The organism is Scatolibacter rhodanostii, from assembly GCF_900197595.1.
In the GTDB taxonomy this organism is placed as follows: domain Bacteria; phylum Bacillota; class Clostridia; order Oscillospirales; family Acutalibacteraceae; genus Scatolibacter; species Scatolibacter rhodanostii.
This window is the reverse complement of sequence record NZ_FZLO01000007.1, coordinates 1-57,671: the sequence shown is the minus strand read 5'-3', so window position 1 is coordinate 57,671 and position 57,671 is coordinate 1. Positions and strand designations below refer to the sequence as shown.

Below are 57,671 nucleotides of genomic sequence, written 5' to 3'. Positions count from 1 at the left end.
AAGCTCAGCCGAAAATATTTTGCTGAACAGCAGAAAAATTTAGGTGACATGAATGGTTATATCGAAGAAATGGTTGCCGGACAAAAGGTTGAAAAAATCTTTGGACATGAAGCACAAGATTTAAAACAGTTTAATGAATTGAACAATAAACTGAAAGACTCATCCGCTAAAGCTACTACTTATACCGGCATCACCATTCCCACTATCGTTTCACTTTCGTACGTTAACTTTGCTGTTTCTGCCTGCGTTGGCGGCCTTTTCGCCCTTTCGGGTCTGATTGATCTTGGCACTTTAGCCTCCTATCTTGTTTATGTACGCCAAAGCGCTATGCCGATGAATCAGTTTACCATGCAAATTAACTTCCTTATGGTGGCACTTGCCAGTACCGAGAAAATTTGCACGATGATAGAAGTAGAACCTGAATCTGACGAGGGAACCATTACCTTGAGCCGTGTCAAAGCTTACCCCAATGGTACGTTAGAAGAGAGTGAAGAATACACCGGCACATTTGCTTGGAAAGTACCTGATGAACAAGGAAATTGCAGTTTTGTTCCCCTCAAAGGCGATGTACGTTTTCATGGCATTGAGTTTGGTTACACCAAAGAAAACTCTATTTTAAACGGAATCAGCCTGTATGCAAAGCCAGGACAAAAAATTGCTTTTGTTGGTTCAACAGGTGCTGGCAAAACCACCATTATCAATCTAGTAAACCGCTTTTATGAGCTGAATAATGGTACAATTACCTATGATGGTCTTGATATTCAGCATATTAAAAAAGATGATTTAAGACGCTCCATCTCACTAATCATTCAAGAAACGCATTTGTTTACCGGCACAATTGCCGATAATATTCGGTATGGCCGATTAAGTGCTTCAGATGATGATGTTTTAGCTGCCGCCAAAATTGCCAATGCAGATTCTTTTATCCGACGACTTCCCGACGGCTATCAAACTGTTTTAGAAAGTGACGGTGCCAATTTATCACAAGGACAACGCCAGCTGATTGCCATCGCCAGAGCGGCTATCTCTAGACCACCTGTTCTTGTCATGGATGAAGCCACCAGTTCAATTGATACCCGCACCGAAAAACTGATTGAAAAGGGTATGGATACCCTGATGAAAGACCGCACTGTATTTGTCATTGCTCATCGACTTTCTACCGTTCGAAATGCCAAGGCTATTTTAGTTCTTGAAAAAGGTGAAATTGTTGAACGAGGCAGCCATGATGAGCTATTGCAAGATAAAGGAAGATATTATCAACTTTACACCGGCCAATCCGAATTAGAATAATGCTAACTTCTGAAGGAGTAACTGAATATGGTACAGCCAACGATTCGCGAGCTTTTGATTCGTGAAGAAAAAGCCCGAAAACAGATTATAGCGCCCCTCCTATCAAACCTCGGTTTAACACCGGGTCAAGGACAGGGAAGTATTTTAATGAAACTCTTACAAGAAGACCGAATTACACAAAAAGAGCTTTCTGATCGGTGTCGTCTTGATGTTGCCACCATGTCAAGAAATATCGACAAACTAGGTGATATGGGTTTCTTGACAAGAGAGCTTAACCCAAACTGCCGCCGTTCTTTTTTGATTTGCCTAACCGAAAAAGGGCGCGTGGAAGCACATAAAATTAAAGATGTTTTCCATCAGTTTGATACTGTTATCTGTCAGAATATTGCAGAAGAAGACTTGGCAGCTTTCCGCAGCGTGTTAACCCAAATATGCGACAATTTAGATTCTTATAAAGATAGCTGCGAGTCATAACATCTATATAAACTGAATTATATTATTATTTTAAAAGAAAAAGGACAGCTTTTGAGCTGCCCTTTTTTTATTCTTTCTATATAAATATCAAAATGCTAATTTGTTTTGACCTAAGTCCTCTATTCACCTTTTGATTTATCTAGTTCTTTCACCCACATAAATTTTAGCGGTATCTTTTGCTTGTGTGCAAGCTTCCTCTAATGTAGCTTCATCTTTAATGTAGGTGATAATACTGTCCCACATTTGTCGGCTCACTATACCCTCACTAATGAGCGGTGTTTTGAGCTGTGCCATAAACCCTGCTATATCTTTTTCATAGCCAAATGTTGGTTCTGGGTCTCCCTCCGGAAAGCCTTCGGGATAATCTGCCTTGTTCTTTTCATAGCTTTTTTTCGCGTTGGCAACCATGATATCCAATGCCGGCTCTACCATAGGGAAACTGCTCCAAGTATCTCCCCCTGCCTGTATTGATGGTGAAAGAGCAAATTGTAAGAAAGCGGTTGCCAGCTCCTGTTGGTCACTGGTAGCACTAATTGCCAACATATCGTAAGGAATCCACACACCTTCGTCAATGGAAGGTGCCAGCATAATTTTTTCATTGGGATAAAGATTATATTTTTCCTCTTGGGGATAATGAGCTGGCGTGTCAAAGTCCTGCAAAGAACCCATTTGGCTTAACTGTGCCATATCTTTGTTTAATTGTGAATTATGACGAAACTCTATTCCTGCAGAGGGAGAACCATATATAAACCATTCATAAGGATCTCTTCCATTCATAGCTACTTGTGAATTTTCTGCTGCAAGAGTACCCGTCAATTTATTTTTTTCTGCTATCGCTCTAAAAGCTTTCATGAACTTTTGCAGATTTTCTTCGTTAATCCCAGAATCTTGAATAATGCCTGTTTCGGCAGATTGCCAAAGTGCCGTATAGATATTCTGCAAATCTGAATCTTCTATAAACGGATTTTCTGCTGAACTGGCTTCTAAAAACGAAATCCACTCATCATAACTGGAAAAGTCTTCTCCCTTATAGTTAGACATAGACAGTACCGGAATCGATAAGCTTGTTGGGAGATAGAATGTGCCTTTTTCTCGTTTCATCTGTTCTGCCAGCGTACCAAAGAATTCCGAAGTATCCACTTTTCCTTCTAAATTCAGAAGCAAGCCCTCATCAGCATATCTTGTCATCGGAAAACCATCTATTAAAAAGACATCAGGTGCTTCACCGGCTAAGACACGTGTATTGAATTCTTTTAACATTTCATCTATATCTTCTGCAAAAAGCATTTTTTGATCCTGAAATCCATAGGTGGCCGCACCTACTTCTATGCTGATATTAAATTGTGGATAGGTCTGCAAAAATTGCGCTGCTGTAGTGCGAAGTGCACTATTTTCTTCTAATGTCCAAATCGTCAGCTTGAGATTGGGATCATAGGCAAAATTGGGGTCATAGGAGAAGCGCCAAAGCTCCTCGCTTCCGTTGTTATTAACTATAGCTAGAAAAACCTTATCTTCCAGCGCCAAAAAATTACTGGGATAAGAATCCGTGTCACCTAAAACCAATTTAGAATTATCGGCAATGAGAGTCGTCTCTCCACTTTCTAAATCAATTTGATAGATGCCGGTATAGTTTGTATTATACATGACTCCTTCAGGTGACAAGGAAAACCAATCTCCTGAATAACGACCACCGAAACTTTTGTCTGTAGTGACACGACTAATTTCTTCCCCATTTTGAGAATCAATTTTTGCAATCTCTATGTTATCATCATCGTTTGCATTAAATACATAGATACCTGTTTCATCTTTTGTCGCATTTTGGTAAGGGTGGTTTAGTTCAGGTGCCACATCATACACCTTTTCACCCGTTTGCGTGTCATAGACGGCATAGATATACTCGCCTACCCCCTCGACCTGACTGTAAGAAATCTGACCGTCTCCTTGGTCGTACTCTTGATACTCTATCCCGGCTATATATTCTACATACAACTTTTGATGGGCAACTACACTAGCCTCCAGAATTGCAATGGCTTTATCTTGGCTTATCACTTCTTCTATTTCATTAATTTTTAATTCGCTGTTTTCTCCTGTGGGTGCGATCTTAATAATTTTATCCTGGATTTCAGATTCGCCTCTTGCCCCTTTGGAACTCTGTATGGCATAGGTTGTGCCATCTGTATCCACAGTAGGACCTGTTATCGATTCTTTATCGCCTTCATCGATTAATTTTTTACCAGGCCCCTCCGATTTTTTCCAAGTATCGCCGTCATCCGTGCTTTCATATTTTTCTGTCAGCGACCAATTATACATCACCAAATGGCCGTCTGAAAGTCTGGATAATGTATTTATGCTCCCAACATCTTCGGGTGTGATATTTTCCCCAACATAGCTGCCTTTTTGCAAATCACCACCCAGTGCGGGCAGTTTAATTTCAATTTCTGCTGTTTTTTTATCATTTTCCGCTGCCGTTTCAGTGGCAGAAGTTTCTTTACCACTTGCTTCTGTCGGCTTTTCACTCACTTCACTTACTTTTCCGGATGAACAGGCCGACAAAAAAACAATCGCCGTCAAGGCAACACTAAGAATCTGTTTCTTTTTCATATTCAATCCTCCACCTATTACTTTCCTTTTATTGAATCATCTTTTTATTGCGAAGTTATTAAATATAGATAAAACTTTGTTATATCCGCAAGGCTTTTTTATTATTGATCTATCCTATAAAAAAGACTTCTGTTGCCTTAATTTTACAACAGAAGTCTTTTTATTTTTATAGTTTTTTTGCCTAACTCTTGATTTTCGACTAACTTTCTGTAACCAACAGTAAAAAATAAACTTTATATCTTTTCTTTACAGCGCACGTTTGTAAATTTCAATCATTTCTTCTTTCCCAAAAGACACAGGATGATTCGTAATGCTAGGGGCAGAAACTCTAAAGCAATTGTCTACCATCCAAGGAATATCCTCTTCCACGATACCTTGCTCGGAAAGTGTTGTACGCAGATTTAGTTGTTCTAATAGCTCCAAGATTTTCCGGGCGCAATCTTCCTCCTTTTTGCCTCCCAATCTTTTTGCAATTTCAGCATATTTTTTTGGTGCCCGTTTGCAGCTGAATTCTGTGATAACAGGGGTCAACGCTGCCAATCCTCTGCCATGCACAATATTTTTGAGTCCACTGGCGGGATGTTCCATGCCATGCGGCAAAACCACACCAGATAGATAAATTGCCATACCCCCCATGGTACTTGCCCATGTCACAGCATCCCAAGCTTCTGCATCTCCATTGCCCTCATAAATTCGAACCAAATTATTCCCTATCAATTCAATTGCTGACAAGCTCATCATCTTGCTCATAGGATTTTCAATTTTAGATAGATAGGCTTCCATCGAGTGACATAGTGCGTCAAATCCAACAGACGCTAAAACTGACTTCGGCATAGTCTCCATAAGTTCTGAATCAATGATAGAGACTTTCGGCACAATTAGATTGGTACGCAGTGATTTTTTATCGCCGTTGTCAGGATTGGTTAGAACAGCAAATCCGTTTCCTTCGCTGCCTGTTCCACAAGTGGTGGGAATTAGCACTAGAGGTAATGCTGATTCTCCGATTCGTTTATTAAAGATATAGTCGTTGATGTCTCCCTCATTTACACTCAAAAAAGCAATTGCTTTGGCGCAATCTAAAATACTGCCGCCGCCAAGTCCAACTACCACATCACACTGATTTTCTTTGCAGTAATTCGCTCCCTCTATCGCTATAGTCGTCAGCGGATTTTGTGTCACTTTATCAAACACAAAACTTTCTATGCCGGCTTCTTCTAAATATCGCAAGGTGCGGTCTAAGAGTCCGCTTTTTTTAGTGCTGCCTGTTCCCGTAACAACTAGTGCACGTTTGCCGTAGACTGCCGCTAATTTTCCGGTCTCTTGAACACGTCCTCTACCAAAAACAAACTCGCTAGGAATATGATAATTAAACTCCATTTTCAGCCTCCAATATCTAATTATTTCTTTCATAAAAACAAGGTTTTACCGGAACACCTAGATGTTCCGGTAAAATTGAACGTTTACCAATTTGCTATTCTAAAGCAACCAGAGAGAGGGCTGCCAACTTAAAGTCTTATTTATATAATCAAGTCACTATTCTATTAGCCGTTTACGTCCTTGCCAGCTTATAGAGACTTTTCACCGCAAATCTTTCTCACAGAAGAGACTGGACTGACTCTTTCAAAATCTCATAGGCTTGATCGCAATTTTCTTTTGTCAAAATCAATGGAGGAACCATGCGGATAATCTTTTGCCCAATTGCCGTAATCAACAGTTTTCTGTCAAAAGCAGCGTGCTTTACGTCTGCCGCATTAACACCTTCTTCAAATTCGACACCGACCAGCAAACCTTGATGCCGCACATCTTTTACCTTTGGAAGAGATTTCAGCTTCTCTGAAAAATAGTCGCCTAATTCTTTGGCATTCTCGGCACATTTGCGCTCCAGCATTTCTTCTATGGTAACCAAAGCAGCCGCACAAGAAATCGGGTGTCCGCCAAATGTTGTGCCATGCGAACCCTTTGTAAATGCTTTTGCTACTTCATTTGTTGTACAAATAGCACCAATGGGCATACCGCCTCCCAAAGCCTTTGCCATGGAAACAATATCCGGTTTAATGTCATAATTCATATAGCTCATGACTTCTCCGGTTCTGCACCAACCTGTTTGAATTTCATCCAGCAGAAGCAGCATGCCTTTTTCATCACAAAGCTCACGAAGTCCACTCATGAATTCTTGTGTCGCTGGGTACACACCACCCTCACCTTGCACGGGTTCTATCATAATAGCAATGGTATTTTCTGTGACAGCTGCCTTGAAAGAATCCAAATCATTATAATCTGCATAAGAAAAACCAGGTGTCATGTCGCCAAAACCGATTTGACAGGCAGAGTCAGGCTGTCCTGTAGCACTTAATGAACCCATAGTTCTGCCGTGAAAAGATTTTTTCGCTGTAACAATATTGTAGCGGTTGGGATTATATTTTTCAACACCGTATTTACGAGCCATTTTAATCATAGCTTCGTTTGCTTCTGTTCCAGAATTTTGATAAAAAATCTTATCCATACCAATGGTGGTGCAAACCTTTTCTGCCAAAAGCGCCTGTGGAATTGTATAAGGATAGTTAAAAGTATGCATAACTTCTGCAGCTTGTTCCTGTACTGCTGCCACTACTTTTTCATTACAGTTTCCCACACTGTTAACCGCAATGCCGGCATAAAAGTCGAGATAAGGTGTACCCTCTGTATCATATAGATACATTCCCTTTGCTGTTTCGGCAACAAAATCAAAACGCTCATAGGTCTCAATCATATACTTCTCGACTTTGTTTTTAATTTCCTCTGCTGTCAGTCCTGTTTCCTTCAATTTCATAAAAAACCATCCTCCTAAAATTTTATCAATTGATTATGCGGAAGAGGAGGGCAAGTCTTTGCATCAAGCTGATTGAACTTGATTGCCCGCCGATTCAAGGCAAAAGCTTGTCACTCTTTCGGAGAACGACCGACCGCTTTGCCAAGTGGCCGGCTCCCTCTCAAGTTAAATCAGATTTTTAATTTGAAGATATGCCTTGATCAGTTCTACACAGTTGTCTACACCAATTTTTTCACTGTTCAGTGTCATATCATAGTTCACTGGATTCGTCCACTGACCGCCATTTGTATAATGCGTATAATATTCAGCACGATATTTATCGGCATGAGCAATGGTGGTGTGTGCCGTTTCTTCTGTCACTCCCATATTCTCCATAGTGCGCTGTACACAAAAGCTCCGTGGTGCTTCGATATAAATGCTGACCACGTTTTCTCGATCACGAAGTACCCAGTCAGCACATTTGCCGACAATCACGCAGGATTCGGTATCTGCCAAATTTTCAATAATATCTTTTTGATAGGCAAATAAAGCATCATCAGACACAAACTTTTCATTACGGGTTATATATTGACGAGAACGAGGCAGTCCTTTAAGAAAATTTGAAAATCCACCTGAACTGCGTGTTTTTTCATTTACTGCCATAAAAAGATTCTCATCTAAGCCGCTTAGCTGTGATGCCAAAGTAAGAATTCTATTCTCATAGCAATGAATATTTAATTCTTTTGCCAACTTCGAAGCAATCTCTTTTCCGCCACTTCCAAAGCCGCGGGCAAAAGTAATCACAAAATGTTCCACTCCATTTTCTCCTTTCATCCGGCAATAAATCGGCTTAAGAATTGCTGTGTTCTGGGGTTTTGCGGATTTGTAAACAATCGCTCTGGCGCATCGCTTTCTACCACATACCCTTTATCCATAAAAATGGTTCGGGTTGAAACATCACGGGCAAATCCCATTTCATGTGTCACAATAATCATGGTCAAGCCTGTTCGTGCAAGCTCTTTCATGACAGCCAACACTTCACCGACCATTTCAGGGTCAAGCGCACTCGTTGGTTCATCAAACAACAGCACTTCAGGATTCATGCATAAGGCTCTTGCAATTGCCACACGCTGTTTTTGTCCGCCCGAAAGCTGTGAGGGCATGGCATTGATAAACGGAGCCATACCGACCGCCTTCAAATGGGTGATTGCTCTGTCAAAAGCTTCTTCTTTAGATATATGCAAAACTTTTCTGGTTCCAGCCATGCAGTTCTTTAAAACTGTCATATTATTGAACAGATTGAAGGATTGAAAAACCATGCCCACTCTTGCTCGATATTCATTCACGTCTTTCTGTGCATTTTTCACCGGCTGTCCATGAAATAAGATTTCTCCCGACGTTTGGTGTTCTAATCGGTTGATACATCGAAGCAGTGTTGATTTTCCCGATCCAGAGGAACCTACTACGCAGATAACCTCTCCGGCTTCAACCGCAACATCAATCTTTTTCAGCACTTCATGTGTGCCAAATGACTTGCTAAGATCTCTGATAGAAATGATTTCGTCTGCCATACTTTCGCACCTCCTCATTGATTATCCATATATTCAGCTGCCAAAACATATTCTTGTTTGCCTGCCAGTTTCTTTTCTAACAGCATAAAGAGGCGGTTGAAAACAAAACACAGCACTAGGTAGATAACAGCAATGACCAAGTAGGCTTCAAAATACTTATAATAGGTACTTCCGGCTGTTTTCGCTGTCATAAATAACTCTGACACACCTATGACGTTTAAAACCGAAGTCATTTTGATGTTCGATAGAAACGTATTCGCCATTTCAGGCATGATGTTTTTGAATGCCTGCGGTAAAATAACATTAAGCATGGCTGAAACAGGTGACATTCCCAGTGCCAGTGCGCCTTCACGCTGACCGGTTTCAATTGATTTAATACCGCCTCTCACCGTTTCAGACATATAAGAGCCTGTGTTGAGCAGTGTGACCAAAATACCTGCTGTGATTGAAGTAATTTTAACATCTGCTTGGTGTAGACCATAATAAATAATCATGCCTTGCACAATCATCGGTGTTCCACGAAAAATCTCTACGTATACCCAAGCCACTTTTTTCATAATATGATAAATTATTTTTTTAACGAGATGATCTTCTTTGCTGATTACGATATCCTGCACAATGCCTACAACATATCCCAGTACAAACCCTAATAAGGTACCGATGACGGCTACATAAAGAGTAATCCATGTACCTTCCCAAAACAGGTTGGCATACTTTTGCATCAAAAAAGCCATCCACCCCATAGAATTTTCTGGAGTTGCTGCTGCATTTAAAAGAGTAACTGTCATGCGAATTCTCCCTTATTTTTTAGTTTGCGGCCGGCTGTAGCTCAATGGCTTTGCCCATCATTTCATCCATGGCTGCTTTATCATTCCATTTCAGTTCATCCATGGCGCCTTGAATGCTATTTAAAAGTTCGGTGTCACCTTTGCGAACGGCGATACAAACATTGGTTGAACCTGTAGGATCTTCGATGGTGTCATCAGCTTTTAAGTCTAAAACCACCAAATCACTGTTTGTCATGGCAGCTGTTTGCGATGTCGGAAGATCGATAACAGAAGCCTCTACTGCACCATTGGCAACTGCCATAAAGCATTCTGCAGTCGTTGCAAAATTCGGGCCAAGCTCTACATCTGGAATTTGATCTAACAAATTCACCCATGCTGTGCCAGTCTGCGTTGTCACGGTAACATTCTTGCCTGCAAATTCTGAAAGAGAAGTGATTTCATCTAATCCGCTGCCTTTTTTTACGGTGATGGCAACATCTCTGTAGTAATAAGGTTCTGTGAAATCATACACAGCGGCTCTTTCTTCTGTTTTACCCATACCGGCAATAATGGCATCATAGTTGCCAGAGTCAAGCCCCATGCCGATTGAATCCCATTCTACTTTATAGATTTCTAAATCCCAGCCCAGTGTGTCCGCTATTTTTTCTGCCATCATAACGTCGTAACCATAAGCGTAATAATTTGTGCCGGCAATCGGAACTGCTTTTGCTCCACCTGGTACTTCCTCTGTTTCCTGGGTCCAGTTGAAGGGAGCATACGCACATTCCATACCCACTCGCAAAACCTTTTTTTCTTCGGTAGAAGTAGCAGCGGTAGAAGCGGTGCTTGTATTTGTATTGTTTTGATTATCCCCTGAACAACCTGCTAATGCACTTAAAGCAATTACAACAGTCAAAATCCCCAGCAATACCTTTTTCATCATAAATACCCTCTCTCTTCTTACTGTTTTGTTGAATCTACTAAATTTAAATACAATCTTGCTTTATTCTTTTTGAATAAACAAAAAGACAAAGGTGTTTACTATGCCAGCATAGTAAACACCTTTGTCTACAAAAACTCTCGAAAGAATTTGTTCATATTTAATTTAAAGAAAGTATAAACCCATTTTGATTGAATTGTCAATTCTTTTCCGTACAAAAAATATATTTTGTGAAGATACGTTTTGTTAAACAATTATCCAAGCTAATTTTTGGATAAATTTTACAAAAATTTATTTTTTCTGATAAAAATACCGTTTTGTATCCAATTTTTCTATTCGCCAATCTCTAAATTGTTTTCTTCTTTGTCCAGTGCGTATATATTTACTCCTCTATGATAAACAGACGTAGAAAACACGATTTGTGTACTGGTTTTACCAAATTTTTGCAACTGACCAATAAAACTATCCAGCTCACCTGTGCTGGGAAATGCCACTTTAATCAACATTGCATAGGGGCCCGTTACACAATTACACTCCAACACATAAGGGCAAGCTTGCATAAGCGGATAAAACTCTGGCTTGCGAACCGGGTCCATCTCCAAATTGATAAAAGCTGTGATATGATAGCCAAGCTGTAATTGATCAAGCTGAGCGTGATAACCGGTTATAATGCCTTCTCTTTCTAATTTTTCAACACGGCTAGCCACCGCAGGAGACGACAAAAACACTTTTTCTGCCAAAGCTTTTAGCGGAATTCTTGCATTTTTTTGCAGCACGTCAATAATCATTTTATCGGTATGGTCCAAAGTCATCTCTCCTTATTCTATCCAACTGGCTCTCATTTGTTTACAATTATAACTCTAATCGCTCAATTTGTCTATAAAAGAGCAAGCAGCAGATAATAAAATAAAGTTTTAAGAGTCATAACTTTATTTTATTATCTCTGCAAACCATAAAAAAAGTGATTGTTTTCTTTTCTTCTTTTCCTATTTACTTTTTGCAAAATAGAGTCTATTGTTTAGGAGATTTCTGAAAACGAAAATCTGCTAAGCGCAAAACAGAAATTGCAAAAACACTTTGCATCACAGTTTTCAGCATTGTTTTATGAGCTTTGCAACTTAGAAAAGAGGTCTTGATCATGCATACCACACGTATAGAAAGTGATTCCATCGGAAATATGTCTGTCCCTAAAAACGCACTTTATGGCGTTCAAAGTCTCCGTGCTAAGCATAATTTCTCTATCAGCGGACAAAATCTCCACCCAGAACTGCTACGCAATTTGGTACTCATTAAAAAAGCCGCTGCCACCAGCAATATGGTATCACAAGATTTAACCCAAGCCTATGGCTCTGCTATCATACAGGCCTGTGATCAACTTCTTGCCGGAAATTTCAAGGAAGCTTTTATTGTTGATTCGATTCAAGGAGGAGCGGGAACCTCTGCCAACATGAATGTCAATGAAGTCATTGCCAACTTGGCTTCTGAAATGCTAGGCGCAGAAAGAGGCAGCTATTTAATTCATCCAAATGATCATGTCAACATGTCACAATCTACCAACGACGTTGTGCCTACCTCCGGAAAATTGACCGCCTTAACTTTGACCGACACTTTATTGCATGAACTCAATCGTCTTTATGAGGCTCTTATCAATAAATCAGAAGAATTTGCCCTGGTCGTTAAAATGGGACGCACGCAACTGCAAGATGCTGTTCCCATGCGATTGGGACAGTCTTTTCATGCTTTTGCCTCTTGCTTGCACCGTGATATCCGTCGCATACAAAAAGCGAGAGAAGAGATGAAAACTATAAACTTAGGTGCCACTGCAATTGGTTCTTGTATTAACGCAAGCCCCATTTATTTAGAAAGCATTATTCCCATACTAAGCCAACTATATGGAGAAAAACTTTATTGTGCTGATGATCTTTTTGATGCCACACAGAACTTAGATGGATTTGTCACTGTTTCTTCTGCACTTAAAACCTGCGCCATTAATCTCTCTAAAATGTGTAATGATCTTCGCCTGCTTTCTAGTGGGCCTAAAACTGGATTGGGTGAAATTCAGCTACCCAAACGGCAGAATGGTTCTTCTATTATGCCGGGTAAAGTAAACCCTGTGATTCCCGAAGTAGTCAATCAAGTCGCTTTCGCCGTTGTCGGAAACGATCTCACCATTTCTTTGGCCGCTGAGGGTGGCCAATTAGAGCTTAACGCTTTTGAACCTATTTTATTCTGTCGCTTGTTTGAATCACTCGACTGGCTAACCCATGCGGTTTCTACACTGGTTGACAATTGCATTGTCGGCATCACCGCTAATGAAGAGCACTGCACTACACTAGTTGAAAGCAGTGCTGGCATTGCCACTGCTTTATGCCCGTATATTGGCTATCAAAAATCCGCTTTACTCGCCAAAAAATCACTGCAGACGGGTGTATCTGTCTTAGCTTTAGCCTTGGAAGAGCATGTGCTAGATGAGAATATTCTGCATGAAATTTTAGACCCCGTCATGCTTTCGCAGCCCCTTCATCAAACTGCCAGAATTAGCTCTTAAGTTTTTAAACTACAAGAAACCCGATTATCAGCTCTCAAGTGAACTGATAATCGGGTTTTTCTACCCTTTTAAACTTATTCTGCGATTATGGCTTTCAGCTTTTCTTCTGCTTCTAGTGCATTAGCACGACCTTTTGATTGGCGCATAACAGCACCCACAAGCGCTTTAATTGCTTTTTCTTTGCCCGATTGATAGTCTGACACCGATTTAGGGTTCTCGGCTACTGCTGCACGGCAAAGTGCTTCCAGTTCAGAATCATCGAAACCGGCCAAGTCCTTTTCAGAAAGAAAATCACCTGCTGGTTTTCCTGATTCCAACATTTGCGTAAACACGCGCTTGGTTAAATTGCGGTTGATTTTACCGCTTTCAAGCAGTTTCATCAACTCGTTCATCTGTGCTGCTGTCACCGTTGGCGACCAATTTTCACGCTCCGATTCCGTCGTAATCAAACTGAACATTTGGGTAATCATAAAAGTCGCTATGGTTTTAGGATTTTCACAATCTTTTGAAGCTTCTTCAAAATAGGCAGAGACCTTATGATATTTAGTCAGCAATTTAGCATCTGCTTCTGCAATACCCAATTCTTCAACATAGCGTTTACATTTCTTATCCGGCATTTCAGGTAAACTATTTTTGAGTGTTTCGAACCGCTCTTGCGAAATGACTACCGGCACAATATCAGGGTCTGTGAAATAGCGGTAGTCGTCTGCATTTTCTTTACTGCGCATACTGCTGGTCATACCGGTGTCCGCATCAAAATTGCGGGTTTCCTGCACAACTCTGCCACCGGACTCTAAAAGTTCTGCCTGCCTCTCAAACTCATAGGCAATGGCAGCGGCAACAGACGTGAAGGAATTCAGGTTCTTAATCTCTGAACGAGTACCAAACTGGGTTTCCCCTTTTTGGCGCAAAGAAATATTGACATCACAGCGCATAGAGCCTTCCTGCATACGGCAGTCTGATACCCTCACTGCGCGCATGATTATCTGCAATTTCTCAAGATATTCGGTTGCTTCTTCGGCACTGCGAATATCTGGCTCGCTTACAATTTCAATTAGCGGCACACCGCCACGGTTATAATCTATCATAACCGTATTGCCCTGGTGAACCAGCTTACCTGCATCTTCTTCAATATGAATGCGAGTGAGGTTAATACGCTTACCGTTTGAGAGTTCTACATAACCACCTTCGCACAGCGGTTTTTCAAACTGCGAGATTTGATAGGCTTTTGATAAGTCGGGATAGACATAGTGCTTTCTCGCCATAATGGATTTCAGGCTGATTTCGCAGTTGAGTGCTAAACCGGCTTTAGCGGCATATTCCACCACAGTTTGGTTCAAAACCGGTAAACTACCCGGCTGACCTGTGCAGACAGGGCAACAATGCGTATTGGGTTCTCCGCCAAACTTTGTGGTACAAGAACAGAATATTTTCGTTTTGGTCGAGAGCTCAACATGAGTTTCAAGACCGATGACCATTTCCCAACTCATAGCTTCACCCCCCTATCCGGTGTTTTGATATATTGCTCGGCCGTTTCTCTTTCAAAAGCCAAGGCTGTATTCAATATCAAAGCCTCGCTAAATTGATTGCCAATTAACTGCATACCAATTGGTAACCCTTTGCTGTCAAATCCGCAAGGAATGGACACGGCCGGTAGTCCGGCAATATTCACGGTGACTGTGCAAATATCCGTTTGATAGGTCTTAACGGGATCAAGATTCGCTCCGCTTTTCATCGCTGTAAGCGGTACAGTTGGGGTTAGCAGGCAATCACACGACTCAAAAATGGTTTTAAATTGGTTTTTAATGCTGTTTCTGACCAATTGTGCTTTGTGATAATAAGCATCAAAGTAACCCGCGCTTAACACATACGTGCCCAGAAGAATACGGCGGCGTACTTCTTCACCAAAGCCTTCACTTCTGGTACGGCAGACAAAATCTTCTAAATCTGAAAACTTTTCAGCGTGGTAGCCATAGCGTATGCCATCATAGCGACCAAGGTTAGAAGAAGCCTCGGCGCAGGCCAGTATATAATAAGTCGGCAGACTATATTTCAGCATAGGGAATTCAATCGGCACAATTTCTGCGCCCAAGGATTGATATAAAGCAATGGCTTGCTGTAAAGAGTCTGCGAGGTCTTTCGGCAGATTCTCAAAATACTCTTTGGCTATGCCAATTCTCAAACCTTTTATATCACCTGTCAATTGATCTGATACAGCAGAAGAATCTCGGCTTGTCATATCGAGAGGGTCTTCTCCCCGAATGGCATCAAAGACAAGGGCGGCATCTTCTACGCAAGTGGTCAACGGGCCAATTTGGTCAAAGGAAGAGGCATACGCAATCAGACCTCGTCTGGAAACGGCTCCATAGGTAGGCTTTAAGCCGACAATACCACAGAAAGAAGCCGGCTGGCGAATACTGCCGCCTGTGTCAGAACCGATTCCAAAAATGGAAAGTCCGCCTGCCACAGCCGCCGCCACACCGCCTGAGCTGCCTCCTGCGACATAGTCAGTGTTCTGCGGATTTTTAGCACCGCCAAAATAAGAAGTCTCGCAGGTCGAACCCATGGCAAATTCGTCCATATTTCCTTTGCCAATTAACACGGCATTTTGCTTTTGCAAGCTCTCCCACACCGCTGCATCATAAATCGGCACATGATTTTCGAGCATACGAGAAGCACAGGTGGTTTTGAGTCCCGCCGTGGCAATATTGTCTTTTAACACAAAAGGGATTCCCTCAAGCGGCAACAATTTTTCTCCACTTTGCTGTTTTTTATCTACTGCTGCTGCCGTTTTGAGTGCCGTTTCTTCGGTAAGAGAAATATAGGCATTTAGTTCAGCATTTTCTTGTTGAGAAGCCGACAAAAATTGCTTTGTGACTTCAACACAAGAAGCCTCTCTTGCTTCTAAAAGATGTTTGATATCTTTTATTTTATTCATCTGTCAGCCCTCCTAGCTTTCGGGCAACAAAATATCCGTCACGTTGCTCTGCAGCATTAGACAGAATGTCTTCTACCGATGTCGAAGGATAAATAATATCTTCTCTCAATTCTTTTGTTTTTTCCTCTGTTAAATTCAGCTCTCCAACCTCTACCTCTGCAATAGCATTAGCAAAATCTAAAATACTGCTGACATCGTTTAGCAGCGCCTGTGTATCTTCTTTATCTAGAGAAAGCTTGGCAAGTGCGGCAATTTTCTCCAGTTCTGTTTGTGTAATCATGGCTGTGTCCCGCCTTTCCCGTGCTGAATGATATAGTTTTAGTTATCTGTAAAACTTTTCCTTATCTAATTTTTATGTTGGCTTCTCTCAACTGCAATTCGCTGACCTCACCAGGTGCGCCCATGAGCAAATCTTGCGCATTGCCGTTAAGCGGAAAAGCGATCACGTCGCGAATGGTTTCTTCTTCGGCAAGTAACATCACCATACGGTCAACACCTGGTGCCATGCCGGCATGAGGCGGTGCGCCATATTGAAAAGCCGTGTATAAAGCGCCAAAACGCTTTTCAAGCTCCTGCTCGTCATATCCGGCAATTGCAAATGCCTTTTTCATAATTTCCGGGCTATGATTTCTAACCGCACCAGAAGATAACTCTACACCATTACAGACTACGTCATATTGATAGGCCAAAATCTGGAGCGGATTTTTTGTCTCTAACGCTTCTAAGCCACCTTGCGGCATAGAAAATGGATTGTGCGTAAAGATAATTTGGTTTGTGTTTTCATCACGCTCATACATAGGAAAATCAACAATAAAGCAGAACTCAAAAGCTTCTGTATCTATGATGTCCAGATTTTCGCCGAGCCATGTACGAATTTGTCCGGCATAACGATTGACCACATCAATAGAATCGCAAATGAAGAAAAGGGTGTCACCATCCTTCATCGCAAGACTATCAATCAACTCTTGTTTTTGTTCGGGTGACAAGAATTTCTCAATCGGTCCTTTAAATGTGCCATCTGTCAGAGTAAGATACCCCAACCCTTTCATGCCGATTGAAGTCGCAAACTTGAGAGAATTCTCAAAAAAGGTTCTGGAACGTCCTGCACAATCTGCTACAATTCCCCGAACCGGTTTGTTTTTAAACAGAGGAAATTCAACATGAGAGAAGAATTCTGTTAAATCACAAATTTCCAGAGGATTTCGTAAATCTGGTTTGTCTGTTCCATATTTCAGCATTGATTCCGCATAAGGAATTCTTTTGAACGGCGCGGCAGAAATCTTTTTCTCTGTGAAATGAGAAAATGTATCATACAAAACTTTCTCGGCTACCTGCAAAACATCGTCTTGTTCGGCAAAAGCCATTTCAAAGTCAAGCTGATAAAACTCACCCGGAGAACGGTCTTGTCTGGCGTCTTCATCTCGAAAACAAGGCGCAATCTGAAAATACTTATCAAAACCTGAAACCATCAGCATTTGCTTAAACTGCTGGGGTGCTTGTGGCAAAGCATAGAATTTACCCTTATGCTTGCGGCTGGGGACAAGATAGTCTCTGGCACCCTCAGGCGAAGAAGCGGCAAGAATCGGGGTTTGAATCTCCAAAAATCCGAGTTCTTCCATTTGCTTTCTCAAAAAGCTAATGATTTTAGCGCGCAAAACAATATTTTCATGTATGGCTGGATTTCTTAAATCTAAATAGCGATATTTCAATCTGACATCTTCACGAGTTGCCTGTGAGTCTCTAATCTCAAAGGGCAGCCGATTGCTACATTCCCCTAAAATCTCGATTTTGTCAACTACTAACTCAACAAGACCCGTATCTAGTTTTTCATTGACTGTGTCTTCATCTCTGGCCGAAACGACCCCAGACACAGTGATAACTGATTCTTTTGTGACGCCCTCTAACATACTGTCATCGTGGAAAACCACCTGCGTGATTCCACTGTGATCTCTCAAATCCATAAATTGAATGCCGCCGTGATCACGGATTGTGTCTACCCACCCGGAAAGGGTTGCTTTTTGACCAATATCTTTGGTTCTCAATTCATTGCACACATGGGTTCTTAACATAGCTCTTCCTCCTAAAATATAAAAAGTCCCGGAAATTATCTTACCAATAATTTCCGGGACGAGCTTCGTCAACATAGCCCGCGGTGCCACCCGCTTTGAAAGGGCGCCTTTGCCCTATCCACTTTCATATTCAATTTCCGGTTATACAATACAAACATCAAAGAAGTGTTCCCCTGCTTACTACTCTTCCACATCGCGCTTTCAATCGGTGACGCGAATTCCCTTTTGAAATTTCCTAAAAAGCTGGAGTCTTCCCCTAGATTATATGCGATGAAAAAAACTTTGTCAACAAAAAAGATTTGCGATAAATCGACAACTAAGTAAATCAACGCAGTTTTTATTCGCGGTTTTTGTTCTTTATGTGCTGTTATTATTCTGTGAAGATATAATAAACAGCCCCATTTACTATCGTTTAAAAGCGCTTTTTATCAGTGCTGTTAACAGTTATTTTTATCTGTAATTATAAAACTTCTTACCCTTGTGTCAATAAATGATAACCTGCGTATCACTTTCTATATTTTCATAAATCCATTTCGCATTGTCCATGGAAAGGCGGATACATCCATGCGAAGCAGGTTGCCCCAGTTTATCAATCTCGCCCTCTTGAAGCTCTCGATTGACATCAAATGGAATACTATGAAATAGATAATCACCATAGAATTGAGTCCAGTAATAAGCGCCTTCCTGAAGTCCTTCATTGAAGAAAGAATACCCTCTGCCAGCCACTGAATAAGTGCCCATCGGCGTTTCATACCCTTCTGTTCCTGTCGAGCAAGGGAAGGAATGCACAACCAAATTCTGTGCGTCGACTACTGAAACTGTTTGTTCCTCCAAAGAAACATAAATAGAAATCGGCCACGAAGCTTCTTCCCACGAAATTTGAGAAACTGTCGGAAAAGATGGATATTCTTGCAGTGAATTGGCCAGTTCTGTGACAGGTTCTGAACTGATATCCAAATATTCTTTATTACACCACCCTGTTCGTCCATCCAAGGCTTTGATGCGTACCCAGCTATTACCCAAATCTTCTACAATGTTCAAAACAGTTCCTTTGGCCGCTACAAAAACAATGTCTGAATCTGTTCCGCTCTCAATGCGAATATTTAAATCTGTGGTGCTCTTCCCTTGATATACCACAGTTTCATTTACATTTGGCAGCTCTTTGACAAGATCTTCTGTTTTATTTTCTGGATTTTGCACTGGTTGATTATCGGTAGAATCTTCTGCTTTATTTAAATCTCCGTCTTCTGTTTCTACCGTGAGTGCTGCTTGATCTTGTTCTGTATTCGGCACTGATTTTTGGCTTGTCTGCGTTTGTTCTTGTTTAAATTGATAGACCGTATGAATGGCATACACAAAAACAACCAGCACGCAGGCAGAAACCAGCGCATAGGCTTTCATTTCATAACCTTTTCTTTTCTTTCGTTTTGGCACAACAAACCTCTTTCTTTTGCGAAATACAATTTACCTTGTCGATTTGATTTTCCTTGATAGGATTTGCAAGCAAAAGCTGTTCTATTCTAAAAATATTGTAGAATTTTCAGTTCTAAATTTTATTCAGACCCATTAAATTTAATATTATATTGCCTTTTTATCTAATAAATTACTTTTTTTACCTATTTTTACTCGATTTATTCTTTCTTTATTCTACTATATTTTACACCATTATAATGCGAAGATATTGCAAAATTGTTAAATTGAAATCTTTTAACACTCTTTAAAGCAAAAGTAAATATTCTCCTTGCCTCAACAGCAAAGAGAATATCCAAATTTTACATTTTAGATTCCAAGCAATAGACCGGCAATCGTAAAATAGACAACCAAGGTGCTTGCATCAACAATCGTTGTAATCAGTGGTGCTGCCATCAAGGCAGGGTCAATATGCACTACATTGGCAACCATGGGCAAAACACCTCCCATAATTTTGGAAAGAATAACCGTAGCAATCATAGCAAGTGAAACAGTCAATGAAACCAGTGTGTTTCCGGGATAAAAAATAAGCATACGCGCAAAATTCACGGCCGCCAGCGGAACGGCCACAATCAAAGCCACTCTGAGTTCTTTCCAAATCACTGACCAAAAATTACGAAAAGTTAGGTCGCCAAGAGCCATACTGCGAATCACCATAGTGCTCGCCTGACTGCCAGCATTACCGCCTGTAGAGGTCAGCATAGGAATAAATGTGACTAGCAGCGGAATCGCATCGAAGGCTTTTTCATAGTGCCCTAAAATACTGCCTGTCACCATACCGCTCACCATGAGCACCAATAACCAAGGAAGACGATTGCGGGCAATAGAAAGGACACTGCTTTTGGAATAAGGCTTTTCACTGGGTGCGATACCCGCCATTCTTTCAATATCTTCTGTCGTCTCTTCTTGCAAAACGTCAACCGCATCATCCACGGTGACAATACCGACCAAACGGTTTTCGGCATCCACTACCGGCAAAGACATCAGGTCATATTTCATTAGCATGTTGGCAGCGACTTCTTGGTCTTCTGTTGTAATAACAGAGATAACTTCAGTTTCCATAATGTCATCTATCAGCTGTCCATCATAGGCAAGAAGAAGGTCTTTTACGGTTACAACGCCTTCTAAAACGCGGGTAGAATCAATCACATAACATGTATAAATCGTTTCACGATCTTCGCCTGTTCGGCGAATGCGCTTAATCGCATCTTCTACTGACATGCCCTTTTTTAAATCAGTATATTCAGCCGTCATTATGCTACCGGCTGAATTTTCAGGATAGCGAAAAAACTGGTTAATCAAACTCCGAGTTTGTTTAGACGAGTTTTGCAGCACACGTTTGACTAAGTGAGCTGGAAATTCCTCCAACATGTCAACCGCATCGTCCACTGCCAAATCTTCTATAATGTCGGCAATTTCACGGTCAGAAACCGCTGATATAATGGCTTGCTGTGTATCGGCGTCAAGTTCTGCAAATACATCCACCTCTTGGTCTTTCGGCAATGTACGAAACGTGAGGGTCGCTTGTTCCGCTGAAAGCTGACTGATAAAATGAGCAAGGTCAACAGGGTTCAATCCGTCTAAAGCCTGCCTAAGTGCGTGGTACTCCTGTTTTTCCAATAAAATCTGCCAAGATTCAATCATGTTTTCATCCAGCAAATTCATCCCCTCCTTCACCTTGTCATTTCATTGCTATTGCACTGATTCTCATATAATAATCATGCTTATGAATTTAGCATTTATCCAAAAATGGATTCGCTAACTAAAAGCCTTCTTTCTATAGCCTGTCCCCATTCTCTATCTTGTTTTACTATACTTAAAATTATCACACAAACAGCAATTTAATTTTTTAATTTATACCTAATATTATACTAGAAATGACCGACAAGTCAATCTTTCTCGTTTTTGTCTGCTGTAAATTTCTTGTTTAATTTATGCAAAACTTATGAAAATATTTAAAGACAGAATATAACTGTTGAATTGGTTCTTTCTTTTTATGTGTGTTATACTAAAGAAAATATTGTCTTCACTATTATTGTTAAATACAAGAAAACAGCTGTTATAATTTTTGCTTTTCAGGAGGTTTCATGCGGAAGTTACAATTTAAAGTTCCACAAGAATATGACGGAAATTCTATTAAATCCTTTTTAAGAGGTTATTGTGGTTTATCCGCACGGCTCATGGTAAAGTTAAAACGTGTCCCTTTAGGTATTACCCGAAACGGTCTTCACGCCAAAGTCATTGAACCATTAACAACAGGCGACATTGTAACAATATACATTCCCGATGACGATAAAAAGACCACTCCCGTTTCAATTCCTCTCACTATTTTATATGAAGATGATGACATTCTGGTGATTGACAAGCTCGCTGATATGCCTATGTACCCTACCCCCGGCCACGACTGTGATAGCTTGGCCAATGCCGTGGCCGCCTATTATCTCGCACACAACTTACATTTGGCTTTTCGCCCTTTATATCGCTTAGATAAAGATACTACCGGCATTGTTGTTCTGGCTAAAAACGCCTATGCAGCGGCTGCTTTATCACAACAGATTCAGAAAAAATATGTAGCTATCTGTGAAGGTCTTTGGGAGGGAGAAGGAACGATATCTCAACCAATTCGCCGAAAAGAAGGGCACAGAATTGAACGTGAAGTACACCCTTTAGGGGAACAAGCTATCACACATTATCACGTCTTATCAAACAGTTTCTCCTACAGTTTGGTTGAATTCAAACTCGAAACAGGAAGAACACACCAAATTAGAGTGCATATGTCTTTTCTGGGTCATCCTCTCGCCGGAGATGATTTTTACGGAGGTTCTTTAAACCATATTGCCAGACAAGCTCTTCATTGTTGGTTTATGCAATTGATACACCCTGTCACAAAAGAACCGATGATTTTTACAAGCCTGCTGCCAACAGATATGCAGCAGCTTTGCCAGACTGCCAAACTGACATTTTGCTTAAAAAACCACGATAACGTTTGGATTGATTAAAGCAGTTTGTATAAAAGTAGAGTTTTGTTATAAATATACTTGAAATATGAATATTTATGCGCTATAATACAAACAACATAAATTAAATCTATTCTTGGGGATAGGTAAAAGGGGTTTAAAAATTATGAAAAAAATAGCAGCTTTATTCTTATCCGCTGTCATGGTGCTTTCTTTAGGCGCTTGCCAAAGTAAAACAACCGAGGCTTCCTCTAACACAGACAGCACCGCTTCTACGGCAAACGAGCAAAGTGCCGAGACCGCTACTTTAGATACAATCAAAGCAGATGGTTATATAACTCTTGCCACTAACGCAGAATTTGAGCCATTTGAATTTAAAGACGGCGACGGCTATATGGGCATTGACATCGAAATTTCGAAAAAAATCGCAGAAAAACTTGGCGTAGAACTGCAAGTGCACGACATTGCTTTTGATACCGTTATTGCAGAAGTACAATCAGGCAAAGCAAACTTTGCTGCTGCCGGCATTACCGTGAACGAAGACAGAAAGAAAAATGTTGATTTCTCTGAAACTTATTTTAATGCCAACCAATCCGTTATTGTATTGGCTGACAGTGAAATTAAAGTGCCTGCCGATTTAAGCGGTAAAAAAGTGGGCGTACAGCAAGGAACAACCGGTGATGTATACTGCACCAACGAAGACGGCACCAGTGAAGTGACAAACATCGAAGTGCAGCGTTATAATAAAGGTGTTGATGCCGTTACTGATTTGATAAACGGAAGATTAGACGCCGTTGTTATTGATGATTTCCCTGCCACTAAATTTGTGGAGAAAAATTCTGACAAAATCCAGAAACTCTCTGACACACTGACTGTTGAAGAATATGCCATCGCTGTTAAAAAAGGCGACACTGCCATGTTGCAGGTGATTAATGAAGTTCTGAAAGAAATGAAAGATTCTGGCGAGCTTCAAACTGTTATTGATAGTTACGAGAACGTTCTAGTCGGCTAATTAATTGAACATTGAAATGGCCGGGGCGGCAATTTGTCTCCCCGCCTTTTCCTATTTTATCAGTTCATAAGAGGAGGAAAATATGGCTCACATACCCTTATCTGTTTTTTCTGCCGTGGGCGAAAAATTCTATGATGCCTTTATTTATAAAGACAGATGGAGATATATCACTGACGGTTTTGCACTCACCATTCTCATCACTTTGGTCGCCGTTGTTATCGGCACCATTTTGGGCACCATTGTTGCACTGATTAAGGTCGCTCATACCAATAATCCAAAAAAATTTAAGATTTCTAATGCAATCTGCAACTTATATTTAACTGTCATTCGTGGAACCCCCATTATGGTTCAGCTCTTAATTGTATACTCCATTGTCCTGCTGCCTTTTAAAGGGACAAGTTTGAATTTATACGCTTGTTTCATCGCTTTTGGCGTCAATTCGGGGGCTTATGTTGCTGAAATCATTCGAGGCGGCATTCAATCTATTGACCATGGGCAAATGGAAGCCGGGCGTTCTCTTGGCCTCAGCCAGCGCACAACGATGATTAAAATTATTTTTCCACAAGCACTCAAAAATGTTTTACCTGCCATCGGCAATGAATTCATCGCTCTGCTAAAAGAGACCGCTATTGCCGGTTATATCGGTGTGCAAGACATGACAAAAGGCGGCGATATCATCCGCAGTATTACTTATGACCCTTATACTTCTCTGCTTTCTATTGCAGCTGTTTATTTACTCATTGTAATGCTCTTCACTCATTTGCTAACTCGATTGGAAAGGAGGCTGCGTAAAGGTGATCAACGTTAAAAATTTGCAAAAAACATTTCATAATGCCGGCGGTGACGTTTCTGTTCTGAATGGCATTGACCAGACCATTGAAAAAGGCGAAAAAGTAGTCATTATCGGGCCTTCCGGTTCGGGAAAAAGTACTTTTCTGCGTTGTTTAAACTTGTTGGAAACCCCTACAGGCGGTGAAATTTGGTTTCAAGATACACAGGTCAATTCTGCTAAAGTAAACATTGACCAGCTACGTCAAAAAATGGGCATGGTCTTTCAGCACTTTAATCTGTTTCCTCATTTAACTATATTAAAAAACATTACGCTTGCTCCTGTTTCTCTCAAACTTCAAACAGAAGAAGAAGCTACCGAAAAAGCTATGAAGCTTTTAGAACGTGTTGGCCTTGCTGATAAAGCACAATCTTACCCTGTTCAGCTTTCTGGCGGTCAAAAACAGCGTATCGCCATTGTTCGTGCTTTGGCGATGAACCCCGAAGTTATGCTGTTTGATGAACCTACCAGCGCTCTCGACCCTGAAATGGTCGGTGAGGTACTCGAAGTAATGAAAGAACTGGCTGATGACGGCATGACCATGGTGGTTGTCACGCATGAAATGGGCTTTGCAAGAGAAGTAGCCACCCGTGTGTTATTCATGGACGGCGGTCAGGTTTTAGAAGAAGGCTCGCCAAAAGAATTTTTTGGCAACCCCAAAAATCCTCGCTTAAAAGACTTTTTATCAAAAGTTCTTCACTAAGTCACAGATATATTCACCTTTTATCTATACCTATTAAAAAGTGGGAGACCATCATAAAAGATGATCTCCCACTTTTTGATATATTTTCTTTATTGTTACTTCACAAAGCTTAGCTTAAATTATTTTTTTGGTATTAGTAAAATACTATTTTTGCACCCATAAACCATGTTGACTGCAAGCAAAATAGAATTTACCTCCACTCAATTTAGGAATTCTGACTTCTGCCCCTTGCTCGGGGTAAAGTCTAACCAAAAGTACTTTATCATAGGTGACACAAGCTACAAACTGCAAATAATGTTCTTTGTTCATAGGGTGTGTAAATGTAATATAGTGGTCATTCTCTATCGATTCAAACTGTAAGTTGTGTTCTTCATCACTTGGTTTGGGTGTCAGTGCTGTCAGTTTTCTGCCACAGCAAGAGACCTCTGTTTCTGCCGTCGCTGTAATTACATTTCCACAATCGGGGCAAACGTAAAATTTTATTCTTTTCATATTTCCTCCGTCTACGCGGTTTTGATTTAAATCTCCCAGCAAAATTTTTTCAATATTTACTTGCAACGCCTGTGATAACTGCGGCAAGAGTGATACATCCGGACAACCAAGTCCGCACTCCCATTTGGAGATTGTTTTGTCGCTGATATTCAATTGATGAGCTAGCTGTTTTTGCGTCATATGCCGCTCTTTTCTAAGCTTAAAAATCAGATTTCCTACCTTACTGCAATCCATAATCTTTGCCTCCCTATCGACAGTATATCTGTTTCAGATTCTTTTTTCAATCCACGTCCCGTAGAGCTAGTATGCTTATAAATCCATTCTTTGGCATTCTTTTAAATTGAAGTGAAAACTATGTCATAAAATCAAAAAAAACTTGCAATTACAGGCTCTTTATGCTATGATTATGTTTGCATGATTCAGAGTCAAGGAGGTGTGACTATGCCTAATATTAAATCTTCTAAAAAGCGTGTTAAGGTGACAACAGTAAAAAGCGCACAGAATAAAACAGTTCGTACAGATTTAAGAACTGAAATCAAAAAAGCGAATATCGCTCTTGAGAATAGTGCCGAAGATAAAACAAATGCTGTTCGCGTTGCCATCAAGAAAATTGACAAAGCTGTTGCAAAGGGAATTCTTCACAAAAATACAGCAGCCCGTAAGAAGTCAGCCCTTGATAAAAAACTTGCAGCTGGTGCTTAATTGTCTGTAAAGTTTTCATAAACGTATTTAAAAAGCAGAGCATGTTTATTTAACGATAGCTCTGTTTTTTTATTTTTATTTTATGTCTTATTTATCTTACAATTTTCTGAACAAATTGTTTTGATTTTCTTACTTAGGTTGACTTTTTTTTCTATGACAGGTATCATATAGTTATAGTGCAGCATAATAAACAGAGAATCACTTTGGAGGTGCTTGTCATGAAAAAAGGAAACAAACTTGCCCTTTTTATTGGATTTATTGCAACTGTGGCCGCTGTGATTGCCGCCGCTTCGGCTGTTCTTTTATATCTTGATCATAAGAAACAAGACGACGAAGAGATGGATCGTTATTTAGACAGCGTTATTCAATAAAAAGCAACGGCATAGAACATTCTATGCCGCTTTTTTATGCTCTAAAGAGCACTATCTTTCCTCTTTTTCTGTTTTTTTCTTCCTAAATAAATAGAAATAGCAAGTCCTGAAACAAGAAAAATCACTAGCGTGTTCATCCATATTTGAAATCCCGGATGACTTTGAAGCTGATACTGCTGCTCTGCGGTCATGGCTTCTGTTATTTTAGCCATGTTTTTGTTTCTTATGTAGTCACCCAAAAATTGTCCTGCAAAAACGCCTACAAAATTACCCGCTGACAATGGAATAGAAAATTTTAATTTGCCTATGGCTGTCAACCAAAATACAGCAACCCATAAATAAGAATAATAGTGGTCGGCTGTCCATTCAAAAAAATATAAATCTTTAAACACTGTTTGAGACAACAGCATGAGTATCACAAATGGAACCAATAGCAGAAAAGCTGCCCCTAGGTTTTCTTGTTTAAATTTTTTCATTATTCTCCTCGTGTAAGCATCTTCTAGAATTTTAATATTCTATATAGCATTATAGCAAAAAGTATAATTTTAATCAATTCTGATTTTTATTTGTTTAGCATGGCAAATATGTATTATACATTTTAATAATATCATAGTAAAAAAACACTTGGCATACAGAAAATATGCCAAGTGTTTTTTATGTGCTATACAGACATTACTTAATAGGACGGATAAATATAACCCTCTACTGGTTCTGTGGGGGTCACTTTGTTCACTAAAAGTTTAGGTTCACGATAGCCTTCTCCCTCTTTAATATCCAAAATTGCTTCTACTGTTACCCATGAACCTTCCTCTAATGCAGCTGCCTTCTCATAAGTCGCACGCATACCGGTAGGTACTAAATCGGCTATACAACAAGACATCATTAAGCGTGCCGGTACAAATTCATTGTCCTCTAAAAGTTCTGAATCCGTAAAAACATAACCTGTCATAGTAACAGTGTAGCCCTTAAATTCATCCATCCGGTTATATATTTCTGTCATCCACATGGAAAAATCTTTATCAGAAACCGTAATTGTTTTATTTTCTTTATCTAGGCCAGGCATTTCATCTATTTCAGCTCTTTCTGACGGCGAAATACCTAGCGTGCCGCTATCTAACGGTCGAGAAACACCTCCCATGGTATTGGCCGTCGCAAAATCTCCTGATAGATTGCCCCCGTCAACTGTTGTCTGCGGCAAAGAAATCATCAGAAGGGTAGGAATCAGAATGACCAAGCAGTGCATAGCTCTCACTTTATATTGCGGACGCATCAAACGCCAAAAAGACAAGGCAATCCAAAACCCCATGACAACTACAGAAAAAATTAGGTAGGGCATCATTTTGGGGGTGATATAGGAGAGATATTTTCCGCTGGCAAGAAACCATATCACTGTACCAGAAAAGAGAAAATAGCAGACCATCTCTAAGCAAATCTGCGCATTTATTTTTTTCGACTTTACCACGCTTTACATCCCTCCTATACGATAGAATGCGAGTATTACGACAAAACAAACCGACGCAATGACAAGCAAGAGTTTTCCGATAAATTTCTTTGAAAATCCCGAAGAAAGCATCATCACATTTTTGATATCAATCATAGCACCAAATACCAAAAAGCCCATGATTCCTCCCATAGGAAATTGATTGGCAAAACTTCTGGCAATAACAGCATCAGAAGAAGAACATAGGGAGAGTATAAAGGCGACAATCATCATAATAAGCAATGATATTGCAAGGCCACCAGCTCCTTGCATGGTCGTGAAGACTTTTGAACCCATCACCTGAAAAATCGAAGCTAATAATGTTCCAATTACAAGATATTTACCTACATTAAAAAATTCAGCTTGCGCGTGGTGCAAAAACAACTCCAATTTTCCTGTCAATCCAGATACATTCTCTGCCCCGTTGTAACAACCGCAGTTGCACATAACCCCGTCAACCTGTGTACTGGAAATCAAGGCTTCTTTATGATTTTTTTGCACGGCTCCCATAATGAGTCCAATGATAACTGCTGCAATCATACCAAAACCTACTCGCTGAAAGACAATCGAAATATCTCCCCCAAATGCATAATAAGTCGACAACATCACAACAGGATTGATCACAGGCGCGGCAGTCATAAAAGTAATGGCAACGGGAAGTGGCACGCCTTTTTTCACTAGACTTTTAAAAATGGGAATGGAAGCACAATCGCAAACCGGCAGACAAAATCCACCTACTAAAGCAACTAATATGCCTAAAGGGAGAGATTTAGGGAATTTTTCTTCAATCCATTTTCTAGGTATAAAAACTTGAATAGCTGACGATAGCAAAACGCCAATCATTAAGAAAGGAATAGCTTGTAAGATAATCCCTAAAAAAACATTTCCAATCGCTGCTACGGGAATCTTGATAGATTCTAGCACCGGTTTTGCCAAGAAAGACAAAACAATTCCCCAAAGCACGACCAAGAAAAAAACATCAATTGGATTTTCTTTTTTCCGTATTGTTTTTTTATAGAGGTGACTCTCATTTCCTTTTTGCGCTTCTTCTATATTGACATTGGGGTTCACTTCTCGAAGAAGACGTACTACTTTTTTTCTGGTTTCTTTAGAAGAGTTGTTTCGCAGAACAATTAAATCACTGTTTGCAATTTGCTCTGGTAAAGATTCTCCTGTTCTCCCCAGCAAATATTCAATTTTTTCTGCATTACAGATATGGAGCACTTTTTCTATCTTGCATAGTTTACGCAATTGTGGCTGCAAAAAAAGATTATGTAACTGTGAAAAAGGTATCATGCCGTTCCATTCAATCCATACTCTTTGCCAATTTTCTTTATTTTCTTCTATTGCCTCACAGACTGCCTTGCTCGTTTCTTCTGGTCTGTTTTCTAAATCTCTTTTAGAGAATACTTTCACAACGCAATCCGGATTACTTACTGAAATTTCTTCTTCTCCGCTTTCAAACTGAATTAATAGATTTTCATGAAACATCTCCTCTCTCTCATTTAACATTTGATTGAGAAAAGTTGTTTTACCCGCATCTAAAAATCCAGTCACGATATAAACAGGAATACTCATTCTGCCTTACTCCTTACCAAACTGTCGTATCAGCTTTTCTTTATTGAGGTTTTGCCCAATCACACACAAACTATCGCCGGCAATTTCTGATTTTGTTACATTAAATTCACCGGCCACATATTGTATATTGACATAGCCACTTTGGGAAGGAACAATGCCTTTAGCCCGTAAAATCTCACCGCTTTCTCTCGTTTGCAAGTTTGCTAGCTGTTGCTCCCATTCTTCTACCGTAAAAAGCTGCTCTACTTTTATCGTAATGGTTTCAAACACTTCTTCTGCACCATGATAATGATGACAATGGCAGTTTTCTCCATGCTCATGGTGACAGTGCTCGTGTTCATCGTGCTGGTGTGTGTGTTCAGGATGACAGCAAACCGACTCCTCTCCAGGTGAATCATTATGATGAGAATGAGTAACCTTTGCTGACTCTGTTTCTTTCTTCTCAATATCTACTGACAAAATATCTTCTACTGCAATTCTTTCCCATACTTTTGAAAAAAAACTAGCCTGCGGATTCAATTCTTTGATGAATCTCTCTGCTTCGACCATTTGATTCGGAGAATCACCACTTCGGCTTAACATAATTGTATCTGCATGCTTGATTTGATCTTCAAAGAATTCACCAAAATTGTCAAAATAGCGCCTGTATCGTTTACTATCAACTACCGTTATCGCTCTCTTAAGCTGTGCTCGATTCTCAAGGCACAAATCCGTGCAAGCCGTTATAATATCAGACAATTTTCCCACACCCGAAGGTTCAATAATTATATTCTGTGGTTCGAAATTTTCAATCAATTCATCTAACGCTTTCACAAAATCTCCTGACAAACTACAGCAGATACAGCCCGCATTAATCTCTTTTACTTCCACTCCACTCGATTTCAGTAGCGAAGAATCCACACCAATCTCCCCAAAATCATTTTCAATTAGAGCTGTTTTCTGACCGATAAAGGCTTCTTGCAATATTTTTTGAATTAGTGTTGTTTTTCCTGCTCCTAAAAACCCTGAAATAATATATATATTTGCTTTCATTGTTATTCCACCTTCTCTTTCATTTAGCATGTGACGAGCAAGCTTCACAATAGCCATAAACCTCGATACTATGCCCTAAAACCTGAAATCCCGTCTCAGAAATAGTCGGCACAAAATCTTGCATAGGGCAATTTACTATCGAAATCATTTTGTGGCATTTCAAGCATACTGCGTAGTGTTTATGATGAAATCGATTTTTTTCATACAGAATTGTTTCACTTCCCGGCCTAGAAACTCGAAAGATAAGTCCTTTCTCCTCCAATAACTCTAAAATGCGATATACCGTAGAGAGATTGATGTTCTCGTTTTTATCTTGAATTAAATCATAAATTTCTACAGCACTCATGGGTCTATCTATATTTTCTAGCGCCGTTAAAACATATTCTCGCTGCTTTGTTTTTTTTAGGCCAACTGGCCAGCTTTGAAGCATATCCTATATCCCATTCCTATATTTATATTTTACTTTATCGATGCCATAACCTAGATGCAAATGAATTGCATTTAGGTTATTTTATCCTTATCTTTAAAATTTGTCAACTTCTGGTTCTATTCTGCAATGCTGAATCTTGTGTATGCCTCTAAATAAATATTTTACTCTCATTTAGAACCTAAAACAAAAAACAACATACACTGTTATAGGTTACGTCTTATTGACTATCCCCTAAAAAACAAACAAGCTCTCTTATACTTTTCAATCATTTCTTAAAAAATAGACTTTAAGAAAGGAATATACTATGAATTATTTTAATGGAAAAGAAAATACTTCTTTTGATTCTCAAAAAAGTAATTGCTATCAATGCACAGACGGTTCTATTTCTCCCACTTACCCACGCCGTCCATGCTGTCCAACTCCCCCGCAACCTTGCTATATTATAGGAGCAACAGGGCCTACCGGTGCAACAGGACCACAAGGAATTCCCGGACCACAAGGAATTCAGGGCCCACAGGGTTCTACTGGCCTAAGTGCTTATGAATTGGCCGTATCACAAGGCTTTACAGGTACACTTGCACAATGGTTAGACTCTCTTGAAGGTGATACCGGAGCCACTGGTCCTACTGGCGCAACAGGCCCTAGTGGAGGTGCAACCGGCCCTACTGGTGCTACTGGATCTACAGGTACAACTGGTCCCAATGGAATTACTGGCCCCACTGGTGTCACTGGACCTACTGGCCCAATGGGACTTACAGGACCTGACGGCGGTTCTACCGGTGCAACAGGCGCTACTGGTGCTACCGGTGTCACTGGACCCACAGGTTTACAAGGACCTACAGGTATTGCTGGTCCCACCGGAGCTACCGGAGCTACTGGTATTGCAGGCCCCACTGGTCTTGCTGGCGCAACCGGACCCACCGGTGTTGCAGGTCCTACTGGTGCTGCAGGCGCAACCGGCGTAACTGGTCCTACCGGGGTCACTGGTCCAACTGGCGCTACTGGCCCTACCGGCGTAACTGGTCCTACCGGAATTGGAATAACCGGACCTACGGGTTCAGGTGCTGGCTCTATTATTCCATTCTCATCAGGTACACCTATTACTATGACTTCTTTGGCAGGAGGTTTAGCTGGTTTACCCAGCTTCATCGGATTTGGTTCTAACGCTCCTGGTTTAGAGGCATTTGATTCTACCATTAACCTTGAAGGTACCGCTTTAGGCGCTAATTTAAACTATGCTTTTTCTATTCCCAGAAATGGAACCATTACTTCTCTACAAGCATTCTTTAGCGTTACAGCTGCTGTTGGTGTAGGCATTGGCAACTATGCTATACACGCGCTGTTATATGTCTCACCAAGCCCTTCTACAAATACTTTCTATTCCATACCTTCTAGTCAAGTTATCTTGGCTCCTTCTTTCCCTGGAATTGGAATTTCCTTAGGCGATATCGCCACAGGCAGTGCAGCTTTGAATATTCCCGTTACAGCTGGTGATCGCTTGTTGCTGATGTTCTTCATTGAACCGCCTTCACTTGCAGTAGCCTCCACTATAACTGGATATGCTAGTGCGGGATTAACAATCGAATAATCTTTTGACATTATCTTGTTATAAAAACCCCCTCGTAAGATTTTACATTTCTTACGGGGGGCTTTTTGCTGTCAGATATTTTTGGACTTACAATTTTATCTTTATTTTTCTATATAAGAGTGTTTATTGGCTTGCTTCCTAATTTTCACGTGCATTCAATTGCATACCATTAAAATATTGACTGCCTTTTGTTGAAAAGACAGTCAGTATTTTTGAATCTATTTTACAACTAGTTTTTACTCTTATTCATAGCTATTGTTACCTATCAGACCACGTGTTGAAAAGCCTCCGCTGACGTCTTCTAATAGTTCATCTGGCAATTCACTTGCAATTTCTAAAGCTACCTGTGCATCTAAAGTAAGTTTAAGATTGCTTGCAAAAGCTTGTATTTCTTCTGCTTTTGTGAACGTATTTAAAGTCTTTTTCTGCTCTGCGTCCAATTGCTCATAGAATTCATTTTTAGTCATAATTTTCCGCCCTTCTTTATTTTGAAGTAATATTTCGTCTTGTACCATTAGATAAATTTCTTTTTGTCACCAAATGGGTGAAACGTATAGTGACTTACTCCGCCAGAAACTTCATCTAAGTTTTGATCTGATAATTCATTTAATGCTGACAATATTTCTTTTTCATCTAAGTCAAAACCTAATTGTTTGGCAAAATTTAAAATTTCTTCTGCCGTAGAGAGCTTGCCGAACTCCATCTTTTGTTCCTCTGTCAATTTCTGAATAAAATCTTGTCTATTCATATCCATTTCTCCTTTCATTTTAAACTGTATTTGTATGAAAGCCGTGTTTCTGCGAATGACTTCGCATTCTCTTTAATCTAGAGTTGGCATGCGAATGTCAGGGCGTGCAATCTTACGCCCTCCCGACACATTCTCCAAATCTTGATCCGGCAATTCCTTTAAAACAGAAAGTAAAGATTCCTCGTCTAAGTCAAAGCCTAGCTGCTTAGCAAATGCTAACCTTTCTTCTGCTTTAGAGAGCTTCTCAAACTGCGATTTTTGCTCTTCTGTCAGGTTTTGTACAAAATCTTTAATACTCATATAAATCTCCCTTTTATTATTTTAATATCGAGATAAAAAGTTCTACAATGTTAGTTTTTTATTCTCTGTCTTTCCGCAAGCTCTGCAAAAAGCCCATTTTTTTGTATCAATTCTTCGTAATAGCCATCCTCTACTATCTCTCCCTTATCCAAAACAAGAATGCGATCACACGCCTGAATGGTTGAGAGTCTGTGTGCAATAACAATTCTGGTACATTTTAACTTTGCCAAAGAATCGGATACCGTTTTTTGCGTCAAGTTGTCTAAAGCACTGGTGGCTTCATCAAACAGCAATAATCTTGGCTTTGAGGCAATTGCTCTAGCTATCATAATTCTCTGACGCTGTCCGCCTGAAATCCCTCCGCTTCCTTCAGAAATCAGTGTACGCATTCCCATTGGCATTGCTTGAATATCTTCGGCTACACCGGCAAGCTCTGCTGCTTGCCATGCTTCTTCCATCGTAAGCCATGGAGAAGATACCGCAATGTTAGCGTAAATATCCCCTTGAAACAGCTTACCGTCCTGTAAAACCACCCCTATCTTTTGCCTTAGCGATTTTAAGTTTAAGGAAGAAATATCTCTTCCGTCATAATAGATTGCTCCACGATTGGCTGTTTCCAGTCCCAGTAAAAGCCGAAGTAACGTTGATTTACCACATCCCGTTTTTCCTACTATTGCTATGTACTGACCTGCACGAATCTTTACAGATAAGTCGTTTAGGACAAACGGCATATTTTCTTGATAGCGGAAGGATACATTATTAAGTTCAATCGAGCCTGTCAGCCTGGTTACCGCCTTTTTTTCGGAAGAAACTTCTGGAGCTGTCGTTAAAATCGGTTCTATCATTTCCAGCATAGAAGGAACATCTGCAAAAAGAAACGCTGATTCAGAAAACGAGAGAAAAGCAGCATTTACGGTGCTATAGGCAGCATAAAAAACCATATATCCTGCGGGTTCCATACGAGTTTTTACAGAAAGATAGTAGAGTAATGCCATGCCCACCAAGCTAACCGCAACTGGCAGTACCGTATGTAATTTAAGAAACATGGGTGGGTTATAGCGTAGCTTTGCGATATCTTTAAACGAATTTGCCCATTTTGCCATAGCCCGCTTTTCGGCACCTGCTAACTTTAATTTTTGCACCCCTGATAGTAGCGAAAATTCAAGTCCGCTTTGTCTGGCCGCAAAAGGCATATATTTCTTTTGCAAATTCATTCGCAGATACATCGAAATAATAGCAAGCAAAAATTGAGCAAGCAAAATCAGAAAAGTTACTAATGTCAAATCGGGAAAAAAACTAAAAATCTGCACGAGATAAACCAAAGAAAATACAACAGAAAAGACCGATGTAAGAAGAAAATCCGTTAAGCGTTCACATAATTTTTGTGCAATGCCAATTCGCTCTGCGAGCTCACCGGCACTGTACCGTTTAAAAAATGCTGTCGGCAATGATAGAATTTTCATCATGACAGCTGACTCTGCCGTTATTTTCAACTGAATCATTACTCTGCTTTTCACAAAGGCTTTTAGCATATCTATCGCTGCTGAACCCATAATCGCACAAAGAAAAATAACAAAGACAGGTAGTAACGTCATGGCTTGTCCAGTGGGAACAACTCCGTTAAAGATAGTATTGTTTATGAAAGGAAAAACCAACCCTAAAATCATTACAACTAGCGTTGCGGTACCCATCATTACAATATCCATGACAGAAAGAGTTTTAAATAAAAAAGTCAAAAACTCTTTGCTGCTCATTCCCTTTGATGGCAAAGCACGATAAAAGCAAATGGCTTGCTTGTCAATTTGATCTGCCAGTTTTCTGGTAACATCAATCCATTTTCGGCTATTCTCCTCTCTAATCTGATAGCCGCCACCCCTTTTAGCAATGAATGCCATTGGTTCACCTGTTTGGTTTCTGCCAATCATAGGCAAAATTCCATCTTGATACCAAGTTTCTTCTAATGAAACTTCTCGGTACAAAATGCCATGGGGGTCTAAATAATAAGAAAGCTGCTCTTGCACATCTCGAAATTTTTGATCTGTCTCTATTTCTTTAATTTGATAATATTGCAAAATTTGGCGAATCGCATCTCTATTTTTCTGCAAACCATCTTTGTCAAATTCATGAAAGACGCTTTTGCCTGTTACAGCAGATGACAGCTCTGCAAATGCCTCTGCAAAACGGTTATCGTCACTCTTGATTCGTTCTTTAATTTGCTCATCAAACCAGCCCATAACCGCTTCACCCTCTCATTCATTCGATACCAATGCTTTGTAATATTTGTTGCTTTGATACAGTTCCTTATGCGTCCCTCGTCCCACAATGCTACCTTTATCCATAACAATAATTTCATCGCAATCACGAATTGCTGATAGCCTATGGGCAATCATTACACAGGTTATACCTCTGTTGCGAATCGCTTTTACCACTTCATATTCGGTCTGTGCATCAAGGGCACTGGTTGCCTCGTCCATAATTACCAATGTCGGGTCGCCTGCCAACACTCTGGCAATTTCCAATCTCTGGCGTTCGCCTCCGGAAAGATTCTTACCACCCTCTAAAAGCTTCGCCCTGTATCCACCCTCACGCTTTATGATTTCTTCATGAAGCTGTGCATCACGGGCCGCCAAAATCATCTCATAATCTTCAATGGAACTATCCCACATCTTGATATTGGCTGAAATTGTGTCTTCAAACAAAATAATATCTTGGTCGACAACCGCCACCGAACCGGTGAAAATTTCACGAGAGATTTCTTGTATATGGTTTCCATCAAATAAAATGCTACCTTCCCATGGCTGATAAAGACCTGCAATAAGCTTGGCTAATGTAGATTTTCCACAACCAGAAGCTCCCACGACAGCCACACTGTTTCCGCTTTTTAAAGATAGGCTAAATTCTTCTATCAAAGGTTTTTCTAACTTTGAATACCCAAAAGTTACTCTCTCAATCATTAAATTACCTGAAAGCTTTTGGTAAGATGTCTTTTGTTTTGCCTCTTGTTTATGATAAATAACGTCAGTTGGGTATTTTCTGACATCTTCTATGCGTTCTATATCCGTGCGCATTTCTTGTATACTCTGCCCTGCTTCTACCAAACGTTTGGCTGGCGCACTAAAAGCCGTAACAAAAGCTTGAAATGCTAGAATCATACCAATGGTAAATTCCCCTCTGATCATCAGGAGCGCACCTAAAAATAAAACCAGTGCATTCATGATTGATAAAATAACAGTTGGCAATGCGCCTAAATATTGATTCAGTCCCATATATCGTACATCCGCTGCATTCACAGCGGCACGATAGCCGGACCATCGTTTAAAAAAGCTTTGCTCTGCTCCACTGGCTTTGATAGTCTCAATCATTTCAATGCCTGAAATCGTAACACTTGCCAGTTTGCCTTTATCCCGCTGCTGTGCCCTTGTGATATTGACACGCCTGGCCGAAATTACTCTTGCCAAAAGCAAATGCAGTGTCATTGACACAACAACCACACCCGTTAAGAGAACACTGTATCTAACCATAATAAACAGATAAATTAATAACAAGCCAAAATCAAGAAGCAAAGGAGCAACTTGATAGATGAGCGTAGCTATGCTTTTTTCGTTAGAAGAAGCACGCTCCTGAATATCTCCCGCCATCCGCTGCGAAAAAAATTCCATAGGCAGACAGAATACATGCCATAAAAAAGCTGCGTTGGCGGTTATGGCAATCTTGCCTTCCATTTTCAAGCTATACACAGCACGAATCATCAGCACTATAATCTGAATTGCAGCAAGTGCTAAAAAACTTGCCAAAAAATAAACGAGCCAATCCGGTTTTTTCTCAGTTAGCAGTCGATCCATTAAAATTCGTGAAAAGCCCGGAAATAAAAGTCCCATTAAAACACCCAGTACAGCTGTCAGCAAGACAAAGGCAAAAGCATCTTTTGCTCCACGTAAGCTCTCTTTAACAAACGGCACAACAGAATATGGTTTACCCTCTTTCTGAAAATCCTCTGTGATATCAAATTGCAGGCAAATACCGGTAAAGCATTCATCAAACTTTTGCATACTTACTTTAATACTACCCAGAGCAGGGTCATTCAGATAGGCGTATTTGCCTTTGAACCCGCAAAGCACTACAAAATGATTTAGATTCCAGTGAAGGATGCAAGGAAATTTACCCGCACGCCTCAACTCTTCAGGCTCATATCGATAGCCTTTTGCCAAAAGCTGATAATTTCTTGCTGCTTTTAAAATATTTAGTGCCTTTGAACCGTCACGAGAAACACCACAGTCTTTCCTCACTTGCTCCAGCGGAAGCCATTTTCCAAAGTAGCCCAATATCATCGCTAAACAGGCAGCTCCGCACTCTAAAGCTTCCATTTGCATAATCATCGGTACTTTTATTTTTTCTGTTTTAATTTTTATCTTGCGCTGGACTGCCACCATATCGACTCCTTAATTCAGCAAAAAAGAAATAGGTCGAACTGTTTCTGTTGTTAAAATAATTTCATGAAGTCCATCTTTTACGCCATTTGCTAGTATTTTGATTTCTAGATTCCATTCTTGTGCCGCCAATGTGTCAACGATATAATCTTCTGAATATTTCAATGCTATTTCTGCTTGTGAAAGAGGCGTTTCTGAAACGGAAATCAATTCTCCTTTAGATTCTCCAATTGAAACAGACACCCTGTCTGTTATCTCCTCTGCCTGTTTAGGCGAAAGATAACAGACAATTTCCCCATTCTTGGCATACCCCATCGTAGTAATGGTAGTGGGTAGTTCTCCAAAAAAGCACCAAATGATGAGGGCAACCAGCATTGTTAAAACAAAAAACAGGATGAGCCAAACGCCAGGTGAAGCTACCTTGATATACTGACTCAGTTCATCTGGCGAGGATATTTTCTGTAAGCTTTTTTCTCTAAAAATCGGCTTATCCATCTATTCTACCGCTACCTTTCTCATCTTTTCTTTTTAACCGTCAGCCTATTTTTCCCTTCAGAATAGGCATATTCCACGATATCCATGCTCTTTTTAACGACAAGAATTCCCAGCCCGCCAATATTTCTTTCCTCCAACGGTGCTGTGATATCGGGTTCTTCCCTCTCTAAGGGATTGTATGCTTTTCCGTTATCTTCAAAAGAAATGCAGACTTCTTCGTCATTCACCAAGCAACGAATGACAGCTGAATCAGCACTGCTGTATTGCACAATGTTGGAGAAAATTTCATCGGCGGCCACTAAAACACGTCGAAGAATGGGCACAGGACAATTGCTATTCTCCAGAACCTGTTCTATAAAATCTGATACCACCGCGGTTTGCTCGGCTGATACTTTTGTTTCCAAAATCTCAGATAGTGCGTCCACTCTAAGTGCCAGCATCGTGATATCATCAGATTGCTCTACTCCCATCATAAACTTATCAAGTTCTGCTTTCATAGTCTGTAAAAGCTCTTCCAGGTTGTTTCCTTGTGTTTTATCGACAAAGGACTTTAACTTTTCCTCTCCGAATAAATCGCCTTTCTTATCACAGGCTTCTGTCACGCCATCAGTATATAAAAGCAGTATATCTTCTTTTTTTAGAAAGATTTCATTGCAGCAATAGACAATATCTTCTCTCATACCCAGCATAATACTTCGTTTATACGTCTTGTAATCCAGATAGACGTAATCTTGTTTTGCTCTTTTCAGCAATGGAGGGTTATGCCCAGCGTTGGCAAAGCAGAGCTTTCCATTGTCAATTTGCAACACACCAAGCCAAGCGGTGACAAACATTTCAGCTTCATTATTTTCACAGAGATGGTTGTTTGCTTCAAACAATACTTCTTCAGGCTGTTTGCCAGTCAGTGTCAGATTTTTAAGCAGTGTTCTGGCTGTCATCATAAAAAGCGCCGCCGGAACACCTTTTCCTGAAACATCGGCTATCACAATGGCGAGATGATTTTCGTCAACAAAGAAAAAATCATAGAAGTCACCGCCAACTTCTTTTGCCGGCTCCATCATCGCATAAATATTAAATTCTTTTCTCTCCGGAAAAGCCGGAAAGGTACGAGGCAGCACAGACGCCTGAATATTTTTTGCCACATCTAACTCTGCCTTATTTTTTGCCGCTTCCGCTGAAAGTGACATTCCCCTAAAAATGGACCAATACATTAATATATAGGCCGAAATCAAGCAAACAAAAACTACTACATAAATAGTCGTATCCATCCAGCTGACAGAGGCAGGCCCAATACCAAATGTACTCAGTGTTGAAATCAAAAGAGCAAAGAGAACGCTTGAGAACACAGGAATTCGGATAAAACTGTCGATTCTGCCATCAGCTGTTTCGACCATTTTTTTGAGTCGGTGACAACAAAGTTTTTGATAGAGCAGGAAAACTGCCAACATACACAAAATCATTGATAATACAATAATCCAAAGCGAAGGCATAGCTTTTATGACACCGTCTACACTCTCACCGTAAAAAGGCAACAGAAACAACTGGCTAATGTACGAAGATATAATCGACACGACAAGCCCCGCTAAAACAGCCGTAAAAATCTTGGCTGATTTTTGCTGCGGATAAATCCATACACTGCCCCAAAACGATAAAAGAGTAGGAAAAAGCATGACAAGCGAATTGAAAAGAACATATAGAATGGTCACCATCAGTCGCAGCGCAGAGGTATTAACCCAAAATTCAGGCATAGTTGTTTTAATATAGACATCAATGGCATTCATGCCTAAGGTGACTGAAAATAAAGCCAATTGCATAACAGCAATTACCATAGTCCACTTTAAAAATCTCTTATACCTATCTGTTTTAGCGCCTAATGTAACTTCTAATATAGAAATACAGAAACCGCTTGTCAGTAAAAAATCTAACGCATCGCTAGCCGCTCTGTTCCAATCTAATATCTCTGTGAACATTCTCTGCCCCCTGTTTTATCATTCAATTGTCAGAATATCAACCAAGCCCGTCATTTCAAAAATATCCATGATATCTTCATTGACATGTCTTACAACCATACCACCTTGCCGGCGCATGACTTTTTCTGCTGACATAATCACACGAATCCCTGCCGATGACATATACTCCACCTTTGAGAAATCAAAAACCAGCTTTTCAACTTCATCTGTCACAGCATGTTTTAGCTCACCCTCTAATTGGGGAGCTGTTGTGGTGTCAATGCGGCCTTCTATTGATACCGTTAGCTGATTGCCTTCTTGTTTTTTTGACAGCTGCATTTCCATTCTCCTTTTGCATTTTATACAGAATTTTTCTTTTTTATTATTAATTAGTCTTATTATATAATAAAATGTCTATTTTTGGCAATGTAAGTTTTGTTCTTTTTTCTACTTATTTTGTTTTGTTTTTATTTTTAGGTACTGCGCATAAAAAAACCACCTGTTTAAACCAGGTGGTTTTTTATAGCAATCCTTGTTTTTAACCCTTATTTCTTTTTGACAGGGTAGCAAACTTCTGTGATATATTCATCCGGATTTTGTGTTTCGTGCGGGCTGACATGGTAGATGTTAAACATAGGACCATCAAACTCATAGCCATTGTCTGTCACCCAATTTGCCACAGCCTGATTAATCGCACCCATTTGCTCATAGCTGCCTTTGCAGGTAGCAGAAGCCACCACCACAGCAGGTTCCGTTTTAAACACAACATTTTCTGTGTTTTGATACGTCCCTTTTATGGTTTTTTGCACCTCAACATCAACATTTTCTTCTTTGTAATCAGTATCATGAAAGACAGCACTTGCATAACAGGTGTTGGCATCTTGAACATTCAGCGGACCTGTTTCTTGCATCAAAATGCCCCACAGCATGCCCTCTTGGTTATAAGACGGTATTACCTTTCTCACGCTTACTACTTTTCTTTCGGGAAATTCTTTTAAAACTACATTATATTTCATGATTGTTTCATCCTCTCTCAGTCGTTGGATTGTGCTTTCAAGCAGTCGCATACGACGAGCAATTTCTTCTGATTCTGCTGTTATCTCAGCTCGCTTCACAGCCAGAAATTCTGCCAAAGCTTCTGGATTATCATAGCTTTGCAAAATTTCTTTGATGACAGAGAGGCTAAATCCCATTTCTTTTAGAGCGGTGATTCGCCCTGCCGTCATGAGCTGCTCTTCTCCATAATGGCGGTATGCAGTAAAGTCGTCCACTCTTTTGGGAACCAGCAGTCCAATTTCGTCATAATGGCGCAGCATTCGTATGCTAATTCTTGACAGCTTTGAAAAATCTCCTATTTTCAGCATAATTGTACCCTCACATATGTGTTTTCTTGAGCTCATAATTTAGTATAAAGTATACCACAATGTGAGAGTCAACCATAATTTAATTTATTTTTAACAGCTATTTCTTTGGACTAATACATCAATTTCTTATAGGATGAACGAGGAGGTGTGTCAACAAAAAAAAGATTGAACTCTTCTTTGCAAAAGTCCAATCTTTTTTAAGAAATCTATTTTAGTGTTATTCATTTACGAGCATAATCGCATTGTTTACATAATATTGAACAGCCGTAGGCAAAGCCTCATCCCGTACCACAAAACTACTATGGTGCCAACCGGGTGCATTTTCATCCCCATTTGAGCCGACAAAAGCGAATACACCGGGAAGAATATGACTATATGTGGAAAAATCTTCGCCGCCATGAGAAGCAAGTGCTTCTACAACGTTTGCAAAGCTTTTGCTATTTTCAACTACCTTTTCAGTCAATGTTTTGTCATTGAACGTGACACCAGGACCGTCTAGCCATTCAATCTTGCTATTCACCCTAAGTGCTTTTGATAGGTTATCTACAATCTCTTCAAAACGCTGTTTAATCTGACTGCGTGTATCTGCATCAAAGGTGCGAATCGTGCCCTCAAAAAAACCATTATTGGGTAAAACATTCCATGTGTTGCCGGCGTGCACCTGCGTGACACTCAACACAGCTTCTTCTCTGGCACTGACGTTGCGTGATACAACCGTTTGCAGTTGTGCAATTAAAGCACTGATTGCGACAATTGTATCCACAGCTAAATGTGGTTCTGCGGCATGACCGCCCACACCTGCAACCGATACAACAAAATGGTCAACTGCCGCCATGATTCCGCCTGATTTGAGAGCAATTGTGCCCACAGGATAAGCCGGGTGGTTGTGGAATCCTAAAATAGCAGAAACCCCATCAAGATGTCCCGCTTTTACCACGTCACGAGAGCCAAACTCAACTTCTTCGGCTGGCTGAAAAACCAACCTTACGGCTCCGTTTAGGCTATCTTCACGCTGTTTGAGCTCATATGCCGCACCCAAAAGAGCGGTGGTATGAAAATCGTGTCCGCAGGCGTGCATAGTTCCTCTTTTTTCAGAGGCATATGGCAACCCTGTTTGTTCCTCAATCGGGAGTGCGTCGATGTCAGCACGCAAGGCGATGATTTTTCCTTTTTCAGGTTGACCAATTTGAGCAATTACGCCTGTTTTCAGCGGTGTTTCTAAAATCTCAATCCCCCAGCTTATTAGATTTTTTTTGATAAAATCAGTCGTTTCTACCTCTTGCCAAGAAAGCTCGGGTCGACTGTGTATCTTATGGCGTATAGCCACCAATTCTTGATAGAACTCTTCTTTCATTTCTTCACGCTCCTTTACAATGCGTTCTCTTATTCATTATATATCTATGAATCAATAAACTCTAGTTTTTTAAAATGTTATTTCTTTTATTGGTCAATAACCGAACCATCCACCGATACCCTTGTCTGCATATATCGTTTGGAATAGGGATATTTTTCAGCGGCATTTTCAGCTAAGCAAATGCCAAGGCCCGCTATGTCAGGTAGTTCCATAAATCCATCTTTGCAAGCAAAAGTACGGCTGACTACATCTTTCTTCCGCACGCCTTTTTCCACACCGGTAGAGCCATATCGTTCAGAAAGTGCCGGTTTATCATCTCCTGTATATTCAAACAAAGAAAAATTGGGGATAACCGCCGAAATTTGCAGACAAGCCGCTGTTGATACGGGGCTAAGCGGACTATGCGGAACAACCAAAACGTCCATTGCTTCTGCCAGTGCCGCAATTTTCTTTGCGGCTGTAATACCGCCCACCATACAAACATCAGGGCGAATATAAGCAACACCGTCACGCTTCATCAGCATGGCAAAATCTTGCAAGGAGTTGAACCGCTCTCCCGTTGCAATCGGAATATTGGTTTTTGCCGCAATCAAGGCAGTCGAATCAAAGTTATCCGGCGTTGTGGGGTCTTCTAAAAACATGGGCAATGCGCTCTCAATCTGCTTAGAAAAGCTGATTGCCTCTGCCGGATTCAATCGGCGGTGCAATTCAAGACACAAATCCACATCTCTGCCAACCGCTTCACGAAAGGCATAGACATTGTCGACTGCATCGCCAATCTTTTTGCTATATGGTTCAAAATAGGGTACAGAACGAGAGCTGTCTAAAAAGGGAGAAAGATGTCCGACGGCATTGAATCCCTCTTCTTTGGCTTCTTTCAAGTTGGCAACCACTTCTTCTAAGTTGCGGCCGCCCACATGATAATAAACCCTGGCCTTATCTCTCACCTTGCCTCCCAATAGCTCATAAACAGGGGCATCGTGGTACTTTCCTGCAATATCCCAAAGTGCAATATCCACAGCACTAAGTGCGCCCATTATTGCTGCTCCTCTGAAATGCCAGCAGCGATAGAGATATTGCCAGTGGTGTTCGATCTGCAACGGGTCTTTTCCAACGAGATATTCGCCAAACAAATCAATGGCTTCTTTAGAGGCATCTAAAAAACCCCATGCGCCTGATTCGCCAACCCCTTTAATGCCTGTATCGGTCGTAATCTCTACAAATAAATAGCGATTGACCAAAAGTGACTTCACTTCTGCTATCTTCATATTTACCCTCTTTATTTTCACCTTAATTGACTATTCAGCCAATTCTTTTTTCATAAAAACAGTGTGATGTTTCTTTCCATTCAGCTGAACCGTCTTTGTTACTTTAAACCCCATACTTTCATACATTTCAACTAGCCAAGGGTGTTCCTCTGCTGTTCCCAAAGTATAAAAAGGTGTTTTCAGCTGTTTTTTGAGCACTTTTTCTTCTAGCTCTGCCAAAAGCTGTTTGGCATATCCTTTTCCCTGAAAAGCAGGGTCTGTCACAAACCAGCCAATATGCGGAACCTTATCAGGTCCGGGCAAAGGCCCCCACGGCATACGCAGGGTAATTGCTGACACAAGCTGTCCGTCCGCAAAAAAACCGTAAACTGGATGTGCCGCAAACCATGTCAAAGCCTGTTTTTTTGGAGCATCGATTGCCTCAAAAGAAATATTCATACCTTGAAGCGGCACATATCCTTTATGCAAAACATCATACCAACTGTCCGCATCTTCTTCTGTTAATATGCGAAATTCGTTCATTGTTCTCGCTCTCCTTAGCCATTGTCCTGCGCTGTTAAATATCCTTTTTTCGTCAACGCCTGAATTACTTCATCAACCTTTTGCTCGGCAAGTCCAGTATATTTTTCAGGCACTAGCCAGCTTTCTACGGTTTCTCTATCAAAATATTCGGCAATTTCGCTTTGCTCTAAAAGAACCTCACCAAAGCTGCGTTTTTCTTCATAGGATTTCATTGAAGCCTCATAAACGACATGATGAGCCGTCTGTTTGCCAAGCTTTTCGCCCACTTCAAACATAACTTTTTCAGATAGAAGCAAGCCATACTGCAAGTTGAGATTCTCATACATCTTTTCTTTATTGACAGTAATTCCGTCTAAAATGGCTTTGAGTGCAACCAACTGGTACGAAACATAGGTGTTCATCTCTGGCAGAGCAATCCACTCTAAACGCCAAGCCATAGCGTCACGCTCATGCTCCATATGAGCTGATTGATAAATCAAACCTACACTTTGCAGAACCGCTGGTGTTAAGCTGGCAAGTCCTTCAATTGCGGCTGGGTTACGCTTGTGCGGCATGGTGGAAGAACCAATTTTACCTTTGGTAAACTGTTCTTCAATCTCACCAATTTCAGTGCGCATTAAATTATAAAATTCATTTCCGGTTTTACCCATCGTGGCAGAAATGGAAGCCAACACAGAGGCATATTCTGCAAATCGGTCACGTGCTGACTGCCAGCAAATGTTCGGTGCATGCAAGCCAAGATATTCCATCGTCTTTTTTTCTACTTCACTGCCTAAAGGACCAAAAGAAGCGTATGTTCCCACTGCACCGCTCATACTGCCCGTAAAAACACGATCTTTGAGCTGTTCCAAACGCTCACGGTGACGGCCAAATTCGTCAAGCCAAACCGCAAGCTTATAGCCAAAGGTAATCGGCAAAGCATGCATGGCGTGAGTACGTCCCACCATGGGAACAGACTGATATTTTTTCGCCATTTTAGCCAGTGTCACAATCACTGTATTAACATCTTCCGTAATATAATTATAGGCTTTCTTTAGCTGCAGCATCATACCTGTGTCCACAATGTCCTGCGTGGTAGCGCCATAATGCACAAATTCCCCTGCATTCCCTGATTGTACCTGTAGGGCAGAAATGGTTGCCATAAGAGAGTGTTTTGAAGCCGCCGCTGCCGCTGCAATTTCTTCGATATTATACAATTCCACGTCCGAAGCCGCCACAATTTTTTCTGCTGCTTCTTTGGAGATTAGTCCTAAATCTGCTTCTGCTTTTGCTAAAGCGGCTTCTACTTGTAACTGCGCACTCATGCGAGCTTTATCATCCCAAACCAAACGCATTTTTTCGGTGCCAAAATTATTTTTGAGCATTGTTAAATCCATTACATGTGAACCCATCGTGATTCCCCTTTTCTATCTATTCATCTGCTCGCCGCTGATTTTCACCAGTAACTCGTCAATTGTTGTTTTTTCTAAATTCATAACCGCTGAAACCAACCTACTTCTTTGTGCTTCGTCAGGCACTGAAAAAGCCAGCTTTTCCATTTCATCTGCCAATGAAAGAGGATTTTGTGGAGAACCCTTCGGACAGCTGACTGATTCAATGTCACACGAACCGTCTTGGCAAAATACCTTAACCTGCGTATAAGGTTGACAGTTTGAGTCTTCTATCTGAAAACGGGTGATTCTTTTCAAATCCTCTTGTATTTCTTTCCTTAAAGGTTTGGTTGAAAAGTTCTCTATGCTGTAGGGAATTCCCAGTAAACCAAGCCATATGATGTATTCAGGCGAAAATCTTCCCTCTTCTGCGGTTTTCGGATTTCTCGCATAAAGAGCCGAATCTTTGCCCGCAAAAAAGCCAATCTCAATTTTCTTGATATCCTGCTTTTTATAGGTACGCCGGCTTCTCAGTGCCAAAGCCGCATCTGCTGCAGGCAAAGCCGCTGAACAAAAGGGATATTTTTTCAACCAAAGTCCGGGATTGCTGATTTTCCAGCTCTTCTCCCATTCTTTTTTGAACGGTGCTTCATACCTCTCTCGAAGCTTTTCTTCTATAGCGACCGCTGCTCCGTAAACTTCAAAAAAACCAAACTTCTTGAACAAAGCCTCTTTTTCACCATTCAGTCCCGCCTGAATTAAACGAACTGCTTCGAGTGCGTTTCTGGCGGCAAAACCGATGTGCATAGCTTTGACAGAACTTCCAAACTGAGCACGAAGTCCCGCTGACTGCGTTGCTGCCGCCCCCATTGCCTGTGCTGTCTGTTCAGCATTCAACTCAAATAAACGAGATAAAGCAGCGGCAGCTCCCACCGTGCCAAGCGTGAATGTATTGTGCCAGCCTTTTAGATAATGCTCAGGGTTTAATGCTTCGCCCAATCTTGCCATGACTTCTACACCAATGATGTAGGCGGCCAGAAATATTTCTCCCGAAGTCTGCGGTGTTGCTGCCGCCAAAAGAGCCGATAAAATAACTGCTCCCGGGTGTCCTCTAACATCACCATGTACATCGTCAATATCCAATAAATGGGCACGAAAACCATTGCAAACTGCTCTTGTACTTTCTGTCTGCTCGGTTTGTAAAGCTGTGCAAATCCCATCTTTCAGTTTCACACCATAAACGGATTGCAATATCTTTAGTTCTTCTTCATTTTGCGCCATCAAAGAGGAGGCAATATAATCCAGCAAACCAATTTTTGCCGCTTCTACAGCAGAAACATCTGTGAGTGGGTTTGACCCTACCACTTGTTTTGCTATTGCTAAGGTATGCATAAACTCAATATCCTCCGCTTTCATCGCACAATACAAAATGATCTGCTGAAACCTCTCTAAGCTCCAAGTTTCTGCCCTCCCATGTTTGAGGAGTATAGGCAATCGCCTGTCGCTTTCTTTCCACCAATGGCTCGGGTACTGGTATGGTTGAAAGCAAGCTTTTTGTATAAGGGTGAAGGGGGTTTTCATACAGCTCTTCGGATGTCGCCAGCTCAACCAGCTTGCCCCGATACATCACCCCAATGCGGCGGCTAATGTATTTTACCATGGATAAATCATGGGCAATGAACAAATAACTCAATTTTTTGATGCTTTGCAGTTCTTTCAGCAGGTTAACAATCTGTGCTTGCACTGAAACATCTAGTGATGAAATCGGCTCGTCACACACAATCAATTCAGGTGTTACAGCAAGCGCCCTGGCGATGCCAATTCTTTGTCGTTGTCCGCCCGAAAACTCATGAGGATAACGATCTATATACGATTTTTCTAGGCCCACCAGTTCCAAAAGTTCAGTGATTTTTTCTCGCTTTTCTTCACGATTTTTGACTAGTGAAAAAACTTCCATGCTTTCACCGACAATATTTTCTACCGTCAACTTGGGATTAAGTGAAGAATAGGGGTCTTGAAAAATCATTTGAATAGATTTGCGATAGGCCGCTTTTTGTTCCTTAGTTTTTAAGTTGAAAATCGATTTCCCTCTTAATTGAATATCACCATGTGTTGGCTTTTGCAGTTGCAAAATAGCTTTTCCTGTTGTCGATTTTCCGCAGCCAGACTCTCCCACCAAGCCGAAAGTTTCGCCCTCTTCAATATGAAAGCTCAAATCATCTACTGCCTTGAGCGGTTTTGCTGTATATCGGTTATACACATGGGATAAATGTTCCACGGTCAATATGGCTTGGCTCATGATAAAGTCCTTTCTCTCTTTCACATTAGCAAACATTCTTTTTCTACAAAGTAGAGCTGCCCAGTGATTTCATCTGTAATAAATTTTGATAAATTTTGTGTCGCCTTGCAATTTCAGGCGGCGGTTCTACTTTAGGCGCTCCCGCTGATAAGAGCCAAGTGGCTGCTTTATGCGTATCTGTCACCTCAAATAAAGGCGGTTCTTCCTGCGCATCTCTATCTAAAGCATAGTAATTGCGAGGAGCAAACGGATCCCCGACAATTTTTCTTATCAAATTGGGCGGAGAGCCGGGAATGGTGAAAAGTTGTTCTTGCGAAGTTTTGGTGGTCGGCATAGCTTCTAATAGTCCCCAAGTATAAGGGTGCTGAGGATTGTAGAAAACCTCTTCGGCTGTACCGATTTCGACCACTTTGCCGGCATACATAACCGCCACACGGTCAGCAATGTTCGCCACAACGCCTAAATCGTGGGTTATAAACAGAATAGCCGTGCCTGTTTTCTCTTGAATTTCTTTCAGTAAATCTAAAATTTGTGCCTGAATAGTCGTATCAAGTGCTGTGGTACATTCATCTGCAATCAAAACTTTGGGTTCGCATGCCAACGTGATAGCAATGCCTAAGCGTTGGCGCTGACCACCTGAAAATTGATAGGGAAATTTTCGCAAACAAGTTTCAGGGTCTGGCATGCCAACTAAATTCAGCAGTTCTAAGGCTCTCTCTCTGGCCGATTCTCTATCTGTCATGCTGTGATTATGAATTGCTTCTGTAATCTGTGCTTCAATGCGCATACTGGGATTCAATGCTGTCATGGGGTCTTGAAAAATCATGCCAATCGATTTTCCCCTGAATTTTCTCCACTGCTTCGCATTTTTCTGATAGATATCTTCTCCTTGAAAAAGAATTGTACCGCTCGTTACTGCTGCATTTTCGGGAAGAAGTCCAATTATACTTTTGCTCGTAACCGATTTTCCTGAGCCGGATTCTCCCACCAAAGCCAGTGTTTCACCTTGCTTCAAATCAAATGAAACTCCTCGGATAATCTCAACTTTCCCGTTTTTTGTGTCAAATGTAATTTTCAAGTCTTGAACAGATAGCAACGGTTGCTCCATATTACTATGCTTCCTTTCTAAGACAAGAGAGTCTTATCAACCCTCTTGTCTTATCCTTGTCTATTTTATTCGCTGAAAATAATCTGAGAAAGATTAGGCTGTTGCGTGGATGCAAATTCAAAGTTTGTAATTTTATTGGTATAAGCATAGCTGACTTTTGAGAAGACAACTGGAATTGAGTAATAGCTATTCCAGCAATATTCTTGCAGTTCTTTGTAAATCTCTTTACGCTTTGCATCGTCTGATTCAGCACGGCCTTTTGCCATTAACTCGTCAATGTGCGCATCGTTGGCATTCAAAGCGCCCTTATAGCCAGACTGCCAGTTCGCAAGAGCATGGTCTGGGTCACCGGTAGAGGTTGTAAAGTTACTTCTGCCAAAACGGGTTATACCTGCTGCATTGTTGTCTTTATACGTTGCTTGGTCAAGTGGCGTGATAGTAACATTAATACCTACCGCTGCCCACATTTGCTGTGCAATTTCAAGAGCTGCTTGTGTCACAGCGCTTTCACCAAAGGTAATTTCCGTACTAAATCCATTTGGATAGCCAGCTTCTGCCAAAAGTTTTTTTGCTTCCTCAACATCTTGTTTGATTGGTCCGATAGAGACATGGCCATACACCTTGTCGCTAAAAACTGAATCTGCAGGTACCCCTAATTCTCCCCAAACTGTTTTGACAATAGCCGGAATATCCAATGCCAAAGACATGGCTTTACGTACTTTTATATCAGAAAATTCTTCAGCTGTCATGCTGAGAAGCCATAGTTCATGAGTAAAACTGGTTCCTACCTCTGTTACAAGGTTAGGGTTATTTTTAATACGGTCATAGTCTGCAGGGTTTGTATCAAATAAGAAATCTACGCCACCTGACTCAAGTTCCATAGAGCGAACACTGGCATCAGGAATAATTCTGGCAATCAAGGTTTTATAGGTGGCTTTATCGCCCCAATAGTCATCAAATTTTTCTAAAATAATACGGTCACCGGATTCCCATTTAGAAAGCTTAAACGGACCTGTTCCAATTGGCTCTAAGCCAAAACCATCAAGGCCTTTTTCTTCTGCCGCTTTCTTAGACACAATTGATCCTCTTGTTGTGGCAAGATAAGACAAAGCGCCTGCAAAAGGTTCTTTTGTTTTAACATCAACTGTATAATCGTCCACTACCGCTGTTGCTTCACCGTCAAATCCCTTAAAGATTGAAGCGGAAAGTGGAATTTCAGTTGCTCTTTGAATGCTGTATCGTACATCTTCCGCTGTCATCTTTTCACCATTATGGAAAAGAACATCTTGACGCAGTTTGAATCGAATCGTGGTATCATCAATTTGTTCCCATGATTCTGCCAAAGAAGGAAGGAAATTACCCTCTTCATCTCTTTCAACTAACGTGTTAAACATTTGCTCTTGCACTTGGTAAGCCGACACAACACCCACATTCTGTGGGTCAAGTGAGCCGGGTTCGTTCGCAATCGCTACAACCAGCTGATCTCTGGCATTTTTGGTTACGGTAGAGGTCGCTGAAACTTCTGAACCGGACGATGATGCCTCACTTTTTTGCGGCTGGGTACTGCTGCAAGCAGTAAGCACCGTAGTCGCTGCCAGTATGAGTGCTAGAATCTTTAATTTCTTCATAAAATCTCCTCTTTCATTTCTCCATAAAAGCTTTTTGCTTTAGATGTTTAAATAGTTTGAAAACCAATTTCGTATCTCTCTGCTGTGTTTGAGTCTGGCCCTCGGTTTTCCGGATACTGCCAAAGCATGACTTTCTCCCTTAAACAAAATCAGCTTAGCTTGAACAGCATTGAGTTTTAGTGCCGTATACATCTGTATTGCTTCTGAAACGGGACATCGAAAATCCCCCTCAGCGTGTATAAAAAGTGTTGGTGTCTGACATCGGTCTGCATAGGCAAGAGGCGATGCTTTCCAAAATTCTTTGGTATCTGCCCACACTCGATTATCTATACTAACCAGTGGATATCGAAAACCCGTGTCACTCCCCATTTGCTTACTGATTCGATTACTGATACTGCGTATTGAAACCGCACACGCAAATCGGTTGGTTTGGGTAATCAGCCAATTTGTAAGATATCCACCATACGAACCCCCTATTAGTCCGATTCTTTTCTCATCAATCTGTGGATATTGTTTAATGGCTAAATCAAGTGAATTTAAAATGTCTTTGGTGTCAACCACCGCATTTTTGCCAATGATATTCGCAAAGTCGTTGTCTTGCCCATCGCTTCCTCTCGGGTTGCAGAAAATTACAAAATATCCCCTTTCGGCCCAAAGCTGAAAATCCATTATCAAAACATCTTTTCCGTAGGCCATTTTATGTCCCCCATGAATGGAGACGATAGCAGGATATTTTTTATTTTCTTCTAGGCTTTGAGGCGGCATTACAAAATAATCAATCACTTGATTATTGGTTTTAAAAAAGTATTCGCTGGCTCTGACAGGATTGAATTCCTGATAAAAGTCATGGTGAAAATTCGAAATTTGCTGACGTTTGCCGTTGTGATACCAATACAGCTCATCTAGTTGATGGTCATGAGCGCCCACTGTCAGCACACTGCCATCTGAAAATACAGCAAAATCATCGATGACACCATTTTCATGAATTACTTCTGTAATTTTCCCGTCCAGCGTGATTTTCTTTATACACACGTCGCCTCGCACGGTAGACAAAAACCAAATACCATCTTTTGCATGGACAAATTTTTGCGTCGTACCTTTCCAGTCTCGAACTACGGTGTGAGTGGCACTCGCTTCATTTTTATTTATAAGCCTTAGTTTGTTTTCGTGATTCAGACAATAGAAATAAGGGTTTTGATTCTGCCCATATTGTTTCATGTCTGACGCCGCCAAAATGATATCTTCTCCCACTGCTTGAATCGTATCAATGCGGTACTCGCCATCCGGTATGAGGGTCTGAATTTCGTCCAAACCGTTTTTACTCGTCAATCGGTAAAGACCGCTATGCAAAAAATCCACTCTTTCGATTTGCCGTTCATATCCTGTGAAATAAACATCTTCGCCTTTTAGCAAAACATCTTTTATATGAAAATTTTCAGGAACCAGTCTTTTCCATTCCTTTGAAACATGGTTATGTTGCCATAGAGAACGAAAGCTTTGAATATATCCTTTTCCGTCTGCTAAAAAAGGGAGGCTCTGGGTTGTATAGAAATCTTCGTCCTGCGGAATGCTTTCTTCTAAAATAAACAAAGTTTTCTGTGCACCTGTCAAAATCACTTTATCAATCTTCGCAGGTGAATCAAAAAGATTTTCTTCTCTGCTATTAATAGCAAGCTGTGTGTAACCTTGTTTTTGTTTCACAAGCAGTGTTTGCTCTGACAGCCACCAAATTTGAGGTTGTTCTATTGTATATTCTGAAAGAATGGGATTCCAACTGCCCACTTCATATAGAATCAGTGAAAAAACATAACTGTTCTTTTGAATGTCTGCTTTCTTTAGAACCACAGCCAATATTTTTTCATCAGGAGAAAGAAATGTTCCACTGACAATGCTCTCCTCAATCCATCTTTCATCTGTCATACAATCACCTCATTTCCTATAATTTTTTTCATGATTCTATTTTTCTTTAGGATCAAGCGCATCTCTCAAACCATCACCCAATAAATTGAGTGCACAAACAGTCAGCATAATCGCCATGCCGGGAAAAGTTACAATCCACCATGCGTTCTGAATATACGCTCTGCCTGCTGAAATCATACTGCCCCATTCTGCTGCCGGAGGCTGTACCCCCAAACCAATGAAACTAAGACTTGCGGCTGTCAAAATTGCACCTGCCATACCCGCTGATGCTTGAATGACAATGGGAGCAAGAATATTGGGCAAAATGTGTCTTCTAATAATCCTTAAAGGACCTGCGCCACTCACAATTGCCGCATCAATAAAATCAAGTCCTCTCACATCCAATACACTGGCTCTGACAATTCTTGCATAAATGGGAATAGAACTCACTCCTACAGCAATCATCGCATTGACAAGACCGGGTCCCATAGCAGCAGAGAGTGAAACGGCCAGCAGCAAACCCGGAATCGACTGCATGATATCAACAATACTCATGATAACACGGTCTACCGCACTGCCCCACCAAGCAGCGGTGATACCGGCAATAGTTCCAACTGAACAACCAATTCCCACTGAAATCAAACCAATAATCAGTGAAATTCTAGCTCCATAAACTACACGGCTAAAAACGTCCCTGCCAAAGTTGTCTGTGCCAAACCAATGTTGCGAAGAAGGCGGAGCAAAGACATTGTTTAAATCTTGTACTTCAAATGAATGGGGAGCAATCTGGGGAGCAAAAACGGCTATAACGGCAAATAACACCATAATGATCATACCGCCAACCGCTAATCTATTTTTAAGAAAGCGTTGAATAACACCGTCTTTGTTATATTCTGTCTGTGAAGCAGTCTCCAGTAGACCTTTGGCATAAGGTACTCTTTCCATTGTTTCCCCCTTATTTGCGGCGCAGCTGTTCTTTAATCTGCGGATTGATATATGTGTACAAGATATCTACTGCCAAGTTGATGACGCAGTAGGAAATAGAAATCAAAAATACGCTTGCTTGCACTACAGGATAATCTCTTGCCTTAATGGCATCTACAATCAGCTTTCCGAGTCCGGGCAAAGCAAAGATAGATTCAGCAATGACAGAACCACTGAGTGCATTGCCAAAACGCAATCCCAATACCGTTACAATCGGGATTAAAGCATTTTTTAAGGCATGACGGGTAATTACCCAAAACTCTTTAGTACCTTTGGCTCTTGCTGTCATGATGTAGTCATTTTTGAGTGTATCCAACATACTTGCCCTTGTGATACGCAAAATTGTTGACGCCATATGAATACCAATCGTAAAGGATGGTAAAATCCAATATTGCCAGCCATAAGAACCACTGGCCGGCAGCCATCGAAGCTGCAAGGAGAATAAGATAATCAATAAGATTGCCTGCCAAAACTGCGGCATAGAAACACCAAAAAGGCCAATGATTCGGGATAGATTATCTATTAATTTATTTTGATAAATGGCTGATAGTACACCGAGTGGTATAGCGATAATTACAGCTACCAATGTACTTAAAAGTGCTAACTTTATGGTTGTTGGAAATCTTGATAAAATGTCTTGCGTGACAGGACGCCCCGTCACATAAGATACACCTAAATCACCTTTCAGCGCATTGCCGATAAATCGTCCATACTGTTCAATGTAAGAATCGTTTAATCCCAATTCATCTTGCAGTTTTAGAATTTGCTCTTCCGTCGCTTCATCTCCCAAAATCATTCTGGCCGGATCACCGGGAGTGAAATAAAGTAAAGTGAAAATCAGTACCGAAACACCAAAGAATACCACAACCATAGAGAGCAGTCGTTTTAGAATATATTTCGCCATAAATTCAAAGCCTTTCTGATTCTTGATTGTCATATCGTTTCGGCACAGGACGATTTGTCTTTTGCAAAAAGTCATCTGCTGTACCGGCAAATGGTTTGAACTCTTGAGGGTATTTCCTTTCTTGCGCTAAATAAACCAAAGCCACTTCACAATGCAGCGCCGCTCCTATTATCAAAGCCTCTTCGTCCATATCAAACTGAGGCTGATGAACCGATGCAGTAATACCCTTTTCTTCATTTCGCACGCCGAGGCGTAAAAAAGCAGACGGATAAAAAGCGGAAAGAGTAGCAAAACTTTCTGATCCCAAACTAACAGGAACTTCTACCACATGGTCTTTTCCAACCAAATTCTCTACTGCTTCTTTCGCTATATCTACTGCAGAGGATTCATTAAATACTGAAAAACTGGGGCCTGTAAATTCTACAAAATCAGCTCTACAGCCATAGGCAGCGCTAATATTTTCAATCATCTTTTTCATTTTTTCTTTAAAAATCATTCCAGAATTCCAATCATGAAAACGAACAGTTCCTAAAAAAGTAAGTGATTCCGGTACGATATTTCTCTTATTGCCAGCATGAACGCTTCCGATATTATAGGTCAGAGGGCTGTCTGGGGCAACATATTTCATTCGCAAATCTTTGAGTGCGTTACCAATTGCCAAAAAACAATCAATCGGGTTGTTAGCTGTGTCCGGCCGAGAACCGTGTCCTGTTTTTCCCGCCAAGGTGATTTCGAAGTTTACATTTCCAGAATTTAAGATACCCTTGCGAAAGCCGATTGTTCCTACCGGCAATGCCGTATCCACATGCAAACCATAGCAAGCATCTATTTGAATCTTTCTTTTCTGAATTTCCTTCATGACATAATAAATGCAGTTCCCGCCTTCTTCTCCTCGTTCAAACAGGAAATAAATCCGCCCTGCAAAGTCTGTTTCTCTTTTGAGAATTTTTGCTGCCGTTAGCAACATAGCAGTATGAGCATCGTGCCCACAAGCATGAGAAATTCCATCTTTCAAGCTAACACAAGTTTTAGGATATAATTCATTTTGTTTGGATTCTAGGATAGGGAGTGCGTCGCAGTCGGCTCTCAATAAGACATGTTGACCGCTTTGCTTGCCATCAAGCCAAGCTAAAACGCCGCCATCCAAAATGTTAGCATACAAAATATCTTCATTTTCTAACTCTTTACAAATATACGCTACTGTCTCAAACTCTCTTGAAGTGAGCTCAGGATTTTCGTGCAAGTGCCTCCTTTGTAAAAGTGTATAAGAATATTCTTTTTTTGCCTCTTCTAGCCACCTCGACATCATTACCCCCCTTAATAACTCATATTAAACCTATAATATTAATATGAAATGGATTATACCACAGCTTTTCAATGATGTCAACGCATTTACCGCTTACTCATTTCTACTATAAACGACAAAAAATGCCCCATTTCTTACCATTAAGCTTATAATTCCTAGTTTACCTATCTGATTTTGTTAAAATTGTTAAAGTTTTTGTTCTTGACAACCATAATTTAGGTCATTTAATAAAAAAATTTTGTTTGTCCCTAAAAAAACAATAAATAGAGGTTTAAAATATTTTTTATGGCAAAAAGTAATTAATGTTTACTTTCTGTGCATAGTTAATCTTGCCTAAAAGTTTGGTGCAACTATTGTTATACTAAAACAAGCCATACAGTCTTCAAGTAATAGAAGCTGTATGGCTTGTTAATATTTTAATTTAAAATATAAGTTATTAAGTTTAATATCATATAAATAGTTTGGTTCCTAAAAATCACCTGATAAGGCGGTTTATCAAAAAATCATGCAAAAAACGTGTACAGATAAAAAAGAACCGCCTAAACACTATGTTTAGGCGGTTCTTTTTTTGTTTGGTGGACCCTCGGGGACTCGAACCCAGGACCGACCGGTTATGAGCCGGTTGCTCTAACCAACTGAGCTAAGGGTCCAAAAAAAAAGCCGCCGCTTAAAAACGACGGCCATATTATGGCTCCCCAAGTTGGACTCGAACCAACGACCCTGCGGTTAACAGCCGCATGCTCTACCAACTGAGCTATTGAGGAATATCTAACTATTTGGTGACTCGTGGGGGAATCGAACCCCCGTTACCGGCGTGAGAGGCCAGTGTCTTAACCGCTTGACCAACGAGCCAAGTCTTAATATAAAAAAGGCTCTTAGCCAGAAAATCAGTTTGGTGCACCATCAGGGATTCGAACCCGGGACACCCTGATTAAGAGTCAGGTGCTCTACCAACTGAGCTAATGGTGCATAATATTTTGCACTTAATAATATACACCCTGAAAACTGAATAAAGGAGCAAAGAAAAGAAAGGGAAAAGAAATCCAATAAAGGGATTATGGTCAAGCCCTCGACCTATTAGTACTGCCAAGCTAAACACATTGCTGTGCTTACACA

At 40.7% G+C, this 57,671-nt stretch carries 51 protein-coding genes and 4 tRNA genes (1 of these 55 running past the window's edge); 10 read left to right on the top strand and 45 right to left on the bottom strand.

From position 1 onward, the window contains the following. Nucleotides 1–1,290, top strand: the 3' portion of a protein-coding gene (locus CS931_RS11960) for an ABC transporter ATP-binding protein (RefSeq protein WP_099206122.1). The gene continues 567 nt to the left of window position 1, outside the view; the window shows 1,290 of its 1,857 coding nt (coding positions 568–1,857); its start codon lies beyond the left edge, outside the window; the stop codon is at nucleotides 1,288–1,290. A gap of 27 nt (nucleotides 1,291–1,317) precedes the next feature. Further along, the gene (locus CS931_RS11955; RefSeq protein WP_099206121.1) at nucleotides 1,318–1,764 is read left to right on the top strand and encodes a MarR family winged helix-turn-helix transcriptional regulator; all 447 of its coding nucleotides are present in this window, start codon (nucleotides 1,318–1,320) and stop codon (nucleotides 1,762–1,764) included. A 135-nt stretch (nucleotides 1,765–1,899) separates the two neighbouring features. On the opposite strand, the gene CS931_RS11950 is transcribed toward CS931_RS11955, so the two are convergent. The 8 genes from CS931_RS11950 to CS931_RS11915 all read right to left on the bottom strand — a co-directional run bounded on the left by CS931_RS11950 (nucleotide 1,900) and on the right by CS931_RS11915 (nucleotide 11,237). Continuing rightward, nucleotides 1,900–4,365 carry a type 2 periplasmic-binding domain-containing protein gene (locus tag CS931_RS11950; protein WP_099206120.1) on the bottom strand — a complete coding sequence of 822 codons (2,466 nt, stop codon included), beginning with the start codon at nucleotides 4,363–4,365 and terminating at the stop codon, nucleotides 1,900–1,902. A 246-nt stretch (nucleotides 4,366–4,611) separates the two neighbouring features. Then, the gene (locus CS931_RS11945; protein WP_099206119.1) at nucleotides 4,612–5,742 is read right to left on the bottom strand and encodes an iron-containing alcohol dehydrogenase; all 1,131 of its coding nucleotides are present in this window, start codon (nucleotides 5,740–5,742) and stop codon (nucleotides 4,612–4,614) included. A 217-nt stretch (nucleotides 5,743–5,959) separates the two neighbouring features. Then, entirely contained in the window at nucleotides 5,960–7,174 is a 1,215-nt protein-coding gene (locus tag CS931_RS11940; protein WP_099206118.1) for an aspartate aminotransferase family protein, read from the bottom strand. Nucleotides 7,175–7,339: 165 nt separating this feature from the next. After that, nucleotides 7,340–7,969 carry a cytidylate kinase-like family protein gene (locus CS931_RS11935; RefSeq protein ID WP_242964988.1) on the bottom strand — a complete coding sequence of 210 codons (630 nt, stop codon included), beginning with the start codon at nucleotides 7,967–7,969 and terminating at the stop codon, nucleotides 7,340–7,342. A 14-nt stretch (nucleotides 7,970–7,983) separates the two neighbouring features. After that, complete coding sequence (locus tag CS931_RS11930; protein WP_099206116.1) at nucleotides 7,984–8,724, bottom strand: amino acid ABC transporter ATP-binding protein; 741 nt, start codon at nucleotides 8,722–8,724, stop codon at nucleotides 7,984–7,986. A gap of 14 nt (nucleotides 8,725–8,738) precedes the next feature. Then, a complete protein-coding gene (locus tag CS931_RS11925; protein WP_099206115.1) occupies nucleotides 8,739–9,512 on the bottom strand; it encodes an amino acid ABC transporter permease in 774 nt (257 codons plus the stop codon). Nucleotides 9,513–9,531: 19 nt separating this feature from the next. Beyond that, the gene (locus CS931_RS11920) at nucleotides 9,532–10,434 is read right to left on the bottom strand and encodes a transporter substrate-binding domain-containing protein (RefSeq protein ID WP_099206114.1); all 903 of its coding nucleotides are present in this window, start codon (nucleotides 10,432–10,434) and stop codon (nucleotides 9,532–9,534) included. Between the two features lie 329 nt (nucleotides 10,435–10,763). Further along, nucleotides 10,764–11,237, bottom strand: coding sequence for an Lrp/AsnC family transcriptional regulator (locus tag CS931_RS11915; protein ID WP_242964987.1), 474 nt, complete (start codon nucleotides 11,235–11,237; stop codon nucleotides 10,764–10,766). A gap of 332 nt (nucleotides 11,238–11,569) precedes the next feature. Between CS931_RS11915 and CS931_RS11910 the strand changes: the two genes are divergently transcribed. Beyond that, nucleotides 11,570–12,979, top strand: a complete 1,410-nt coding sequence (locus CS931_RS11910; RefSeq protein WP_099206112.1) for an aspartate ammonia-lyase — start codon at nucleotides 11,570–11,572, stop codon at nucleotides 12,977–12,979. 74 nt (nucleotides 12,980–13,053) lie between these two features. On the opposite strand, the gene gatB is transcribed toward CS931_RS11910, so the two are convergent. From gatB to mgtE, 6 genes are all read right to left on the bottom strand, one after another. Continuing rightward, the gene (gene gatB / locus CS931_RS11905; RefSeq protein ID WP_099206111.1) at nucleotides 13,054–14,469 is read right to left on the bottom strand and encodes an Asp-tRNA(Asn)/Glu-tRNA(Gln) amidotransferase subunit GatB; all 1,416 of its coding nucleotides are present in this window, start codon (nucleotides 14,467–14,469) and stop codon (nucleotides 13,054–13,056) included. Continuing rightward, the gene (gene gatA / locus CS931_RS11900) at nucleotides 14,466–15,917 is read right to left on the bottom strand and encodes an Asp-tRNA(Asn)/Glu-tRNA(Gln) amidotransferase subunit GatA (protein ID WP_099206110.1); all 1,452 of its coding nucleotides are present in this window, start codon (nucleotides 15,915–15,917) and stop codon (nucleotides 14,466–14,468) included. The genes gatB and gatA overlap by 4 nt, the downstream gene beginning before the upstream one ends. Then, nucleotides 15,910–16,197 (bottom strand): Asp-tRNA(Asn)/Glu-tRNA(Gln) amidotransferase subunit GatC, encoded by a 288-nt coding sequence (gatC, locus tag CS931_RS11895; protein WP_099206109.1) that lies wholly within the window; start codon nucleotides 16,195–16,197, stop codon nucleotides 15,910–15,912. The genes gatA and gatC overlap by 8 nt, the downstream gene beginning before the upstream one ends. A gap of 61 nt (nucleotides 16,198–16,258) precedes the next feature. Next, nucleotides 16,259–17,986, bottom strand: a complete 1,728-nt coding sequence (gene aspS / locus CS931_RS11890; protein ID WP_099206108.1) for an aspartate--tRNA ligase — start codon at nucleotides 17,984–17,986, stop codon at nucleotides 16,259–16,261. Between the two features lie 483 nt (nucleotides 17,987–18,469). Next, nucleotides 18,470–19,420, bottom strand: coding sequence for a L,D-transpeptidase family protein (locus tag CS931_RS11885; protein ID WP_099206107.1), 951 nt, complete (start codon nucleotides 19,418–19,420; stop codon nucleotides 18,470–18,472). A 345-nt stretch (nucleotides 19,421–19,765) separates the two neighbouring features. After that, nucleotides 19,766–21,121, bottom strand: a complete 1,356-nt coding sequence (mgtE, locus tag CS931_RS11880; RefSeq protein ID WP_099206106.1) for a magnesium transporter — start codon at nucleotides 21,119–21,121, stop codon at nucleotides 19,766–19,768. A 422-nt stretch (nucleotides 21,122–21,543) separates the two neighbouring features. Here mgtE and CS931_RS11875 point away from each other — a divergent pair, with 422 nt between their 5' ends. The 4 genes from CS931_RS11875 (at nucleotide 21,544) to CS931_RS11860 (ending at nucleotide 24,957) form a co-directional block, all read left to right on the top strand. Then, nucleotides 21,544–22,455, top strand: coding sequence for an RluA family pseudouridine synthase (locus CS931_RS11875; protein WP_099206105.1), 912 nt, complete (start codon nucleotides 21,544–21,546; stop codon nucleotides 22,453–22,455). Nucleotides 22,456–22,579: 124 nt separating this feature from the next. Further along, complete coding sequence (locus tag CS931_RS11870) at nucleotides 22,580–23,425, top strand: transporter substrate-binding domain-containing protein (RefSeq protein ID WP_099206104.1); 846 nt, start codon at nucleotides 22,580–22,582, stop codon at nucleotides 23,423–23,425. 82 nt (nucleotides 23,426–23,507) lie between these two features. Further along, nucleotides 23,508–24,233, top strand: coding sequence for an amino acid ABC transporter permease (locus CS931_RS11865; protein WP_099206103.1), 726 nt, complete (start codon nucleotides 23,508–23,510; stop codon nucleotides 24,231–24,233). Next, a complete protein-coding gene (locus CS931_RS11860) occupies nucleotides 24,220–24,957 on the top strand; it encodes an amino acid ABC transporter ATP-binding protein (RefSeq protein WP_099206102.1) in 738 nt (245 codons plus the stop codon). The genes CS931_RS11865 and CS931_RS11860 overlap by 14 nt, the downstream gene beginning before the upstream one ends. Before the next feature lie 144 nt (nucleotides 24,958–25,101). Here CS931_RS11860 and CS931_RS11855 read toward each other — a convergent pair whose 3' ends face one another. Continuing rightward, nucleotides 25,102–25,683, bottom strand: a complete 582-nt coding sequence (locus CS931_RS11855) for a helix-turn-helix domain-containing protein (protein ID WP_099206101.1) — start codon at nucleotides 25,681–25,683, stop codon at nucleotides 25,102–25,104. Between the two features lie 207 nt (nucleotides 25,684–25,890). Between CS931_RS11855 and rpsT the strand changes: the two genes are divergently transcribed. Next, nucleotides 25,891–26,151, top strand: a complete 261-nt coding sequence (rpsT, locus tag CS931_RS11850; RefSeq protein ID WP_099206100.1) for a 30S ribosomal protein S20 — start codon at nucleotides 25,891–25,893, stop codon at nucleotides 26,149–26,151. 218 nt (nucleotides 26,152–26,369) lie between these two features. Then, nucleotides 26,370–26,522, top strand: coding sequence for a hypothetical protein (locus tag CS931_RS12740; RefSeq protein ID WP_159459831.1), 153 nt, complete (start codon nucleotides 26,370–26,372; stop codon nucleotides 26,520–26,522). A 41-nt stretch (nucleotides 26,523–26,563) separates the two neighbouring features. Here the strand turns inward: CS931_RS12740 and CS931_RS11845 are convergent, their stop codons facing one another. From CS931_RS11845 to CS931_RS11825, 5 genes are all read right to left on the bottom strand, one after another. Beyond that, nucleotides 26,564–26,998: a hypothetical protein gene (locus CS931_RS11845; RefSeq protein WP_099206099.1), complete on the bottom strand. Its 435-nt coding sequence runs from the start codon at nucleotides 26,996–26,998 to the stop codon at nucleotides 26,564–26,566. 200 nt (nucleotides 26,999–27,198) lie between these two features. Then, nucleotides 27,199–27,984: a TIGR03943 family putative permease subunit gene (locus CS931_RS11840; RefSeq protein ID WP_242964986.1), complete on the bottom strand. Its 786-nt coding sequence runs from the start codon at nucleotides 27,982–27,984 to the stop codon at nucleotides 27,199–27,201. A gap of 3 nt (nucleotides 27,985–27,987) precedes the next feature. Then, on the bottom strand, nucleotides 27,988–29,580 hold the full coding sequence (locus CS931_RS11835; RefSeq protein ID WP_099206098.1) for a permease: 1,593 nt from the start codon (nucleotides 29,578–29,580) through the stop codon (nucleotides 27,988–27,990). A gap of 6 nt (nucleotides 29,581–29,586) precedes the next feature. Beyond that, nucleotides 29,587–30,612: a CobW family GTP-binding protein gene (locus tag CS931_RS11830; RefSeq protein ID WP_099206097.1), complete on the bottom strand. Its 1,026-nt coding sequence runs from the start codon at nucleotides 30,610–30,612 to the stop codon at nucleotides 29,587–29,589. A 19-nt stretch (nucleotides 30,613–30,631) separates the two neighbouring features. Further along, a complete protein-coding gene (locus CS931_RS11825) occupies nucleotides 30,632–31,042 on the bottom strand; it encodes a Fur family transcriptional regulator (RefSeq protein WP_099206096.1) in 411 nt (136 codons plus the stop codon). 304 nt (nucleotides 31,043–31,346) lie between these two features. Between CS931_RS11825 and CS931_RS13100 the strand changes: the two genes are divergently transcribed. Then, nucleotides 31,347–32,630, top strand: a complete 1,284-nt coding sequence (locus CS931_RS13100) for an exosporium glycoprotein BclB-related protein (RefSeq protein WP_099206095.1) — start codon at nucleotides 31,347–31,349, stop codon at nucleotides 32,628–32,630. Between the two features lie 242 nt (nucleotides 32,631–32,872). On the opposite strand, the gene CS931_RS11815 is transcribed toward CS931_RS13100, so the two are convergent. From CS931_RS11815 to CS931_RS11695, 25 genes are all read right to left on the bottom strand, one after another. After that, on the bottom strand, nucleotides 32,873–33,097 hold the full coding sequence (locus CS931_RS11815) for a hypothetical protein (protein ID WP_143826255.1): 225 nt from the start codon (nucleotides 33,095–33,097) through the stop codon (nucleotides 32,873–32,875). 47 nt (nucleotides 33,098–33,144) lie between these two features. Beyond that, nucleotides 33,145–33,378 carry a Nif11-like leader peptide family RiPP precursor gene (locus CS931_RS11810; protein ID WP_159459830.1) on the bottom strand — a complete coding sequence of 78 codons (234 nt, stop codon included), beginning with the start codon at nucleotides 33,376–33,378 and terminating at the stop codon, nucleotides 33,145–33,147. Between the two features lie 72 nt (nucleotides 33,379–33,450). Beyond that, nucleotides 33,451–33,678, bottom strand: coding sequence for a Nif11-like leader peptide family RiPP precursor (locus tag CS931_RS11805; protein WP_099206092.1), 228 nt, complete (start codon nucleotides 33,676–33,678; stop codon nucleotides 33,451–33,453). Nucleotides 33,679–33,728: 50 nt separating this feature from the next. After that, nucleotides 33,729–35,912, bottom strand: a complete 2,184-nt coding sequence (locus tag CS931_RS11800) for an ATP-binding cassette domain-containing protein (RefSeq protein WP_099206091.1) — start codon at nucleotides 35,910–35,912, stop codon at nucleotides 33,729–33,731. 15 nt (nucleotides 35,913–35,927) lie between these two features. After that, nucleotides 35,928–38,108: an NHLP family bacteriocin export ABC transporter peptidase/permease/ATPase subunit gene (locus CS931_RS11795; RefSeq protein ID WP_099206090.1), complete on the bottom strand. Its 2,181-nt coding sequence runs from the start codon at nucleotides 38,106–38,108 to the stop codon at nucleotides 35,928–35,930. A 9-nt stretch (nucleotides 38,109–38,117) separates the two neighbouring features. Next, a complete protein-coding gene (locus tag CS931_RS11790) occupies nucleotides 38,118–38,600 on the bottom strand; it encodes a hypothetical protein (RefSeq protein ID WP_099206089.1) in 483 nt (160 codons plus the stop codon). Between the two features lie 20 nt (nucleotides 38,601–38,620). Next, nucleotides 38,621–40,570: an ATP-binding SpoIIE family protein phosphatase gene (locus CS931_RS11785; RefSeq protein ID WP_099206088.1), complete on the bottom strand. Its 1,950-nt coding sequence runs from the start codon at nucleotides 40,568–40,570 to the stop codon at nucleotides 38,621–38,623. 18 nt (nucleotides 40,571–40,588) lie between these two features. Continuing rightward, complete coding sequence (locus CS931_RS11780; protein ID WP_099206087.1) at nucleotides 40,589–40,888, bottom strand: STAS domain-containing protein; 300 nt, start codon at nucleotides 40,886–40,888, stop codon at nucleotides 40,589–40,591. Nucleotides 40,889–41,094: 206 nt separating this feature from the next. Then, nucleotides 41,095–41,913, bottom strand: a complete 819-nt coding sequence (locus tag CS931_RS11775; protein WP_099206086.1) for a MerR family transcriptional regulator — start codon at nucleotides 41,911–41,913, stop codon at nucleotides 41,095–41,097. A 217-nt stretch (nucleotides 41,914–42,130) separates the two neighbouring features. After that, nucleotides 42,131–43,267 (bottom strand): amidohydrolase, encoded by a 1,137-nt coding sequence (locus CS931_RS11770; RefSeq protein WP_099206085.1) that lies wholly within the window; start codon nucleotides 43,265–43,267, stop codon nucleotides 42,131–42,133. An 86-nt stretch (nucleotides 43,268–43,353) separates the two neighbouring features. After that, nucleotides 43,354–44,535: a mandelate racemase/muconate lactonizing enzyme family protein gene (locus CS931_RS11765; protein WP_099206084.1), complete on the bottom strand. Its 1,182-nt coding sequence runs from the start codon at nucleotides 44,533–44,535 to the stop codon at nucleotides 43,354–43,356. Between the two features lie 30 nt (nucleotides 44,536–44,565). Further along, nucleotides 44,566–45,057: a GNAT family N-acetyltransferase gene (locus CS931_RS11760; protein ID WP_099206083.1), complete on the bottom strand. Its 492-nt coding sequence runs from the start codon at nucleotides 45,055–45,057 to the stop codon at nucleotides 44,566–44,568. A 14-nt stretch (nucleotides 45,058–45,071) separates the two neighbouring features. Further along, nucleotides 45,072–46,448, bottom strand: a complete 1,377-nt coding sequence (purB, locus tag CS931_RS11755) for an adenylosuccinate lyase (protein WP_099206082.1) — start codon at nucleotides 46,446–46,448, stop codon at nucleotides 45,072–45,074. Nucleotides 46,449–46,463: 15 nt separating this feature from the next. After that, complete coding sequence (locus CS931_RS11750; RefSeq protein WP_159459829.1) at nucleotides 46,464–47,819, bottom strand: MmgE/PrpD family protein; 1,356 nt, start codon at nucleotides 47,817–47,819, stop codon at nucleotides 46,464–46,466. Between the two features lie 4 nt (nucleotides 47,820–47,823). Beyond that, complete coding sequence (locus CS931_RS11745; protein ID WP_370738194.1) at nucleotides 47,824–48,729, bottom strand: ABC transporter ATP-binding protein; 906 nt, start codon at nucleotides 48,727–48,729, stop codon at nucleotides 47,824–47,826. A 40-nt stretch (nucleotides 48,730–48,769) separates the two neighbouring features. Beyond that, a complete protein-coding gene (locus CS931_RS11740) occupies nucleotides 48,770–49,834 on the bottom strand; it encodes an ABC transporter ATP-binding protein (protein ID WP_099206079.1) in 1,065 nt (354 codons plus the stop codon). Between the two features lie 65 nt (nucleotides 49,835–49,899). Further along, nucleotides 49,900–51,462 (bottom strand): ABC transporter substrate-binding protein, encoded by a 1,563-nt coding sequence (locus CS931_RS11735; protein WP_099206078.1) that lies wholly within the window; start codon nucleotides 51,460–51,462, stop codon nucleotides 49,900–49,902. Between the two features lie 39 nt (nucleotides 51,463–51,501). Further along, nucleotides 51,502–53,382, bottom strand: a complete 1,881-nt coding sequence (locus tag CS931_RS11730; protein WP_099206077.1) for an alpha/beta hydrolase family protein — start codon at nucleotides 53,380–53,382, stop codon at nucleotides 51,502–51,504. A gap of 36 nt (nucleotides 53,383–53,418) precedes the next feature. Continuing rightward, nucleotides 53,419–54,306, bottom strand: coding sequence for an ABC transporter permease (locus tag CS931_RS11725; RefSeq protein ID WP_099206076.1), 888 nt, complete (start codon nucleotides 54,304–54,306; stop codon nucleotides 53,419–53,421). A 10-nt stretch (nucleotides 54,307–54,316) separates the two neighbouring features. After that, nucleotides 54,317–55,249, bottom strand: coding sequence for a nickel ABC transporter permease (nikB, locus tag CS931_RS11720; protein ID WP_099206075.1), 933 nt, complete (start codon nucleotides 55,247–55,249; stop codon nucleotides 54,317–54,319). Nucleotides 55,250–55,253: 4 nt separating this feature from the next. Next, nucleotides 55,254–56,558 (bottom strand): M20 metallopeptidase family protein, encoded by a 1,305-nt coding sequence (locus CS931_RS11715; protein ID WP_099206074.1) that lies wholly within the window; start codon nucleotides 56,556–56,558, stop codon nucleotides 55,254–55,256. A 570-nt stretch (nucleotides 56,559–57,128) separates the two neighbouring features. Next, nucleotides 57,129–57,205: transfer RNA gene (locus tag CS931_RS11710), tRNA-Ile, on the bottom strand. Between the two features lie 38 nt (nucleotides 57,206–57,243). Next, nucleotides 57,244–57,319 (bottom strand) — tRNA-Asn (locus CS931_RS11705). A gap of 13 nt (nucleotides 57,320–57,332) precedes the next feature. Further along, a tRNA-Glu gene (locus CS931_RS11700) sits at nucleotides 57,333–57,407 on the bottom strand. A 41-nt stretch (nucleotides 57,408–57,448) separates the two neighbouring features. After that, nucleotides 57,449–57,524 (bottom strand) — tRNA-Lys (locus tag CS931_RS11695). Nucleotides 57,525–57,671: the final 147 nt, after the last annotated feature.

What these genes read in the sequence shown, in the direction of transcription:
- CS931_RS11750 (WP_159459829.1), bottom strand. Translation starts at nt 47,819, where the DNA reads ATGCATACCTTAGCAATAGCAAAACAAGTGGTAGGGTCAAACCCACTC.
- CS931_RS11815 (WP_143826255.1), bottom strand. Translation starts at nt 33,097, where the DNA reads ATGACTAAAAATGAATTCTATGAGCAATTGGACGCAGAGCAGAAAAAG.
- CS931_RS11715 (WP_099206074.1), bottom strand. Translation starts at nt 56,558, where the DNA reads ATGATGTCGAGGTGGCTAGAAGAGGCAAAAAAAGAATATTCTTATACA.
- CS931_RS11765 (WP_099206084.1), bottom strand. Translation starts at nt 44,535, where the DNA reads ATGAAGATAGCAGAAGTGAAGTCACTTTTGGTCAATCGCTATTTATTT.
- nikB (WP_099206075.1), bottom strand. Translation starts at nt 55,249, where the DNA reads ATGGCGAAATATATTCTAAAACGACTGCTCTCTATGGTTGTGGTATTC.
- gatB (WP_099206111.1), bottom strand. Translation starts at nt 14,469, where the DNA reads ATGAGTTGGGAAATGGTCATCGGTCTTGAAACTCATGTTGAGCTCTCG.
- CS931_RS11760 (WP_099206083.1), bottom strand. Translation starts at nt 45,057, where the DNA reads ATGAACGAATTTCGCATATTAACAGAAGAAGATGCGGACAGTTGGTAT.
- CS931_RS11940 (WP_099206118.1), bottom strand. Translation starts at nt 7,174, where the DNA reads ATGAAATTGAAGGAAACAGGACTGACAGCAGAGGAAATTAAAAACAAA.
- CS931_RS11910 (WP_099206112.1), top strand. Translation starts at nt 11,570, where the DNA reads ATGCATACCACACGTATAGAAAGTGATTCCATCGGAAATATGTCTGTC.
- CS931_RS11855 (WP_099206101.1), bottom strand. Translation starts at nt 25,683, where the DNA reads ATGGATTGCAGTAAGGTAGGAAATCTGATTTTTAAGCTTAGAAAAGAG.
- CS931_RS12740 (WP_159459831.1), top strand. Translation starts at nt 26,370, where the DNA reads ATGAAAAAAGGAAACAAACTTGCCCTTTTTATTGGATTTATTGCAACT.
- CS931_RS11780 (WP_099206087.1), bottom strand. Translation starts at nt 40,888, where the DNA reads ATGCAGCTGTCAAAAAAACAAGAAGGCAATCAGCTAACGGTATCAATA.
- aspS (WP_099206108.1), bottom strand. Translation starts at nt 17,986, where the DNA reads ATGTTAAGAACCCATGTGTGCAATGAATTGAGAACCAAAGATATTGGT.
- CS931_RS11830 (WP_099206097.1), bottom strand. Translation starts at nt 30,612, where the DNA reads ATGAAAGCAAATATATATATTATTTCAGGGTTTTTAGGAGCAGGAAAA.
- CS931_RS11785 (WP_099206088.1), bottom strand. Translation starts at nt 40,570, where the DNA reads ATGTTCACAGAGATATTAGATTGGAACAGAGCGGCTAGCGATGCGTTA.
- CS931_RS11845 (WP_099206099.1), bottom strand. Translation starts at nt 26,998, where the DNA reads ATGAAAAAATTTAAACAAGAAAACCTAGGGGCAGCTTTTCTGCTATTG.
- purB (WP_099206082.1), bottom strand. Translation starts at nt 46,448, where the DNA reads ATGGGTTCACATGTAATGGATTTAACAATGCTCAAAAATAATTTTGGC.
- CS931_RS11740 (WP_099206079.1), bottom strand. Translation starts at nt 49,834, where the DNA reads ATGGAGCAACCGTTGCTATCTGTTCAAGACTTGAAAATTACATTTGAC.
- CS931_RS11770 (WP_099206085.1), bottom strand. Translation starts at nt 43,267, where the DNA reads ATGAAAGAAGAGTTCTATCAAGAATTGGTGGCTATACGCCATAAGATA.
- CS931_RS11810 (WP_159459830.1), bottom strand. Translation starts at nt 33,378, where the DNA reads ATGAATAGACAAGATTTTATTCAGAAATTGACAGAGGAACAAAAGATG.
- gatC (WP_099206109.1), bottom strand. Translation starts at nt 16,197, where the DNA reads ATGATTACACAAACAGAACTGGAGAAAATTGCCGCACTTGCCAAGCTT.
- CS931_RS11925 (WP_099206115.1), bottom strand. Translation starts at nt 9,512, where the DNA reads ATGACAGTTACTCTTTTAAATGCAGCAGCAACTCCAGAAAATTCTATG.
- CS931_RS11930 (WP_099206116.1), bottom strand. Translation starts at nt 8,724, where the DNA reads ATGGCAGACGAAATCATTTCTATCAGAGATCTTAGCAAGTCATTTGGC.
- CS931_RS11790 (WP_099206089.1), bottom strand. Translation starts at nt 38,600, where the DNA reads ATGGATAAGCCGATTTTTAGAGAAAAAAGCTTACAGAAAATATCCTCG.
- gatA (WP_099206110.1), bottom strand. Translation starts at nt 15,917, where the DNA reads ATGAATAAAATAAAAGATATCAAACATCTTTTAGAAGCAAGAGAGGCT.
- CS931_RS11875 (WP_099206105.1), top strand. Translation starts at nt 21,544, where the DNA reads ATGCGGAAGTTACAATTTAAAGTTCCACAAGAATATGACGGAAATTCT.
- CS931_RS11805 (WP_099206092.1), bottom strand. Translation starts at nt 33,678, where the DNA reads ATGAGTATTAAAGATTTTGTACAAAACCTGACAGAAGAGCAAAAATCG.
- mgtE (WP_099206106.1), bottom strand. Translation starts at nt 21,121, where the DNA reads ATGAATTTGCTGGATGAAAACATGATTGAATCTTGGCAGATTTTATTG.
- CS931_RS11825 (WP_099206096.1), bottom strand. Translation starts at nt 31,042, where the DNA reads ATGCTTCAAAGCTGGCCAGTTGGCCTAAAAAAAACAAAGCAGCGAGAA.
- CS931_RS11725 (WP_099206076.1), bottom strand. Translation starts at nt 54,306, where the DNA reads ATGGAAAGAGTACCTTATGCCAAAGGTCTACTGGAGACTGCTTCACAG.
- CS931_RS11775 (WP_099206086.1), bottom strand. Translation starts at nt 41,913, where the DNA reads ATGCTGAAAATAGGAGATTTTTCAAAGCTGTCAAGAATTAGCATACGA.
- CS931_RS11865 (WP_099206103.1), top strand. Translation starts at nt 23,508, where the DNA reads ATGGCTCACATACCCTTATCTGTTTTTTCTGCCGTGGGCGAAAAATTC.
- CS931_RS11835 (WP_099206098.1), bottom strand. Translation starts at nt 29,580, where the DNA reads ATGAGTATTCCTGTTTATATCGTGACTGGATTTTTAGATGCGGGTAAA.
- CS931_RS11870 (WP_099206104.1), top strand. Translation starts at nt 22,580, where the DNA reads ATGAAAAAAATAGCAGCTTTATTCTTATCCGCTGTCATGGTGCTTTCT.
- CS931_RS11945 (WP_099206119.1), bottom strand. Translation starts at nt 5,742, where the DNA reads ATGGAGTTTAATTATCATATTCCTAGCGAGTTTGTTTTTGGTAGAGGA.
- CS931_RS11730 (WP_099206077.1), bottom strand. Translation starts at nt 53,382, where the DNA reads ATGACAGATGAAAGATGGATTGAGGAGAGCATTGTCAGTGGAACATTT.
- CS931_RS11735 (WP_099206078.1), bottom strand. Translation starts at nt 51,462, where the DNA reads ATGAAGAAATTAAAGATTCTAGCACTCATACTGGCAGCGACTACGGTG.
- CS931_RS13100 (WP_099206095.1), top strand. Translation starts at nt 31,347, where the DNA reads ATGAATTATTTTAATGGAAAAGAAAATACTTCTTTTGATTCTCAAAAA.
- CS931_RS11795 (WP_099206090.1), bottom strand. Translation starts at nt 38,108, where the DNA reads ATGGTGGCAGTCCAGCGCAAGATAAAAATTAAAACAGAAAAAATAAAA.
- CS931_RS11920 (WP_099206114.1), bottom strand. Translation starts at nt 10,434, where the DNA reads ATGATGAAAAAGGTATTGCTGGGGATTTTGACTGTTGTAATTGCTTTA.
- CS931_RS11955 (WP_099206121.1), top strand. Translation starts at nt 1,318, where the DNA reads ATGGTACAGCCAACGATTCGCGAGCTTTTGATTCGTGAAGAAAAAGCC.
- CS931_RS11950 (WP_099206120.1), bottom strand. Translation starts at nt 4,365, where the DNA reads ATGAAAAAGAAACAGATTCTTAGTGTTGCCTTGACGGCGATTGTTTTT.
- rpsT (WP_099206100.1), top strand. Translation starts at nt 25,891, where the DNA reads ATGCCTAATATTAAATCTTCTAAAAAGCGTGTTAAGGTGACAACAGTA.
- CS931_RS11800 (WP_099206091.1), bottom strand. Translation starts at nt 35,912, where the DNA reads ATGGGCTGGTTTGATGAGCAAATTAAAGAACGAATCAAGAGTGACGAT.